Annotated in this window: 44 protein-coding genes; 20 read left to right on the top strand and 24 right to left on the bottom strand. The window is 59.6% G+C overall.

Annotated features, from left to right (window positions below; all coding sequences use genetic code 11):
• Positions 1-278 precede the first annotated feature (278 nt).
• From SYN60AY4M2_RS12580 to SYN60AY4M2_RS12565, 4 genes are all read right to left on the bottom strand, one after another.
• On the bottom strand, positions 279-1,034 hold the full coding sequence (locus SYN60AY4M2_RS12580; RefSeq protein ID WP_011430714.1) for a response regulator transcription factor: 756 nt from the start codon (positions 1,032-1,034) through the stop codon (positions 279-281).
• Positions 1,035-1,181: 147 nt separating this feature from the next.
• A complete protein-coding gene (locus tag SYN60AY4M2_RS12575) occupies positions 1,182-2,960 on the bottom strand; it encodes an ABC transporter ATP-binding protein (RefSeq protein ID WP_011430715.1) in 1,779 nt (592 codons plus the stop codon).
• Positions 2,961-3,110: 150 nt separating this feature from the next.
• The gene (locus SYN60AY4M2_RS12570; RefSeq protein ID WP_011430716.1) at positions 3,111-4,451 is read right to left on the bottom strand and encodes an FIST N-terminal domain-containing protein; all 1,341 of its coding nucleotides are present in this window, start codon (positions 4,449-4,451) and stop codon (positions 3,111-3,113) included.
• A 93-nt stretch (positions 4,452-4,544) separates the two neighbouring features.
• Complete coding sequence (locus SYN60AY4M2_RS12565; RefSeq protein ID WP_240527850.1) at positions 4,545-6,188, bottom strand: LysM peptidoglycan-binding domain-containing M23 family metallopeptidase; 1,644 nt, start codon at positions 6,186-6,188, stop codon at positions 4,545-4,547.
• 348 nt (positions 6,189-6,536) lie between these two features.
• Between SYN60AY4M2_RS12565 and cysS the strand changes: the two genes are divergently transcribed.
• Positions 6,537-8,057: a cysteine--tRNA ligase gene (cysS, locus tag SYN60AY4M2_RS12560; protein ID WP_011430718.1), complete on the top strand. Its 1,521-nt coding sequence runs from the start codon at positions 6,537-6,539 to the stop codon at positions 8,055-8,057.
• A gap of 23 nt (positions 8,058-8,080) precedes the next feature.
• Here the strand turns inward: cysS and SYN60AY4M2_RS12555 are convergent, their stop codons facing one another.
• The 6 genes from SYN60AY4M2_RS12555 to SYN60AY4M2_RS12530 form a co-directional block, all read right to left on the bottom strand.
• A complete protein-coding gene (locus SYN60AY4M2_RS12555; protein WP_011430719.1) occupies positions 8,081-9,610 on the bottom strand; it encodes a peptidase S10 in 1,530 nt (509 codons plus the stop codon).
• A gap of 84 nt (positions 9,611-9,694) precedes the next feature.
• Positions 9,695-10,288: a hypothetical protein gene (locus SYN60AY4M2_RS12550; protein WP_011430720.1), complete on the bottom strand. Its 594-nt coding sequence runs from the start codon at positions 10,286-10,288 to the stop codon at positions 9,695-9,697.
• A 196-nt stretch (positions 10,289-10,484) separates the two neighbouring features.
• A complete protein-coding gene (gene thiL, locus SYN60AY4M2_RS12545; protein WP_011430721.1) occupies positions 10,485-11,507 on the bottom strand; it encodes a thiamine-phosphate kinase in 1,023 nt (340 codons plus the stop codon).
• A gap of 83 nt (positions 11,508-11,590) precedes the next feature.
• Positions 11,591-13,195 carry a circadian clock protein KaiC gene (gene kaiC, locus SYN60AY4M2_RS12540; protein ID WP_011430722.1) on the bottom strand — a complete coding sequence of 535 codons (1,605 nt, stop codon included), beginning with the start codon at positions 13,193-13,195 and terminating at the stop codon, positions 11,591-11,593.
• Positions 13,196-13,220: 25 nt separating this feature from the next.
• Positions 13,221-13,523, bottom strand: coding sequence for a circadian clock protein KaiB (gene kaiB, locus SYN60AY4M2_RS12535; protein WP_011430723.1), 303 nt, complete (start codon positions 13,521-13,523; stop codon positions 13,221-13,223).
• A gap of 3 nt (positions 13,524-13,526) precedes the next feature.
• A complete protein-coding gene (locus tag SYN60AY4M2_RS12530; RefSeq protein WP_240527350.1) occupies positions 13,527-14,528 on the bottom strand; it encodes a circadian clock protein KaiA in 1,002 nt (333 codons plus the stop codon).
• 158 nt (positions 14,529-14,686) lie between these two features.
• Here SYN60AY4M2_RS12530 and SYN60AY4M2_RS12525 point away from each other — a divergent pair, with 158 nt between their 5' ends.
• The 7 genes from SYN60AY4M2_RS12525 to SYN60AY4M2_RS12495 all read left to right on the top strand — a co-directional run bounded on the left by SYN60AY4M2_RS12525 (position 14,687) and on the right by SYN60AY4M2_RS12495 (position 20,793).
• A complete protein-coding gene (locus SYN60AY4M2_RS12525) occupies positions 14,687-15,619 on the top strand; it encodes a nucleoside hydrolase (protein WP_099813063.1) in 933 nt (310 codons plus the stop codon).
• A 23-nt stretch (positions 15,620-15,642) separates the two neighbouring features.
• A complete protein-coding gene (gene pgsA / locus SYN60AY4M2_RS12520) occupies positions 15,643-16,215 on the top strand; it encodes a CDP-diacylglycerol--glycerol-3-phosphate 3-phosphatidyltransferase (RefSeq protein ID WP_099813062.1) in 573 nt (190 codons plus the stop codon).
• Positions 16,169-16,750, top strand: coding sequence for a crossover junction endodeoxyribonuclease RuvC (ruvC, locus tag SYN60AY4M2_RS12515; RefSeq protein ID WP_099813061.1), 582 nt, complete (start codon positions 16,169-16,171; stop codon positions 16,748-16,750). Before pgsA ends, ruvC begins: the two co-directional genes overlap by 47 nt.
• Before the next feature lie 66 nt (positions 16,751-16,816).
• A complete protein-coding gene (locus SYN60AY4M2_RS12510; RefSeq protein WP_011430728.1) occupies positions 16,817-17,464 on the top strand; it encodes an LON peptidase substrate-binding domain-containing protein in 648 nt (215 codons plus the stop codon).
• Positions 17,465-17,593: 129 nt separating this feature from the next.
• The gene (locus tag SYN60AY4M2_RS12505) at positions 17,594-18,325 is read left to right on the top strand and encodes an alpha/beta hydrolase-fold protein (RefSeq protein ID WP_099813060.1); all 732 of its coding nucleotides are present in this window, start codon (positions 17,594-17,596) and stop codon (positions 18,323-18,325) included.
• Positions 18,326-18,370: 45 nt separating this feature from the next.
• Positions 18,371-19,429: a hypothetical protein gene (locus tag SYN60AY4M2_RS12500; protein ID WP_011430730.1), complete on the top strand. Its 1,059-nt coding sequence runs from the start codon at positions 18,371-18,373 to the stop codon at positions 19,427-19,429.
• Between the two features lie 176 nt (positions 19,430-19,605).
• A complete protein-coding gene (locus SYN60AY4M2_RS12495; RefSeq protein ID WP_011430731.1) occupies positions 19,606-20,793 on the top strand; it encodes a GNAT family N-acetyltransferase in 1,188 nt (395 codons plus the stop codon).
• A gap of 5 nt (positions 20,794-20,798) precedes the next feature.
• Here SYN60AY4M2_RS12495 and SYN60AY4M2_RS12490 read toward each other — a convergent pair whose 3' ends face one another.
• Positions 20,799-21,473, bottom strand: coding sequence for a LuxR C-terminal-related transcriptional regulator (locus tag SYN60AY4M2_RS12490; RefSeq protein ID WP_011430732.1), 675 nt, complete (start codon positions 21,471-21,473; stop codon positions 20,799-20,801).
• 160 nt (positions 21,474-21,633) lie between these two features.
• Between SYN60AY4M2_RS12490 and SYN60AY4M2_RS12485 the strand changes: the two genes are divergently transcribed.
• Both SYN60AY4M2_RS12485 and SYN60AY4M2_RS12480 read left to right on the top strand, forming a co-directional pair.
• Positions 21,634-22,380 (top strand): rhomboid family intramembrane serine protease, encoded by a 747-nt coding sequence (locus tag SYN60AY4M2_RS12485; RefSeq protein ID WP_011430733.1) that lies wholly within the window; start codon positions 21,634-21,636, stop codon positions 22,378-22,380.
• A 50-nt stretch (positions 22,381-22,430) separates the two neighbouring features.
• The gene (locus SYN60AY4M2_RS12480; protein WP_099813059.1) at positions 22,431-23,072 is read left to right on the top strand and encodes a Uma2 family endonuclease; all 642 of its coding nucleotides are present in this window, start codon (positions 22,431-22,433) and stop codon (positions 23,070-23,072) included.
• A 73-nt stretch (positions 23,073-23,145) separates the two neighbouring features.
• On the opposite strand, the gene SYN60AY4M2_RS12475 is transcribed toward SYN60AY4M2_RS12480, so the two are convergent.
• A complete protein-coding gene (locus SYN60AY4M2_RS12475) occupies positions 23,146-24,738 on the bottom strand; it encodes an NAD(P)H-quinone oxidoreductase subunit 4 (RefSeq protein ID WP_099813360.1) in 1,593 nt (530 codons plus the stop codon).
• A gap of 384 nt (positions 24,739-25,122) precedes the next feature.
• Between SYN60AY4M2_RS12475 and SYN60AY4M2_RS12470 the strand changes: the two genes are divergently transcribed.
• Positions 25,123-26,157 (top strand): adenosine deaminase, encoded by a 1,035-nt coding sequence (locus SYN60AY4M2_RS12470; RefSeq protein WP_011430736.1) that lies wholly within the window; start codon positions 25,123-25,125, stop codon positions 26,155-26,157.
• Positions 26,158-26,233: 76 nt separating this feature from the next.
• Here SYN60AY4M2_RS12470 and mnmH read toward each other — a convergent pair whose 3' ends face one another.
• Entirely contained in the window at positions 26,234-27,283 is a 1,050-nt protein-coding gene (gene mnmH / locus SYN60AY4M2_RS12465) for a tRNA 2-selenouridine(34) synthase MnmH (RefSeq protein ID WP_099813058.1), read from the bottom strand.
• 191 nt (positions 27,284-27,474) lie between these two features.
• Here mnmH and SYN60AY4M2_RS12460 point away from each other — a divergent pair, with 191 nt between their 5' ends.
• Together SYN60AY4M2_RS12460 and SYN60AY4M2_RS12455 are read left to right on the top strand one after the other, a co-directional pair.
• A complete protein-coding gene (locus SYN60AY4M2_RS12460; RefSeq protein ID WP_011430738.1) occupies positions 27,475-28,170 on the top strand; it encodes an isochorismatase family cysteine hydrolase in 696 nt (231 codons plus the stop codon).
• A gap of 59 nt (positions 28,171-28,229) precedes the next feature.
• Positions 28,230-29,774 carry an ABC transporter ATP-binding protein gene (locus SYN60AY4M2_RS12455; RefSeq protein ID WP_099813057.1) on the top strand — a complete coding sequence of 515 codons (1,545 nt, stop codon included), beginning with the start codon at positions 28,230-28,232 and terminating at the stop codon, positions 29,772-29,774.
• 51 nt (positions 29,775-29,825) lie between these two features.
• On the opposite strand, the gene urtE is transcribed toward SYN60AY4M2_RS12455, so the two are convergent.
• The 5 genes from urtE to urtA form a co-directional block, all read right to left on the bottom strand.
• Positions 29,826-30,590, bottom strand: a complete 765-nt coding sequence (gene urtE, locus SYN60AY4M2_RS12450; RefSeq protein ID WP_011430740.1) for an urea ABC transporter ATP-binding subunit UrtE — start codon at positions 30,588-30,590, stop codon at positions 29,826-29,828.
• A gap of 34 nt (positions 30,591-30,624) precedes the next feature.
• On the bottom strand, positions 30,625-31,392 hold the full coding sequence (urtD, locus tag SYN60AY4M2_RS12445) for an urea ABC transporter ATP-binding protein UrtD (protein WP_011433599.1): 768 nt from the start codon (positions 31,390-31,392) through the stop codon (positions 30,625-30,627).
• A gap of 170 nt (positions 31,393-31,562) precedes the next feature.
• Entirely contained in the window at positions 31,563-32,771 is a 1,209-nt protein-coding gene (gene urtC / locus SYN60AY4M2_RS12440) for an urea ABC transporter permease subunit UrtC (protein ID WP_099813056.1), read from the bottom strand.
• Between the two features lie 3 nt (positions 32,772-32,774).
• Positions 32,775-33,932, bottom strand: a complete 1,158-nt coding sequence (gene urtB, locus SYN60AY4M2_RS12435; RefSeq protein WP_099813055.1) for an urea ABC transporter permease subunit UrtB — start codon at positions 33,930-33,932, stop codon at positions 32,775-32,777.
• Positions 33,933-34,036: 104 nt separating this feature from the next.
• Complete coding sequence (gene urtA, locus SYN60AY4M2_RS12430; protein WP_011433602.1) at positions 34,037-35,311, bottom strand: urea ABC transporter substrate-binding protein; 1,275 nt, start codon at positions 35,309-35,311, stop codon at positions 34,037-34,039.
• Between the two features lie 384 nt (positions 35,312-35,695).
• On the opposite strand from urtA, the gene SYN60AY4M2_RS12425 reads away from it, so the two are divergent.
• Positions 35,696-37,627 (top strand): S9 family peptidase, encoded by a 1,932-nt coding sequence (locus SYN60AY4M2_RS12425; protein ID WP_099813054.1) that lies wholly within the window; start codon positions 35,696-35,698, stop codon positions 37,625-37,627.
• A gap of 193 nt (positions 37,628-37,820) precedes the next feature.
• Positions 37,821-39,821, top strand: coding sequence for a transglycosylase SLT domain-containing protein (locus SYN60AY4M2_RS12420; protein ID WP_240527849.1), 2,001 nt, complete (start codon positions 37,821-37,823; stop codon positions 39,819-39,821).
• Between the two features lie 239 nt (positions 39,822-40,060).
• Here the strand turns inward: SYN60AY4M2_RS12420 and SYN60AY4M2_RS12415 are convergent, their stop codons facing one another.
• On the bottom strand, positions 40,061-40,339 hold the full coding sequence (locus tag SYN60AY4M2_RS12415) for a DUF3082 domain-containing protein (protein WP_011430747.1): 279 nt from the start codon (positions 40,337-40,339) through the stop codon (positions 40,061-40,063).
• A 47-nt stretch (positions 40,340-40,386) separates the two neighbouring features.
• On the opposite strand from SYN60AY4M2_RS12415, the gene SYN60AY4M2_RS12410 reads away from it, so the two are divergent.
• Positions 40,387-41,106, top strand: coding sequence for a DnaJ domain-containing protein (locus SYN60AY4M2_RS12410; protein WP_240527848.1), 720 nt, complete (start codon positions 40,387-40,389; stop codon positions 41,104-41,106).
• Here SYN60AY4M2_RS12410 and SYN60AY4M2_RS12405 read toward each other — a convergent pair.
• The 3 genes from SYN60AY4M2_RS12405 to SYN60AY4M2_RS12395 all read right to left on the bottom strand — a co-directional run bounded on the left by SYN60AY4M2_RS12405 (position 41,103) and on the right by SYN60AY4M2_RS12395 (position 43,888).
• Entirely contained in the window at positions 41,103-41,960 is an 858-nt protein-coding gene (locus SYN60AY4M2_RS12405) for a hypothetical protein (protein ID WP_099813052.1), read from the bottom strand. The two genes, SYN60AY4M2_RS12410 and SYN60AY4M2_RS12405, sit on opposite strands and share 4 nt — an antisense overlap.
• Before the next feature lie 70 nt (positions 41,961-42,030).
• Positions 42,031-42,912, bottom strand: a complete 882-nt coding sequence (locus SYN60AY4M2_RS12400; RefSeq protein ID WP_099813051.1) for a hypothetical protein — start codon at positions 42,910-42,912, stop codon at positions 42,031-42,033.
• A 1-nt stretch (position 42,913) separates the two neighbouring features.
• Positions 42,914-43,888 (bottom strand): fatty acid desaturase, encoded by a 975-nt coding sequence (locus SYN60AY4M2_RS12395; protein ID WP_011430751.1) that lies wholly within the window; start codon positions 43,886-43,888, stop codon positions 42,914-42,916.
• Positions 43,889-44,228: 340 nt separating this feature from the next.
• Between SYN60AY4M2_RS12395 and psaK the strand changes: the two genes are divergently transcribed.
• Positions 44,229-44,474, top strand: coding sequence for a photosystem I reaction center subunit PsaK (psaK, locus tag SYN60AY4M2_RS12390; RefSeq protein WP_011430752.1), 246 nt, complete (start codon positions 44,229-44,231; stop codon positions 44,472-44,474).
• A 125-nt stretch (positions 44,475-44,599) separates the two neighbouring features.
• Entirely contained in the window at positions 44,600-44,737 is a 138-nt protein-coding gene (locus SYN60AY4M2_RS12385) for a photosystem II reaction center protein K (protein WP_011430753.1), read from the top strand.
• 164 nt (positions 44,738-44,901) lie between these two features.
• Here the strand turns inward: SYN60AY4M2_RS12385 and SYN60AY4M2_RS12380 are convergent, their stop codons facing one another.
• Together SYN60AY4M2_RS12380 and SYN60AY4M2_RS12375 are read right to left on the bottom strand one after the other, a co-directional pair.
• Positions 44,902-45,441 carry a DUF3611 family protein gene (locus SYN60AY4M2_RS12380; protein ID WP_099813050.1) on the bottom strand — a complete coding sequence of 180 codons (540 nt, stop codon included), beginning with the start codon at positions 45,439-45,441 and terminating at the stop codon, positions 44,902-44,904.
• A 111-nt stretch (positions 45,442-45,552) separates the two neighbouring features.
• On the bottom strand, positions 45,553-45,966 hold the full coding sequence (locus SYN60AY4M2_RS12375) for a DUF4168 domain-containing protein (protein WP_011430755.1): 414 nt from the start codon (positions 45,964-45,966) through the stop codon (positions 45,553-45,555).
• 321 nt (positions 45,967-46,287) lie between these two features.
• Here SYN60AY4M2_RS12375 and bchI point away from each other — a divergent pair, with 321 nt between their 5' ends.
• Both bchI and SYN60AY4M2_RS12365 read left to right on the top strand, forming a co-directional pair.
• Positions 46,288-47,364, top strand: a complete 1,077-nt coding sequence (gene bchI, locus SYN60AY4M2_RS12370; RefSeq protein WP_041438434.1) for a magnesium chelatase ATPase subunit I — start codon at positions 46,288-46,290, stop codon at positions 47,362-47,364.
• Between the two features lie 110 nt (positions 47,365-47,474).
• A partial coding sequence (locus SYN60AY4M2_RS12365; protein WP_143597328.1) for a helix-turn-helix domain-containing protein occupies positions 47,475-47,693 on the top strand: 219 nt, incomplete at its 3' end.

The following is a 47,693-nucleotide window of genomic DNA, read 5'->3' as shown; positions in this document are numbered from 1 at the left end:
GCGTACAAAACGACTCGTTTGACTTTTTTTGGCGTTTTGATGTAGCTGTCGAGGTCATACCTTCTCGCCCTACCAGATGGCGTACGTATTGCCTTGATCCAACCTTTCTGCTCCCATCGCCTCAAGGTGTGGAGACACACCCCAAAATAATCCGCCGCTTCTCTCGGTTTTACATACCTAGCCATACCAAGCAGCCATACTGAACATACTGGGCATTATTTTCAGTATAGTCCAGCATATCATTGACTAGAGTCATGCTCTCCTACGGCAGGTGGTTTTTACGGGGAAGAGGAGTCTTTTGCCAGTTCCGGCTGCAGCGGCTGGGGATCGGCAATGTTGGGCAGCTCCAGACAGTAGCCCGCCCCGTAGACAGTTTTGATGTACTGGGGGTGGCGCGGATCCGGCTCCAGCTTGGTGCGCAGATGGCGGATGTGGACGCGAATGGTCTCGATGTCGTCGTCGGGCTCGTAGCCCCACACTTCCTGCAGGATTTCGCTGGGGGAGACTGTCTGGCCGTGCCGCTGCATCAGGCAGTGGAGCAGGTCAAACTCCAGGTGGGTGAGCTTAATGGTTTTGCCAAACCACACCGCCTCGAAGCGCTCTGGCACCAGGGTGAGGGGGCCATAGGTGAGGATCTCGCCGTGTTTGGCCGTCTGGGGAATGCGATCGGCACGTCGCAGCAGGGCCCGCACCCGCACCAGCAGCTCCTGCACCTCAAAGGGTTTGGTCAGGTAGTCGTCGGCGCCAGCGTTGAAGCCTTCAATCTTGTCTTGGGTTTGGCCGAGGGCGGTGAGCATCAGGATCGGGATCTCGCTGGTGCGCTCCTCCCGCCGCAAGCGCTGGCAAACCGTCAGGCCGTCCACCTGGGGCAGCATCAGGTCGAGAATGATGAGATCCGGAAGAACCTGCAGAGCCAGTGCTTGTCCGCGTACCCCATCGGTGGCCTTCACGACCTCATAGCCCGCCAACTCCAGATTGATACGCAGAATATCCAGAATTGAAGGGTCGTCCTCAATGATGAGTATGCGAGCCATAGCCGGTTGCAGCCCAAACTGCGGATAAAACGTTTTGTTAAATCAGCTAACAAGAGTCCAAAGCTTTACGACTCAAAGTTTACTTAATTCTAGCCTCATTGCAAATCTGGCCGGGAGGCGGGTGGGCGCGGCTCCAGGGGAGACCCTTCATCCGGCTTGGCGGGCACGCTTTTTCGGATCCCCTTTGGGAATGGCGGCGATGAGGCGGCGGGTATAGTCCTGCTGCGGGTTCCGGTAGATCTGAGCGGCAGGGCCAATTTCTTCGATGCGGCCTCGGTTCATGACCAGAATGCGGTCGCTCATGAACTTGACCACGCTCAGGTCGTGGGAGATGAACAGATAGGTCAGTCCCAGCTCCTCCTGCAGATCCTTGAGCAAGTTCAGCACCTGGGCCTGTACGGAGACATCCAGGGAAGACACTGCCTCGTCGCAGACGAGCAGGCGCGGCTCCGAAGCCAGGGCGCGGGCAATGCAAATCCGCTGCCGCTGCCCGCCGGAAAACTGGTGGGGCAGACGATCCAGCGCCTCGGGATCCAACCCGACTCGTTCAAACAGGCGTTGGGCTCGTGCTCGCCGCTCGGCGGCGTTTCTCCCCATCCCGTGCAGCACCATCGGCTCCATGACGCTGGCTCCCACACTCATGCGCGGATCCAAAGAGGCTGCCGGATCCTGAAAGATAAGCTGGATCTCGCGGCGCAAGCGGCGCAGGCGCCGAGGCGGCAGGCGGAGCCAGTCTTCTCCGTCGTAGATTACCTGGCCGGAACTGGCGCGGATTAGACGCAACAGGGTTCGCCCCAGGGTGGTTTTGCCGCAGCCGGACTCGCCCACCACCCCCAGGGTTTCGCCTGGATACAGGTCGAAGCTGATCCCGTCCACAGCTCGGATCTCGCCCACCTGGCGGCCCAATGGCCCGCGACGGACGGCATAGTGGGTGCGCAACTCCCGCACCTGCAACAGAGGGGGCTGGCTGCATATCTGGCGCAGCCGTTCTTCCTCTTCGGCGGCTGGGATCTCCAGTTGCTGCCACCGCTCCTCGAGGGATCCCCCCTTTTCCTGGAAATCCTGGACGGTGGGCAGCCGCCGCAACCGCCGCTCCAACGGTGGGCGACAGGCCAGCAGGCCGCGGGTGTAGGGGTGCTGGGGATCCCAAAAGATCTGTTTCACCGATCCTTGTTCCACGGCTTGGCCCCGGCACATCACCACCACCTGATCCGCCAATTCCGCCACCAAATTGAGGTCGTGGGTGATGAAGAGGATCGCCATCTGTCGCTGCTGCTGCAGATCCCGGAGCAGGCGCAAGATCTCGGCTTGCACCGTTACATCCAAGGCGGTAGTCGGCTCATCAGCAATCAACAGCTTGGGGTTAGAGGCGATGGCACAGGCGATGGCCGCCCGCTGGATCTGGCCGCCGGAGAGCTGATGGGGATAGCGCTCCAGCATCTGGGGAGAAAGCTGCACTTCCTCAAACAGGCGGATGGCTTGGGCGCGGAGCTCCGCTGGGGGGAGGGAGGTGTGGGCCCTCAGGGTTTCCCGCAACTGCTGGCCACAGGTGTAGAGGGGGTTGAGGGCGGTGCTCGGCTCTTGGAAGATCATGGCGATCTGGGAGCCGCGGTAGCGCCGCCGTTGCCGGGGATCCAGCCGCAGCCAGTCCACTGTTCCCTGGGGGCCCTGAAAGAGAATGGTGCCTTCCACCCGAGCGGAGCTGGGCAGCAAGTCCATCAGCGTCAGGGCGGTTATGGTCTTGCCGGATCCGGATTCCCCCACTAAGCCCAGGACTTGTCCGGCCCCCAGTTGAAAGGACAGCCCATCCACCACCGGGGATCCCAAGCATTCTGCCTGGCTGCCGGCAGTGCGGCTGGGCAAGAAAACCCGCAACCCCTGAACAGTCAGAAGGGCAGAAGTGACAACCGGAGCGACATCGGCCATGGCTGAGGGCGGCGATCGAGGGATTGGCAGGATTATAGACCACCGCTCCAGCTTCCCTTCTTTCCCCGCTGGGGCAGCTCCAGGACTTCGGCAGCGTCGCTGAGGGAGTCTGGGTCTCAGCTACAAACTCAGCTCAGGATTGCCAAAACCTTAGCGGGCGGGCCGGAAGATCCCAAAGCAGGAGGTGTAGCCGTGCAAAAAGGTGGATCCCCCCACCGGGCCGATCTCGCCGTTGCAAAAAAAGCCCCCCAGGGGTAGCTCTCCCAGCAATTCCCGAAACCGTTGCGAGTCAAAGTTGGGGGTACCGTACAGCCCCTTGCCTCGCCCCAGGCAGGAGAACATCAGCGCCCCACAGGGATCCGGCTTGGGTTGAGAGGAGCGTTCTGCGGGGTAGCTTTGCTGTAGGTTGCGCTCGGCACAATAGCGGCTGAGGGCCCACCGCAGATCTTCTGCCGAAGTCTGGGCATCGCGCAGATGAAACTGCACCGTCTGGCCGGGGCGCACCCGATCCCCGATGGCGATCGCCCCCACCCGTGGATCGATGCCCAGGATCACGCGAATGAGAAAATCTCCCGACGTCGGCTCGGATTTGAACTCGTCCATCAGCAGGCCGATGAAGAGAGCTTGGCGGGCCAAGCGTTGATCCGATGGGCTGAGCCGTTCGGCCAAATCCTGTAAGACCGCCAAAGGAGGACGCCCCTCCAAGCTGAGGATCACATTCCCCTCCGCTTCGGTGACGCGCAAGGGATCCCCAATCGGGCGACATCCCTGAGCCACCACCGCATCTAGCACCACGTTGCCGGAGAGGGCCAGCCCCACCGTGCCTTCCCGATACAGCTCCCGCCGGGGTGTGGGGGTACGCGCATCCAGCAAAAACAGAGCATTGCCGCGAGGGCCGCGGCCGCCACTGGCCAATCCCCCCACCTTGACCGCCCCCGGATAGGCAAAATCCAGCCCTTGCAACAGCTCAGAGATTCGAGAGGAAAATCCATCCGCCAAGAGCAGAAAATGGGGCTTGCTCTGCGGCAAAACTCCAACCAAGTCTATCCAGGCCGAAGGAGGTGCATCCAAGTCGGGCAATTGGTTTCCCCGCAAATAAAAAGGGTGCAAGGCCACATCCGGCAGCACCGCCAAAGACAGCGACAGGGCCGGCCCCTCCTCAATTTCATGCCCCCCACCCACGATCCCGCCGCCGGAGCAGCCGATCAAAACGTCCACCTCCAACAGCTCCGACAACAGGGGCAGCACGCGAATGTACTCGCTGGCAAAGGCCGCCGACACAAACAGGATCCCCAAGTTGGGCCGCAGCGGCTGAGAGGGGACGTACCCGGTGAGCAGCCCCGGCAGGCTGCCGGATCCCACCGCCTGCACCTGTCGCGTCAGGGCGCTCTTCAGTTGGGCTACCTGGAGCTTAGCCTTAGCTTCCTCCACCACCTGCCGCAGAGCCGCTTCCAGAGAAGGGAGCTGGGAGAGCGCGTTCACCCACTGCATCGGCGTGTTCCTACGGTCTGGAGTTTGCTTTTTTAGGCTAGCAATTTATGCCCGGGACTGGCTGTTCTGCGCAGCCTCTTGTTTGAAACGTGTTTAGGGCAGATAGGGCCGCGGATCCACAGGCGCGCCCCCGCCGGGGCGGACTTCAAAGTGCAAGTGTGGCCCTGTGCTGCGGCCCGTATTGCCCCGGCTCATGATTACCTGGCCCTGCTGCACATACTGGCCCTTGGACACATAGATCCGGTGACCGTGGGCGTAGCGGGTAACGATCCCGTTGGGATGGCGAATATCGACGCGATTGCCGTAGCCATCCCCGGCATTGCCGGCAAAAATGACCTCCCCCTCCTGAACGGCTACAATGGGGGATCCCACCGGGCCGGGAATATCGACCCCCGCATGGAAGCGACCGCGACGGTAGCCAAAGCCGGAGGTGATTTGCCCCGCAACCGGCCAGATGAAGCCACTGCTGCGGGCCGGAGGAAGAGCTGGAGGAGGAGCTGCCGGCGCTGGCCGAGCTTGGGATTGGCTCCGGGCTCGTCGCCCGGGGGCCGGCGGGGCGGGCTGCGTGCCAGGCGCCGGAATTGTCAGGCGTTGGCCAATGCGTAGCCAGTGGGGATTGCGCAAGTGGTTAGCCTGGATGACCGACCGCTGCGTCACCCCATAGCGAGCGGCAATCCGCTCGATGGTGTCGCCAGCTCCCACCGTGTGGACCAGCGAGCCACCGGCCAAGAGGGCCTGTCGTTCTTGCTGCATCTGCTGGGCCTGGCGTTGCTGCTCGGCCTGTAATCGAGCTTGTTCCTGGGCTTCCTCTTCCTGGCGGCGGCGTTCTTCTGCCTCGCGGCGGGCGAGCATCTCGTTCTCGCGCCGGATCAGCTCGCCCACATCGCCGGGGATGAGCAGTCGTTGGCCAATGCGCAGATACTCAGGCCGATCCAGGGGAGTTGCCTCGATGATCCGCTGCTGCGGAACCCGGTAGCGGTTGGCAATGTCTTCCAGTGTATCTCCCGGCTTGACGCTGTAGATCAATCCCGGCTGGCTGGGGATCAGCAGCTTCTGCCCTGGCCGCAGCGGCGTACTGGCTTGAATGCCGTTGGAGACAGTGATGGCGGCGGCATCGAGCTGGTACATCTGGGTCAGATGCCAGAGGGTTTCCCCCGGCTGCACCTCATGCTCGAGAATGCCTCGGGGCCCTTCCCCAGTCGGGATCTGGCCCGCCTCGAAGGCTTGCCGCAGTTGGGCTTTTTTTTGCTCGTAGTTCTGCTGCAGGGCGCCGGACAGCGTGTGCACCGAGGGCGGAATCGGCTCCGCTAGCCGGGATCCCCAAGGGTGACGAGAAAGCTGGCGTTGATGCAGCGTGGCCACCCCCGCCAAGCCCAGCATGAGCAAGAGGCCGGTGGCCCACCTCGGGTAGCCCCGTCGCGCCGGAGCCAAGGTCGAGGGATCTGGATTTTCTAGCTCGGCTGGCTCATCGGAGGGGGCTGGCCCCGACTCTTCCAGGGCATCGGCGTGGGGATCGGCCTCCAGCTTCAGGAGCCACACCAGGCCCGTTAAGCTGAGAGAAAGGGCTAAGCCAGCCCACCGGAGTCTTGACGGGGCAGACAGAAGTGCCGGCTCTCCCCCCTCGGCAGCCCGCTCCTGAGCGGTCGGGATCCCTGCCGGATCCTTGGGCGGAGAAAGGGTGCTCACGGCAGCGCTATGGATGTCCAGCTCCCTCCCCTGGGCATCTGAGAACGTCAATCTTTGGGGCATCCTCACACCAACAGGCTGACACTAGAGTGAAAGAGAAGATGTCAAAATTGAGGCCAGCGGCCCCTTGCTGCAAGCTCCACCGAGGCCGGTGAAGCCCAAGCGCAGTTCGATAATGAATACGTTGGTTCGCACTCAGGTTAGAGTACCGTAGTTAATAAATCTAGACAAGTCTTTGCAGGTAACTTCAGCTAAAATGCTTGTCCCACAATGATTTCAGCCTTCGGCCTGGTGAGATTTTGTCGAGCCTTATCCGATGTAGAACAGAGTGTGCCACCGTGCCGATCTGGAAGATAAAGCCCGCTTTGCTGTAGCTGAAACTACAAACCAGGATTCTCCATGACTTTGGTTGTCTACAACACCTTGACTCGCCGTAAGGAAGTGTTTCAACCCTTCGGTGGCTCTGAGTCCATTTCTGCCGACGAGGCGGCGGGCGGGGAGAAGCCGCTGGTGCGGATGTACGTCTGCGGCGTCACGGTTTACGACCTCTGCCATCTCGGCCACGCGCGCACCTATGTGGTGTGGGATATGGTGCGTCGTTACCTGGAGTGCCGCGGCTACCGGGTGAAGTATGTGCAGAACTTTACCGACGTGGACGACAAGATCCTCAAGCGGGCCTTAGAGCGGGGCGAGTCGATGCAGGCGGTGGCGGAACGCTTCATCGCCGAGTATTTCCAAGATATGGATCGCCTCAACATCAAGCGGGCCGATCTCTACCCCAGGGCAACCCGATCGCTGCGGGCCATGTTCGAGCTGATCCAATCGCTGGAGCTCAAGGGCTTTGCCTACCGGGTACGGGATCCCCTCGCCCCTCAGGGGGAGACTCCTGCTTACGATGTCTACTATGCCGTCCGTAAGTTCCCGGATTACGGCCAGCTCTCCGGTCGCAAGCTGGAGGAGCTGGAGGCAGGGGCCAGCGGCCGGGTGGGAGAAGAGGGCGCTGGCAAACGGGATCCCTTTGACTTTGCCCTTTGGAAGGCGGCCCCCCCTTCCGAGCCGGGGTTTGAGTCCCCTTGGGGTTGGGGGCGACCGGGCTGGCACATCGAGTGTTCGGCCATGGTGCGAGAGACTCTGGGGGATCACATCGACATTCACGCTGGTGGGGCAGACCTCATTTTTCCCCACCACGAGAACGAGCTGGCCCAATCCGAGCCAATTACCGGCAAGCCGCTGGCCAAGTACTGGCTGCACAACGGCTTTGTCAACGTCAACGGCCAGAAGATGTCCAAATCTTTGGGCAACTTCACCACCCTACGACAGGCCCTTGCCCTCTATCACCCCATGGCCCTGCGGCTGTTCCTGCTGCAGACCCATTACCGCAGCCCGATTGACCTCACTGAAGCAGCAATGGAGGCGGCCAGCCACGGCTGGGAGACTCTCCAAAAAGGGATCCACTGCGCCCAGCAGTTTGGCCAAGGGGGATCCCCCGATTCCGAGGCGATGAGGGCTTTCCAGACGGCCATGGACGACGACTTCGGCACCCCTGGGGCGCTGGCTCTTGCCTTTGAGCTGGCCAAGGAACTGATCCGCGAGCACAACCTCTTGACCCACCAGGGCCACACCCACCTGCAGCCGCACTTGCTGAGGCAGAAGGGCGCCGCCCTGCTGGAGATCTTGGCCACGCTGGGCTTCTGCTGGCCCCAGCCTGCCCAGGGATCCGAGAAAGCTGCCGCCAACGGGGAACTGGCCAAGCTTCCACCCCTTGAAGACGCGCGGATTGAAGAGCTGGTGGCCCAACGCACGGCGGCCCGCAAGGCGAAAAACTTTGCCGAAGCCGATCGCATTCGGGAGCAGTTAAAGGCTCTGGGGATCACCCTTATCGACCAAAAAGACGGCACCACCCGTTGGCTGCGGCAGTAGGCAGGCGGGGTTGGGATTGCCCATCACGCAGGGATCCCCGAGCTGGAAACGGCCTTTCGGTAAAACTCAGCCATTTCGGCAAACCACTCGGCCCGCGAGGGATCCCAGGTGTAGAACATGTGGCCGCCGCGGTAGTGGCGCAGGGTGAGGTTGGCCTTGAGGCGGGGATCCAGCTTCATCAAATCCACCAGGTGGTTGGAGGCAAAGTAAGGGGTGACCAGGTCGTAGAAGCCGTGGTGAATGCTCACCCGCATGTGGGGGTTGAGGGCCATGCTGCTGCGCAGCTCGTCCATGGCGCCGATGAACCCTTGCTTGAGCTCCCCCTTGGGGGCGAAGCGCCAGGACTTGAACACCTCTAGGTTCAGGAGGTGATAGGTCAGCTCCGTGTCCACCTGCAGGGTCTCCCGCAGGTGGCTGTTGATGGCGGCAGTAAACAGGCGATCTACCCCATCTAAGGTGGGATCGGATCCCTCGAAGGTAGGCCGATCCGGAAAGGGATCCACGGTGGTTACAGAGGCGTCGTAGAGCCCCAGCACCAGCCGCTGGGAGCGCAACAGCTCGCGGGCAAAGCTGGCCGGGTCGATCCGCCCCCCCTTGTGGGCCACATACTCCGGCGAGAGTCCGATCCCTGCCGCCATCTCCGCGTAGATGGCCTGCCGCTCCGCTTCTGGCATCGCCTCTCCCATGGCCAAGAGGGGCAACAGCCGCTGGCGGGCAAAGCCTTCTGCTTTGGGCAGCAGGATCTGCAAATCCTCCCCCCAGCCACACCGCCCATGATAGGCTGCTGTGGCGACATAGGAGGGGAAAAGCATTGCCCAGGTGCTGAGGTTGTAATCGGTGGTCTCCAGCAGCCCGAACTCGATGGCCGGCGAGATGAGAATAGCCCCCGACAGGCCCACGCCAAACTTGGCTTGCAGCTCCTTGGCCAGCCGCGCCACCCGAAAGCCCCCGTAGCTCTCGCCGGCAATGAAAATGGGAGAGAGCCAGCGCTTGTAGCGCGAGAGGAAGCCCTGGATAAACTCGCCCAAGGATTGCAAATCCCGCTCCACGTCCCAAAAGGGAGCCTCCTTGGGGGGCTCGTCTTCCTTTTCCTCCGCCTGGGTGGGCTTGGCCGCCGGATCGGATTTTTCCTGAGAACTTTTGGCGTCTTGAGACTCCTTGGGCAGGGCGCGGCTGAACCCCGTCCCCACCGGATCGACAAAGACCAAATCAGAAAACAGCAGCCAACTTTCGCCGTTATCCACCAGTTGCACTGGCGAGGGCGGCAAGCTGCCGTTGGGCCCAAAGCGGAGGCGTCTCGGCCCCAGGGATCCCATGTGCAAATAGGCAGAGGCCGCCCCCGGCCCGCCGTTGAAGACGAAGGTGAGAGGCCGCTGTCGGGAGTCAACCTCCTGCCTCAGATAGGCGACGTGGAAGATCTCGGCTACCGGCTTTTCCCGCCGGAAGAGGGTCTGCCAGCCGGCCACCGCCCTGTAGGGGAAGGACTTTCCCCCGGCGTTGAACGTGTGCTCCGTGGTGTGCAGGACAGGAGTGGACTTGGATTCTGCAGGCATAGAGACACGGGATCCACAACTTGCTGATCCAGTGAATCACAAGTTGCCGGATCTCCACCCCTGCCTTGGAACAGAAGCCGGGGATTACAGGGTGAGCGGCGCTTCCAAAGTCAGATTAAACGACTGGCCGGGGCGCAGCACCACCACCTGGGGAGCGGTTACATTGCCCACCACCACGCCAGCCACTGCCCCGCCTAGAACATTGCCCGCCGAGACGCCGCCGCTGATGGCTCCCAAAAGGGTGCCTGCGACTGCCCCGATGGCTGCATCCTGGGCGATGGCCTCAGCCGAATACTGGCGGGGATCCTTCTCGTCGTGGAGGATGCCGGAAGAGGCCTGCAGGCTATAGGTGCGACCGCCGAGGACGATGGAGGTGGCAACAAAGCGGGATCCGCCCGGTGCCGGTTCCATTTGCCCAAAAACGCGGCTGCCCGCCGGGATCACCAAACGCCCCTGGTTGTCGAAAATGTTTTGCGTGACGGCCACCTCCAGCGGGTAGATGGTGTCGGGGTAAAAGTATTGCGGCCCTTCGCTGCTGAGGCTGCCGACGGGAATAATCGTCCCCTGCTCAAGGCGGTAGGCACCCAATTGGAAAAGCGGCTGGGCCTCTCCTGGCAAGGGGGCCAGCAGAGGGATCCCTGCCAAACCGATCGCGGCTGCTGCTAAGATAGCTTTCATCCAGAAGTCTCCAATTCTCCGAAGTTCTGCACGTGCCCGCGGCCTTTTCGGGCCGAGGTTTGTCCTTTTGCGGTTTTCTCTACACTTCCAGGTTACCCAATCCCAGTTCCGGTTTCCTTTCCGACTCGAGTAGCTTGGTTTTCAACTTTGGGCAGTTTTGAGCGGCCTAGGTGGCCAGTGAGTTTTTCAGACAGGCTCAAAAGTGCTGGAAGGCCTGCTGGCGGCTGAGGATTTGCCCGTCCTGCAACCGCACCGTCCCCTGCGGATCCCAGCCGGTTACTTCCCCAATCCAGGCGGCTCCTGGCAACTTTTCCAACAGATGCTTGGCCACCGACACCTCGGCACTGAGAAGCAGCTCAAAGTCTTCGCCCCCATAAAGCGCCCACTCCAAAGCTTGGGCCGGGAACGCCTGGCGCAAAGCCACCGAAATCGGGATCCGCTCCGCCGCGATCCGCGCCGCTACCCCACTGCTCTGGCACACCTGCACCAGGGCGTCCGCCAAGCCATCGCTGGTGTCCATGCCGGCCAGGCGCAGAGGACCGGGGAGCGCTTCCAAAAGGGACAGAACATCCAAGCGCGGGCGCGGGTATTGGTGGGCTCTGATCAACTGCTGCCGCTGTGCTGCCGTGGCTGAGGATCCCTGTTCGGGATGGAGCAGCAGCTCCAGGCCGGCCCGCGCGTCGCCGTGGGGCCCTGTGACCACCAGCCAATCGCCCGGCTGAGCCCGTCTGCGCTCAATCGCCCGCCCCGGCTGCACCGATCCCAGGGCCGTGATCGCCACAAACCGCTGCGGCGACCGACACAGATCCCCCCCCACCAATTCTGCTCCCCAACGGGCACAGCAGGCCCGCATCCCTTCGTAGAGCTCCTCTACCCAAGCCACCGGCGTGGATCCCGGCAGGCCCAAGCCCACCACCAACGCCCGCGGACGGGATCCCATCGCTGCCAGATCCGAGAGATTGGCCGCCACCGCCCGCCAGCCCACCGCGTGGGCCGGGGTTGTCACGTCGCTAAAGTGAACCCCCTCCACCAAGACATCGGTGCTCACCACCAACTGCCCCTCAGGAGCGGGCAACACCGCCCCGTCGTCTCCCACCACCTGGGCAGGACAGTAGCGCTGCACGATCTGCAACAGCCCCGCCTCGCCGATGGCCGAGATGGGCGTGGGAGAAGAGCTGCTCTTGGGTTGAGGGAAAAAGTCGGGAAGATCGCTGAACAAAGGAGCCCCTGGCGGATGCACGCAGCCAAAAACCTATGGTTGCAAAATGTTAGGGGCAGTTGGCGCCGGTCAAGCCCAAGCCCCTACTCGTCCAAAGATTGGACATTTTGCACAATTCGAGAGAGCTCGTTCTTCTCATCCACATTGATGCGGGTCGGGGATCCGCTGATAATCCGCTCGTAGCCGCGGAAGGAATCGCGAATTTGAATCCCCGAATCCGAGATGAGGTACTCGCGGATGCCCTTGTCATGCCAGGATCCCCGCATTTTAAAGACGTTGAGCGCCCGTGCCATCTCGCCGCGAATCTCCACATACTGCAGCAGAATGATTGTGTCGGTGATGGTGGAGATGTGCGACTCGGTAATGGAATGGGATCCCATGAATTGATCGGTGGTGTTGGTGAAAAAGCCGGTGATCTCCTCCTGCTTGGCCAGGCCGGTTACGCCGATAACAAACTGTCGAAAAGCATTTTGGCTCACACCCCGCGCCAGCGCCGACAGCGAGTCGATGGCCATGCGGGAGGGCTTGAAGGCCATCATCTCGGTTTTGATCTTCTGCAGGTGGTCTTCCAGGCCGGCGGACTCGGGGTAGGCGCAGATGATCTTAAGGAGGCCTTGCCGCTCAAACTCCTCAAAGTCGATGCCCCAGGAAGAGGCATTGCGGGCAAGCTGGGCCCGCGACTCTTCGTAGGCAAACAGGATGCAGCGCTCCCCATTTAGGCAGCCTCGCTCGAGGAACTTGCTCACCAGCGAGGTCTTGCCTGTGCCGGTGGCGCCGGTAGCCAAGATAATCGAGTCTTTGAAAAAGCCACCGCCGCACATCTCGTCCAGCTTCTCGATGCCGGAAGAGACGCGCACGTTGGAAGAGCGCTGCGTCAGTTGCATCGCTCCCAGCGGGAAGATGTTGATCCCCTCGTTGGTGATGGTGAAGGGATATTCCCCCTTCATGTGGGTGGTGCCCCGCAGCTTCAGGATCTCGATGGTACGCCGCCGCTTCTCCCCCTCCAGGATGTTGCGCAGGATCACCACGTTGTCGGAGACGAACTCCTCCACCCCATAGCGGGCGATGGGGCCGTACTCCTCAGTGCGCTCGGTGGTCATGACCGTGGTGACGTTGGCCTGCTTGAGGCGGGCTGTCAGGCGAAACAGCTCCCGCCGCACCACGCCCGCCGGCTCATACTGCTGAAAGATGGCCGTTACCGAGTCGATGGCCACCCGCTTGGCTTTGTATTTGCGAATGGCATATTGGATGCGCTCGATGAGGGCCGACAAATCGAAATTGCCGCTTACCTCGTAGCCCTCCGGATCCGGCGAAGCATCCAGAATAAAGAGCTGCCCCTTGTCGATGAGGGCCTGCAGATCCCAGCCGAAGCTGGCGGCGTTGCGAATGATGTCGGCAGGGGTCTCCTCAAAAGTAACAAAGATCCCTGGCTCCTGGTACTTGACAATGCCGTTGTAGAGAAACTGCAGGGCAAACAGAGTTTTGCCGGTGCCGGAGGTACCGCTGACCAAGGTGGTGCGGCCCAGGGGCAGCCCGCCGTGGCTGATGTCTTCAAAACCCTCGATACCCGTCTGTTTTTTCGGGATCCCCCGCGGCTCGGGCCCGCCCAGGAAGTAGGTCGATGGGATCCCCTCCGCGGCGTTACCTTGCAGCTTTTCTGACTCAGAAGGTTCCAATGGTTGGTTCATGCCCCTCTCTCCCCTAAAACCTGTCCTAAGCCTCTTCGTCCAATTCTTCGTAGAGCAGATCTAGGCCGATGAGCACCTTCTCTCGGTTGGACAGATCGCCGATAATCTTCCGCACCGGCGGCGGCAGGATTTTGGCCAGGGTCGGTGTTGCCAGGATCTTATCTTCCTCTGCCAGTTGCGGATTTTTCAAGACGTCGATGACTTTCAGGCTGTACACGCCGCGGAACTCTTTTTCCAGAATGTCTTGCAAGGTGCTGAGGGCGCGCAGAGAATTGGGGGTATTGCCCGCCACGTAGAGCTTGAGGACATAGGCTTTGCGAGTGGACATAACCTAGGGATCCCTTGGGGCAGATTTGGGAATGGAGCGGCGGTACATTTCGCTCAGGTGGGCCATCACGTCGATGAGAGTGAGGCGGTAATCCAGCAGGATCTCTTCGCTGCGACCCTCCAGTTTTAGTTGTTTGGCAAAATCCTCCATTAGGTTCATGTGCAGCTCCAACAGTTGGGCGGCGCCGATGTCGGCAAAAAAGGCAAGGGCCACCAGCTCGTCGATGCGGGCATTGACGGTCTCAGGAGATTGAAAATACTCCAGGACAATAGCCTGGTAGAGGTTACGCAGCCGCCGCATGAGGGCCTGCTGCTCGTCGGGGGGCAGGTGGCGGTAGAACAGCTCCGGATCCCGATGGTAGTACACGCCGGCGTAGCCGAGGCGTTCCCGCAGCTTTTCCGCCAGCCGCCGCTGCTGCTGGTGCGTGTAGAGCAGGTAGGGCTGATCCTTGGGGTGAGGGTTTGCTGCAGGCAGGCTGCAGGTGGGGGAAATCTGGAGAAACAGGGCAATGGCTCGGTTGATCAGCAGCTCCAAGGGAGAAGCAGAAGGAGTGGCCTGGGATCCCTTTGGCGGCAACAGCTCTGACGGCGAGACGAGGCGAACCAGAGTGGCGTTGTGGTAGAAAAACCGCTCCCGCTTGAGCAGAGCTCTCGCCCCCGGAGGAACAGGGGGGGAGGACGCTTCGCCGGAGCGGCTGGCGCCGCCTTCCGGTTTGAGCTCTTCCGACACAATGGCCACCACTGTCGGCAGCAACAGTCCCTGCTTGCAAAGCTGACAGCCCAACGCCTCCAGCTTGTCCAGCCGCGTCGCTTCCACCAGCAGCACCAGGCAGTCCGGATGGTTTTCCTCCCCTCGCAGAGCCTCCAGAAAGGCTTCCGGATCCTGGAAGACCTCAGCCACAAAGCGTTCTGGCGACAACAAAGCCTCTGCCGCCAGCGGCTCTCCAGCAGGCGGCTCCCAGTCGAGCAAAAGGCTGATGTGCAGTGGGTGGGTGTCGGGCTTCAATAAGGATAGAAAACGATAAGAACCGCCTTCGATCTTAAATCTTAAATCTTCTTAAACCTGACCGGAATCTGCCTTGGCCTTCAGAGTCAGCCAAGGGAGACTCAAAGAGAGCGTGCCATTGCCGCCTACACTAGGGGTGAAAGGCCTCTGGGAGCCCTATGGTGCCCCTGATCATCGATTGCGACCCCGGCCAAGACGACGCGGTGGCCCTGCTCCTGGCGATGGCTTCGCCGGAGCTAGAGGTGCTGGGCATTACCACGGTGGCCGGCAATGTCTCTGTGGAAAAAACCAGCCGCAACGCCCGGCAGATCTGCGAGCTGGCCGGCTGCCCGCAGATGGCAGTCTATGCCGGCTGTCCCCGCCCGCTGTTGCGCCCGCTGCAGACTGCCGAAGAGGTGCACGGCAAAAGCGGGATCGACGGGGCCAACTTGCCGGAGCCCCAGATGCCGCTGGGATCCCTGCACGCCGTGCAGTACCTGATCGAGACCTTGATGGCGGCGCAGGAGCCGGTTACCCTGGCGCTGCTGGGCCCGATGACCAACTTGGCAGTAGCCCTGGTGCAGCAGCCCCGCATCGTGGAGCGCATCCGACGTCTGGTGTTCATGGGGGGATCTGCCCTTGAGGGAAACACCACCCCGGCCGCCGAGTTCAACATCTTCACCGATCCCCATGCTGCTCAGATCGTGCTCAGCGCCGGGATCCCCGAGGTGGTGATGCTGGGCCTGAACGTTACCCAGCAAGTCCTCAGTACGCCGGAGCGGATCGAGCGGATCCGCGCCCTCGGCACGCGGGTAGGCCAGACGGTGGCCGACATGCTCGCCTTCTACGGCAAGTTCGACATCCGGCGCTACGGCCTGCCGGGGGGGCCGCTGCACGATCCCTGTGTAGTCGCCTACCTGCTGCAGCCGCAGTTGTTCGAGCTCAAGCCCTGCTACGTGGAGGTGGAGACGGCTAGCCCCCTCAATCTGGGCCGGACGGTGGTGGATCGCTGGGGGCTGAGTGGCCGCCCCGCCAATGTGCAGGTAGCTTTTGGGGTGGATGCCGAGGAGTTTTACCGCCTGCTCACCGAGCGCTTAGGCCGCTATCGGTAGTCGAGGTCGTCAAGGAGGTCGAGGTGAACCCTACCAGCCCAGTCCTAGTTCCCAAGCCGGCGTGGCTCAACCTGCCCACCGCCATCACCTTGCTGCGCCTTGGAGGGATCCCTTTGATTCTGCTGGGGCTGGGCCTGGGATCCCCGCTGGGGCAAGGGCTGGCTTTCTGGGCGTTTTTGCTGGCGGCGGCAACTGATTGGCTGGACGGCCACTTGGCCCGCCGCTATGGGCTGGTGACCGATGTGGGCAAGGTTCTGGATCCCCTGGTGGACAAGCTGCTGGTGCTGGCCCCGCTGCTGAGCCTGCTGGAGCTGGGGCGGATCCCCGCTTGGGGAGTGTTTTTGTTGGTGGGGCGAGAGCTGGCCATCGCCGGCTGGCGGGCCAACCAAAGCCAAATCCGCGGCGCCAATCTCTGGGGCAAAGCCAAGACGGTCGCCCAAATCCTGGCCATCGCCCTGCTGATCCTGAACTGGCCTATCGGGATCCCCTGTTTTTGGGTGGCGGTGGCCCTCACTCTGATCTCGGGGTTGACCTATTTGTACACCGACCATGCCACGCCGGACGCCTCTGCCGGCAAGGAGAGACCCCCTGCCTGATCGCGTCAGCGGGACGGAGTCCTCTCGCGTCAGCGGGACGGAGTCCTCAGACCCCACCCCTGAGCAGCGTATCCTCGGCCTCGACCCGGGGTTGGGGACGGTGGGTTTTGGCTGCATCCTGGCAGGTGCCGGCGGACTTCGCCCCCTGGACTACGGAGTCATCAGCACCCCTGGGGAGCAATCAATCCCGGAACGGCTGCAAACCCTCTACGAGGATCTAAAGGAGCTGCTGCGCCAGTTTCAGCCCCATCAGGTGGGGTTGGAAAAGCTCTTCTTCTACAAAATGGGCAACACCATCCCCATCGCCCAGGCGCGGGGGGTGATCCTACTCGTCCTGGCCCAGTATCATCTGGTGCCGGTGGAGTTCACCCCTGCCCAGGTGAAGCAAAGCCTGACGGGCTACGGGCGCGCTGACAAACAGGCCGTGCAAGCCGCCGTGGCCCGCGAGCTCAATCTGCCCAGCCTGCCCCGCCCCGACGATGCTGCCGATGCCCTGGCCATCGCCATCACCCTTTGGCACCACCGCTTTGCTTAGGAATCGGTCGGTGTGGCTCCGTCGAGATCGCTAAACTAGACTCAGTAGCGCAAAAAGCAAAGCCTTATGCCTTCCTCTTCTGTGGACGTACGTGAGCTACCCCTGTTTCCCCTGCCAGAGGTGGTGTTGTTTCCGGGCCGCCCCCTGCCGCTGCACATTTTCGAGTACCGCTATCGCATGATGATCAACACCATCCTGGAGACGGATCGCCGTTTCGGGGTGCTGATGTTCGATCCCCAGACGGGATCCCCGGTGCGGGTGGGCTGTTGTGCCGAGGTGTTGCAGGTACAGCGGTTGCCGGATGACCGCATGGACATTTTGACCTTGGGGCAGCAGCGCTTCCGGGTGTTGAACTACGTGCGGGAAAAGCCCTTCCGGGTGGGGCTGGTGGAGTGGATTGAGGATGAGCCGACCACTGCGGATTTGCAGGGCTTGGTGCAGCAGGTTTCCACCCTACTTCAGGATGTGGTGCGCCTCTCCGGCAAGCTAATGGAGCGGGAGACGGAGCTGCCGGAGCGACTGCCCACTACCCCGATAGAGTTATCCTACTGGGTTGCCAGCCACTTTCACGGGGCTCCCCGGGAGCAGCAAGCGCTGCTGGAAATGGTCAGCACCGAAAATCGCCTGCGGCGGGAAGCCGAGATCCTCGAGTCCACCCGCAAGCACTTGGCCGCCCGCACTGCCCTCAAGGATTTGTTCTCCGAAATCTCCTAAAATTTCTTGGGATCGCTTGAAAGACGCAGGCCACGGGGGAGTTGTCAGCCGTTCTGGCGCTCGCGTTGCCACCCGTCTCAACGGCGGCTGCAAAAGCCGGCTGAGGTTCAGTGATTGTCCAGGGATCCGATGTCCTACCCTCGCCGTTATCTGCGCTTTGCCTCCCGGGTTCTGGGCCGAGAAATGGAGATGCTCCACTTTGGGCATCGCGGCTACCCGCTCATCTGCCTGCCCACCAGCAATGGGCGTTTTTTCGATCTGGAAGATCGCGGCATTATCGCCAGCCTCGGCCATCACTTGGAGCAGGGCTATTTGCAGGCCTTTTGCGTGGAAACCCTCGATTGGGAGACCTTGTTCAACTGCGAGCTGGACGTGCCCCAGCGGCGGGATCGCTGGCTGTTGTTGGAGCAACACTGGGTAGAAGAGCTGATCCCCTACGCCAAAGCAGAAGCGCAAAATGACTTTCTGGTGGTGGCAGGCTTCTCTCTGGGGGCCACCCACGCCGTCAACCTCACCTGCCGGCACCCTGGCCTGGTGCGCCGTTGTCTGGCGCTGGGGGGGCCCTACGATGTGGCGGCCCTCGGCTCCGTCACCGGCTGGGATCCCCAACAGGCGGAACAGGAGCTGTATTTCATCAACCCCTTGGCCTACCTGTCCAACATGAGCCGACAACTCTGGGATCAGCTGGGCGGGCGCAACACCGAGCTAAAACTGCTCACCGCCCACCGCGACCACTGCCTCAACGACAATCTGCGCCTGGCAGAAGTCCTCCGCCGCAACGACATCCCCCATCACCTGGAGGTATGGGAAGGGGATCACGACTGGCCCACCTGGCAAGCGCAAATCCGCGCCTTCGCCTAGGATCCCTTGCAGAGGAGTCAGAGAGCTTTTGATGAGAGAGCCTGGATGATCGAAGACTACTGGGTTGGCAGCCTGCACTTCAGCGAGCCTTTTGGGGACGACACCCTGGCCCGTCTCAACGCCCTTCCCCCCATTCAAGCCCGCAACGGCCAAGCCTACAAGATCCGGGCGGAACATGTCACCATTCACGAGGTGAACCTGGATTACCGCACCAAGTACCGCCTCATCCTAGACCGCTTCAGCTACCTTTACCCCCAGGCCATCGGCCTGTTCATGGGCTTTGCCTTCAGGGGGGTGTACATCATCAACAACCCCTTCAGCTTTTACTACTACCTGCGCAACAAAGATGCCGCCTACATGGTGGTCAAAGAGCTGGGGATCTCCATCCCCAAGACTTACATTCTGCCCCCCAAGGAGGCCCCAGCTTTGAAAGCCGAAGATTTTAAGTATCACAAGTTCTTCGATTGGCAGGGGATGGCAGAAGATCTCGGCTGGCCAATCGTGATCAAGCCGGCAGAGGGACGGGAGGCCATCGGAGTCGAAATCGCCTACAACATGGAGCAGCTTCTCTACTTTTACGACCGCTCCGGATCCCAGGTGATGATGCTCCAGGAGAAGGTTAAAAGTCCTTATCCCTGGCAGATTCGCGCTCTCTGTATTGGCCGAAAGATCATCCCAATTAAATACATCTTTCGCAAGTTCGATGCCAGCGAATATCTGTTCGATCCAGAGTTTCTCACGCCGGAGATGGGCAAAAAAGTTATCGACACCTGCCGGATCATCAATCGGGCGTTGGGCTATGAAATGAACTCGGTGGAGCTGTTTATCGACGAACAAGGGGAGCTACAGGCCATTGACTTTAACAATCCGGTGCCCGATGGCCGCCTCAAGGCTTTGGGAGAAATTTTTTACAACGATTACCAGCAGGCCCTTTGCGATTTGGTCGTGGATATTGTGCGGGAACAGCGTCCTTTCGACTTCTTGCCCCCAGACGTCAACCGCTTTGCCCAGATCGCCCGGCGAGCCGACCTCACCCGTGAGCAGAAGTTTCAGATGGCTCTCGAGCTGGCCAACCGCTACTACGAGCCCAGGGATCCCGAATAAAATAACTTAACAAAAGCACGGTCTAGCGCTGGGAAAGCTTTGGGCTGGGCAAAGAGCAGTTGCCTGGCTTTCGTCTATGGGACCCTTGAGGCGCAGGGATTCCATCCTAGGTTGAGCTTAGAGGGGGGATCCCCTCCCAGCCGCGGCAGGGCAAGTTGGTCTATCCGGACAGGCAAATGTCAACCGGTTTGAAATTGCGCTGGTGCCACGATATTCGCGGGATCCCAGCATCTGCCTGGCAAGCGCTGCAGACGGAGCGCACCTCTCCTTTTTTGGAGTACGAGTGGCTGCACAGCCTAGAAGCCTCCGGCTGTGCCAGCCGCAACACGGGGTGGTTGCCCTGTCACCTGTTGGTGGAGTCGGATGGGCAACTCATCGCCGCTGCCCCCTTGTATTTGAAAAGCCATAGCCAGGGCGAATTTGTCTTCGACCAAGAGTGGGCTGCGGTTGCCAACCAACTGGGAGAACGCTACTACCCCAAGCTGATCGGCATGGCCCCTTTTACGCCGGCCACCGGCTATCGCATTCTCGTCCATCCCGACTACTCGGAAGCAGAGGTGTGGCCGTCGATGCTGGCTGCTATCGATCGCTTCTGCCAGGACAATGATATTTCGCTGTTCAGCCTGCTCTATGTGGACTTAGACTGGCGGGCCCAACTGGAGGCCGATGGATTGACTCCCCGAATTACCCACAACTACCAGTGGCACAATCCCGGCTATCGCTCTTACGAAGACTTTTTGAGCCAGTTCAACGCCAACCAGCGGCGCAACATCAAGCGAGAGCGGGCCGCCATGGAAAAAAGCGGCATAGAACTCAAGATCTACACCGGAGAGGAGATCACGCCGCGCCTTCTCTCTCTCATGTACGACTTTTACAGCAACACCTGCGCCCAATTTTGGAACTGGAGCAAATATCTCAACCGCCGCTTTTTCGAATCTCTCTATCCCAACTACCGGCAGCGGCTGGTGCTGGTGGCCGGGGAACGAAATACAGAAATTGTGGGGATGTCTTTTTGCGTCCGCAAAGGGGATCGCCTCTTTGGGCGCTACTGGGGCTGCCGAGAAGAGGTGAAGTTCTTGCACTTTAATGTGTGCTACTACGAGCCGATTGCCCTAGCCATCCGCGAAGGGATCCGCAACTTTGATCCCGGAGCTGGAGGATCCCACAAGATTCGGCGGGGATTTCCAGCCACTCCTGTGTATAGCTACCACCGTTTCTACCGCCCCAGGCTAAAGCAGGTGCTAATCCCCTATCTGAATCGCGTCAACCCTCTCATGTTGGCTGAGCTGGAGAGGGTAAATCAAAACGAGGTTCCCTTTCGAGAAGATATTCTACCCTCTCTGTCTACTCTTACGCGAGGTTAAATGAACTACCACTGGATAAGCTTTTTCTGAACGGCTGCCATACACATGGCAACGCGAGCGTTGATCTCATCTTCAGAGCCAAAGATATCCAGTTTCTCTTTGAGCCTTTGAATACAGTTTTGTACGGTTTTTTTGCTCGTGTGAATGCGGTCGGCGATGGCCTGGTCGGTGAGGGCCTCTTTGCAGAGCAGGTTCAAGACCTCGATTTCCCGCTCCGTCAGCTTTGTTAAGCCGCGCAACTCTCGCGGCATGCGCAATTCCCCATTGAGGGCACTTTTGGCTCCTTCCAAGAAGACACTGCGCCGCTCCATTTTGTTGACGGCGGCAAATCCGCCCTGGTGCTTGCTGATTAGGCCCACCAGGGGAGTTAGCAGCAGCGGCTCGCTGGAATAAACCATCACGTTCAGGGTGGGGTAGTTCTCGAAAATATGGCGCAAGAACTCTAGGCCCGGCTCGGCAGACTGTTCGCCGCTGGTTTGGCCGTAGAGCAAGTCGGCTACTACCAAGTCCGGCTGTTCCCGCTGCAGGCGCAGGATGGCGTCCATCGGGTTGGAGACTGTGATGCACTGAGCATCGGCTGCAAGCCGTTGCAGCCATTCGCAATTGTTTTGGGCGACCTCGGGATGATCCTCGACAATCAAGAACTTGAGCGGGGCAGTTCGGCTCTCGACCTCAAACATCGATCCACTCCTCCAAATCCAGCGTCGGCTGCGGGGGGACGGCCAAAACCCCTTTGCAGTTTAGGGATCCCACCGACAAACTACCCTAGTGTAGCCCCAAGTTGGGCCTGAGAAGGCGCAGCAGGGTAGGCTAGAGGGTGATGTTAACCGGATCCCGACTGTGGTACCCCTGCAAGATCGCAACCCAACCACCCGCACTGCCTACGTTACCTATGCTTTGGTGCTTATCAACATCCTGGTTTTTGTGTATGAGCTTACCCTATCACCGCAAGAGCTGGCGGCTTTCTTCCGAGAGTGGGCAGTGGTGCCAGCGGAACTGACGGCCAGCTTTCGGGGGGAGGCCACCTCTTCGCTGCGCCCCGAATGGGTAACGCTATTTACCTCGCAATTTTTGCACGGGGGCTTTTTGCATCTTGGCGGCAACATGCTCTTTTTGTGGGTTTTCGGCAACAATGTTGAGGATCGCTTGGGGCATGTGCGCTACCTCATTTTTTACCTGACTTGTGGAGCCTTGGCCGCCCTAACCCAGTGGTTTTTCGATATGGAATCCACCATTCCTTCGCTGGGGGCAAGTGGGGCCATTGCCGGGGTGTTGGGAGCTTATATCTTGCGTTTCCCGCGAGCTGAGATCCTGACTTTGGTACCCCTGGGCATTTTTATCACAACCGTCTACGTTCCCGCCTGGGTGTTTTTGGGTTTTTGGTTTGTACAGCAGGCGTTTTACGGCATCGCCAGCCTGCAGACGCCCACCAACATCGGCATGCAGGGGGGAGGGATCGCCTACTGGGCCCACGCGGGCGGCTTTGTGTTTGGGGCCATCTTGGGGCCGCTGATGGGGTTATTTTCTGGCAAAAGCCCTTATGACCGCCAAGCCGCTTGGCGACAGCCCGACAGGGACCTGTTCTGATTGAACCTCAATCCTTTTTGTGTCAGAGACCAACTTGAGAGGAGGAAATCATGGTTCGTCTGTCTGCCAAGCCCCTAACCCTGGAAGAGTTTCTGCAGCAGCCAGAAGCTCAACCCGCCAGTGAATTCATCGAGGGAGAGATCATCCAGAAGCCCATGCCACAGGGAAAGCACAGCCTACTCCAGGGGGAGCTAACTTCTTTTATCAACGCAAACCTCAAACCCAAACGCCTCGGGTGGGCATTTCCAGAGTTGCGCTGCACTTTTGCCGGCTATGCGATTGTGCCCGATATTTCTGTGATCGCCTGGGATCGGATCCCTGTGGATGAAGATGGCACCATTCAAAATCTCATTCCCTTTTGCCCAGATTGGATGATCGAGATTCTCTCTCCCGATCAAAATCAAATGAAGCTGGTCAAGAAAATTTTGATCGGCTTGGCCCACGGCTGCCAGATGGGGTGGATCGTAGCTCCCGAAGAAAGGCTCGTTTTCGCCTACCCTGCCGGACAGCAGCCAACCGTGCATGAGGATCCGCAAGAGCTGATCCCCGTTCCCGCGTTTGCCCAAGGGATCCAACTGACGGTCGAAACGTTGTTTGGTTGGATGCGGGTTCGAGCTGACGAGAGCGGCAAGCACAGCGGAGATACACAGGCGGGGCACTCACCTAACCCCAGCCCTTCCGGTGCCCAGTGAGAAAAAAGCCGAGACCGGCTGGACCAGTGGCACGCCTTGCTGACAAGCTGCCCCAGCCTCCCTCGCCTCCATTTCAGTCGGCGCTGTAGAGAGCAGGAGCTTGGGCAACCGTCGCTCCAATAGAGGAGAGTTCTTGGCGCAGCAGCGCCACCAGGGCATTGGTGGACTGGTCGTAGAGGCTAGTGACCAGCTTGGGATAGAGCCCAATGCCGATGATGGGGATCAGCAGGCAGGCGATGATGAACACCTCCCGCGGCTCGGCATCCACCAGTTCCTCGTGTTCGGTCAGCTCTTTGTTTTCCGGGCCAAAGAAGATCTGCCGCAACATCGACAGCAGGTAGATAGGAGTCAGGATCACCCCAACCGCCGCCAGAAAGACCACCACCAGCCGGAAGGGGAGGGAGTAGGCATCGGTGGTGGCCATGCCGATGAACACCATCAGCTCCGCCACAAAGCCGCTCATCCCCGGCAGAGCCAGAGAGGCCAGCGAGCAAGCGGTGAACATGGAGAAAATCTTGGGCATCTTCAGGCCGACGCCGCCCATTTCCTCCAGCTCCAGCGTGTGGGTGCGGTCGTAGGTGGCCCCCACCAAGAAGAACAGGCTGGCCCCGATCAGCCCGTGGGAGATCATCTGCAGCATGGCGCCGCTCATGCCGATTTCGGTCAGGGATCCGATCCCGATGAGGACAAAGCCCATGTGGCTGATGGAAGAGTAGGCGATCTTGCGCTTGAGGTTGCGCTGGGCAAAGGAGGTGAGGGCGGCAAAGATGATGTTCACCACCCCCAGCACGATCAGCACCGGCGCAAAGTAGAGGTGGGCATCCGGCAGCATGCCCACATTCATGCGCATCAGGGCATAGCCCCCCATCTTAAGCAAGATCCCGGCCAGCAACATGTGAACCGGCGCCGTGGCTTCGCCGTGGGCATCGGGCAGCCAGGTGTGCAAAGGGAAGACGGGCAGCTTCACCCCGTAGGCGATGAGGAAGGCCCCATACAGCAGCAATTGGAAGCTCAGCGGATAGGCCTTGTGGGCCAGATCCGTCATGTCAAAGCTGATGGGATCCCCGTAGAAGGCCATGGCCAGGCCCGCCACCAGGATAAACAGGGAGCTGAGGGCGGTGTAGAGAATGAACTTGGTGGCCGCATAGAGGCGGTTGTACCCCCCCCAAATGGAGAGGAGCAAATACACCGGGATCAGCTCCAGCTCCCACATCAGGAAGAAGAGCAACATGTCCTGCACGGCGAACACCCCGATCTGCCCGCCGTACATGGCCAACATCAGAAAATAAAACAGGCGCGGCTTGAGGGTGACCGGCCAGGCGGCCAAGATGGCAAGCGTGGTCACAAAAGCCGTGAGCAGGATCAGCGGCATGGAAAGGCCATCGGCCCCCACCGACCAGCTCAGCCCCACCTGCGGCACCCAGGTGTAGCGCTCCAGCAGTTGTAAGCTTGTCTGGCTGGGGTCATAGCCGACATAGAAGCCAGCCAGCAAAATGAGCAGGTCGGTAACCGCGATGAAGAGGGCAAACCAGCGAACCCGTTCTGCCAACTTTTGCGCGTAGACGCGGGTAGTGGGATCCCCAGCGGGCGCCGGGATCAAGGGGATGAAGAGGGCGGCCACCACCGGATAGACGATGACCGTGGTCAGCCAGGGAAACTCGTGCAAGCTGGGCAGCGCCATGAAGATAACCTCGTTACGCTAAGTTCATACCACACCCTTCCAGGGGGATTGCCGTCGGCTACAGCCAACAGCCTTTTACCAGAATCGCTCCTGAGTATCTCTGCTCAGCAAACCTCCAGAACTATCTTAAGGCTCTTTACCTAGTTTGCCGGGATCCCTGGCCGGGCTCGACCAGGACTCAAGCATTGACCTGGTCATCAAACCTGGCTATTAGAAACCTCATCACCTGGCCCCCGGCTAGCCGACCCTGCGCAATTGCGCCTGGACAGGACTGCCGCTGTTGGATAACAGTAGAAATAGTACTTAACAACCAAGCCAGGTCCGCCCTTGGCGGGCGGTGAGGGGAGCCTCTGGGGGAAGCTTTGAAGTATGGCACTGCATGCGGAGTTACACCGCCACCTAGGCGGTTCGGTCGTTCCTAGGATTTTGTGGCGCTACCTGCATCGCCAGGGATCCCCTCTGGCAGCACGCTTTCCTGACTACGCCGAGTTTGAGGAGTTCTACACCCGCCCGCGCAACACCCTTGAAGATTACTTGGAGCTGCACACGCTAGTGGAACAGGTGCAAACCCTGGAAAGCTTACCTTATTTCATCTACCGTCTGCTGCGGGGGGCCTATGTTTTTGAGGATTTGGCCTATCTAGAGATTCGCTACACCCCCTATCTGCGCACAGATCCCAGCTTGGACGAGGCGGATCGCCTCAAGCAGATGCGCCAAGTTATCGAAACGGTAGGGCAAGCCAGCCAGCAGCGGGAATATCCCATCGTCACCACCCAGATCGTCTGTTTGCATTCACGCCTGCCCAGCCATATCAACCGCGCCATGGTGGAGGCCGCCGCCGAGTCCGAATACGTGTCTGCCATCGACCTGGCGGGGGGAGATAAGGCCTACGGCGAACGCATGGACGAGTGGATTGAGCTGTTCAAATATGCCCTGGCCCGTGGCCTCAAAACCACTGCCCATCTCTATGAGACTTTGGATGGCTGTTACCCAGAGCTGCTGCCCTATGTCTCGCGGATTGGCCACGGGATCCAGATCCCTCTCCACTACCCAGAGCTGCTGCCAGAGCTGGCGCGGCGCGGCCAATGCCTGGAGGTCTGTCCCACCACTTACCTGAAGACGGGGACGCTGCCCAGCTTGGAGCCCCTCAAAATCGTCTTCGACCGCTGCTTTGACGCGGGGGTAGATATCGCCATCTGCACCGACAACGCCGGCCTGCACAACGTGCGCCTGCCGTTTGAGTACGAAAACTTGCTCACGCACGACATTATCGATTTCGACCAGCTCAAGCGCTGTCAGGAGGCGGCTTTTCGTCACGCTTTTGCCTGGCCCTACAAGGAGCACCCCGCCTCGTTGCTGTCGGAGCTGCAGCAGTCAGCCTCGAAGTCCCTAGTTCCCCTCTGAGAGGGGCAAACAGGACTTTGCTTGACATTTCCGCCGCCAGACTTGGTCGCGCTTGCCCGGCGAGGGCTGGCGCAGGTCAAAACGACATCCCCCTGAGTCGGACAGCGGCCTCCTGTAGGCTGCTCTCGGAGAGGTCAGGCAGCTCAAGGCGAGCGCGGATACGGTTAAAGTGTTGCTGCAGGCCGTGGCGATAGGTGGGGTCGTAGTGCTGCTCCAGCAACTCCTGCACAAACTGCGGCCAGTCTTGGGCGTCGATCAGCTCAAACCAACGCTGCAGGCGGGCCTGGCCAAGACGGGACTTCAGAGGCAGCAATTTTTCCTTCAGCGCTTGGGGGTGAGCAATCCAGTGGGGATAGTGGGCGATTAACCCCTTCACCCGCTCCTCTAGAGGCAACTGCACTTCGACACAGTCGGCTTGGGTAAGGGCTTGCCAAAGGGCAGGCGGCAGATGGAGCTGGCCCACTTTGGCACTCTCAGCTTCTACCCAGACTGGCTTGGCGGGATCCCACTGGAGAAAAACCTGCACCAGTTGACTTTCAAAGCTCTTCTGACTGGGCTGTGGCACCCCCCACTCGGCCCCCAGGAGGGATCCCCGGTGACAGGCCAGCTTTTCCAGATCGAGAACTTGGGATCCCTGTTGGCGCAGATGGTGAAGCAACTGGGTTTTGCCGCTCCCTGTTGGCCCGCAGAGCACTCGGTAGGTAAACTCCTGGGGCAAAGTCTGCAGTTGTCGGCGCACCCAGGCGCGGTAGGTTTTGTACCCCCCTTGCAAGACGGTTACCTGCCAGCCCACCTGGGACAACACCAGCGCCAGACTGGCCGAGCGCTGCCCGCCCCGCCAACAGTAGATGAGGGGGTGGTAGTCCCGGCCCTTGTCGGCAAAGTGGGTCTGCAAATGGCGGGCGATGTTCTGGGCCACCAGGCTGGCCCCCCGCTTGCGGGCTGTAAAGGGATCCACTTGCCTGTAGAGGGTGCCCACCTCTGCCCGTTCTGCATCGTCGAGCACGGGCAAGTTGATGGCCCCCGGCCAATGGTCTTCGGCAAACTCTGCCGGCGAGCGCACATCGATAATCTCGCTGTAGGTGTGCAGCCAGGGCTCTGCAGTGAAGTGAATCGGAGGAGACACAAACCTGTGGATGGAAATGGTAAGCTGTGTTCTATCTTGGCAGGGTTCTGGCCAAGGCTCACCGCCCCAGCTTTAACTTGGGAGAGCCGAGGTCAAGCGCAGGGTGACCCGAAGGCTTGGGTTGGATATCCCTCTTGATTGGGCTTTTGCTCTTTCTTTGCTCTTTATTGAATTGATTTGCCAGAGGTGCTATGGGATCCTATATTGCGGCAGAACCTTACCCCTATCCCTACAACGGTGACTTACGGCCTGAGAACACCGCCCTGATCGTCATCGATATGCAGACCGATTTCTGCGGGGTAGGTGGCTATGTAGACAAAATGGGCTACGACATTTCCCTCACCCGTGCCCCCATAGAGCCGATCCGACGGGTTTTGGCGGCAATGCGAGCCCTGGGTTTTTTCATCGTGCATACCCGCGAAGGCCATCGCCCCGATCTATCAGATTTGCCGGAAAACAAGCGCTGGCGCAGTCAACGCATTGGGGCAGGCATTGGGGATCCCGGTCCCTGTGGGCGCATCCTGGTGCGAGGAGAACCCGGCTGGGAAATTATCCCGGAACTGGCTCCTCTGCCAGGGGAGGTGATCATCGACAAGCCGGGCAAAGGCGCTTTCTATGCCACCGATCTGGACTTAATCCTGAGGCGCAAAGGCATCCAAAACCTGATCTTGACGGGCATCACCACCGATGTATGCGTCCACACCACCATGCGAGAAGCCAACGACCGGGGCTATGAATGTTTGTTGCTATCCGATTGCACAGGTGCCACAGACTACGGAAATTATCTCGCTGCTCTGAAGATGATCCAGATGCAAGGGGGGGTTTTCGGGGCAGTTGCCGATTCAGGTGCCCTGATAGCAGTACTTCAGGAACTCAAAACCGACTAGACCTCGTTTCTTTACGTGTGTTTACGTGAGACACCCAAACCAGGAGATCTTGACCAACCATGACTACCACTGCCCAAACTGAAATCTCAACAGCACGGAAAGCCCCCCCGGAACTGGAGGTCGTCAACCTCACCAAGCGATTTGGATCCCTGTTGGCCCTAGACCACGTCTCGATGAAACTCAAGCCGGGATCCCTTCATGCCTTACTTGGGGAAAACGGAGCCGGGAAAAGCACCCTCGTCAAGTGCGTGATGGGCTTTTATCATGCTGACTCTGGCGATGTTTGCATTGATAAACGAGCTCGTGCCATCCACAGCCCACGGGATGCCTATCACTACGGCATTGGCATGGTGTACCAACATTTCACCTCTGTACCCGCCATGACTGTGGCGGAAAACTTGGTCTTGGCCCGCCCAGATTTGCCTTTGGTGATTGACTGGAAAGAAGAGGAAAAAAAGCTGGCAGATTTTATGGAAACAGCCCCTTTCCAAGTCAACTTGCGGGCTTTTGTTTCCGAACTATCGGCAGGAGAAAAGCAGAAGGTCGAGATCCTCAAGCAGCTTTATTTGAACACCAAGATCCTGATCTTGGACGAGCCTACTTCTGTGCTCACGCCAGAGGAAGCCGACGAAGTCTTGGGCCTTGTGCGTCGTTCGGTGGAAGCTGGCGACCTGAGTGTATTGCTCATTACCCACAAGTTTCGCGAGGTGAATGCCTTTGCCGATGAGGTGACGGTGTTGCGACGTGGGAAGGTGGCCGGCCATGGACAAGTGAAAGATTTATCCACAGCAGAAATGGCCGAAATGATGCTGGGCCGGCAACAGGTGCAGATCCAGTTGGAGAAAGCCTTGGTCAAAGGGGGATCCCCTCTGCTGGAAATTGAAGGGATCCAGGCTGACAAGGACAATGGCTTGCCCGCTGTGCGGGGGGTGACCCTGACTGTTCATGGAGGTGAGATTGTGGGAATTGCCGGCGTTTCCGGCAACGGCCAGCGGGAGTTGATGGAAGTCTTGGCCGGGCAGCGGATGGCTACAGCCGGGCAGATCAAGATCAACGGGCAACTGTACAGGGCCACCCGCGCAGAAATGGTGCGCCACCGGGTTTGCTGTTTGCCGGAGGAACCTCTGAGAAATGCCTCGATCCCCAACATGAGCGTTGGCGAAAACTTGGCCCTGCGTCGTTATGACCGGGATCCTATGGCCAAAGGTTGGATGTTGATCTGGCAAGAGATTTGGCGCTATGCCCGCGCGTTAATCGAGCAATTTAAGGTGAAAACGCCTTCAGCCCAAACTCCCATCAGCCACCTGTCGGGGGGTAATGTCCAGCGAGCCATTTTGGCACGGGAACTCGCCGGAGATCCACAAATTTTGATCGCCGCCAATCCTTGTTTTGGTCTGGACTTTGCGGCAGTAGATTACATTCACTCGCAGATTGTGGATGCTCGTAACCGAGGAGTTGCCGTCTTGCTGATCAGCGAAGATCTGGACGAGCTTCTCAAGCTCTCCGATCGTTTGCTGGTGATGGCGGGCGGTCGGATCGTCTATGAAAGTCCTATCAGCAGCGTGGATCTCAAAGAAGTTGGCCACAAGATGGGCGGACATTAAGCATTAAGTGATTTGGTAAGTAATCAGCAGTGAATATGACATGGCTTCCCCTCAAATGGAGAGGTGAGCCCGAACTTTTTCTTCATCCATCTGGTTGGTCTGCCCCTCCATGATAAGGGATCCATTTTCCATAAGATAAAAGTAATCGGCCAGACTTTGGGCAAACTCAAAATACTGCTCCACCAGCAACACCGAAACGCCCCGCTCCTTTTGAATGCGGCTGATGGCTTCTTCAATCTCGATAATGATAGAGGGCTGGATCCCTTCTGTAGGCTCATCCAGGAGCAAAAGTTTGGGCTCTGCCACCAAAGCTCTGGCGATGGCCAGTTGCTGCTGCTGCCCACCGCTCAAATCCCCACCCAGCCGTTTAAGAAAAGAACGCAGAATTGGGAATAGGTCATAGACAAACTCAGGTATGATCCGTTCTCTGTCCGGTGCCGCTTCTAGCCCCACCAGCAGGTTTTCCTCAACCGTTAGGCGGGGAAATATCTCTCGACCTTGGGGCACATAGCCAATACCGGCGCGGGCTCGCCAATTGGGAGGGTAATGGTTGATAGGACGGCCCTCAAAAGCAATTTTGCCTGTGCAATCTTTCAGAAGTCCCATCAGGGCTTTAAGTGTGGTAGTTTTGCCCATACCATTGCGGCCCAGAAGGCAAACCGCTTGGCCGGGAAAGATCTTAAAAGAGAGATCCTTCACAATTAAACTCTGACCATAGTAAACCCTCAAGTTGGAGACCTCCAGGAGAGGCCCGGATCCATCTCGGGATAAGTTTTGTGTTGCGGTCGCGTTTTCCGTATTCATAGGCCTGCGCATGAGTCGATTAGATACAGAACTATAGCCTCTTTGCTTAGTTTTTCCCCTTGTGGGATCCGAGATAGACCTCAATCACTCGCGGGTCGTTTTTCACATCCTCAAAGGTACCTTCGCACAGCACCGAGCCTTGGTGTAAAACGGTAACCTTGCGGGCAATTTGCCGGACAAACACCATGTCATGTTCGATCACCAAAATGGTGTGGCTTTGGGCTAAGGATTGAATTAACTCTCCTGTAGCTTCTGTTTCTTTGTCCGTCATCCCGGCCACGCATTCATCCAGCAGCAGCAAATCCGGATCTTGAGCAATCACCATGCCGATCTCCAGCCATTGCTTTTCTCCGTGGGAAAGCAGCCCTGCCGGAACCCGATCCTTACGGCTGAGGCCAATGGTTTCCAAAAGAGCATCCGTTTTTTCTCGCAGATGCTTTTTGCCCAATAGGGTGGAAAAAACCCTTTTGTCAGGGTTGAGGGATAGCTCCAAGTTTTCTCGCACGCTCAAGTTTTGATAGACCCGCGGCGTCTGAAACTTGCGCCCAACACCCAAAATCGAGATCTCATGTTCCTTGAGCTTGGTCAGATCTTTTCCTTTAAACAGCACCCGGCCTCGAGTAGGCTTAACCTTGCCCGTCAGCACATCGAGAAACGTAGTCTTGCCTGCCCCATTGGGGCCGATGACCACCCGCAGCTCCCCTTCCTCCAGAGAGAAGTTCAGCCTGTCCAAAGCCTTGAAGCCATCAAAGCTGACGGTGAGATCCTGAGTTTGTAAAATTTGTCGGGTAGCGGTGGGAGCTGCAGTGAGCATAGGGATCACATCCAAGAACGGAAAGGCCAAAGGTCAAACCGGATTCTCAACCCATCAAATAAACCCATCAAATAGGAGAGGAAACTTGGCATCGCTGGCTCACCCATGGGATCCTCTTACCTTAAACTTATATCTTGCACATAACTGACATCCTCAAGAGAAAGCCAGATTTAGGCTGGAGAAGTATTTGCCAAGCGCCTGCGCCAAAGCTGGACAGTGACCCAAAGCTGCCTGCCTTGGGTGCGCACCCAACCCACCAGTCCATCCGGCAACACCAGCACCACCAGCAGGAACAATCCCCCTTGGAAAAACAACCAAATTTCGGGAAAATTTTCGCTCAGCAAGCTCTTGGCAAAGTTAACCAACAGAGCCCCCAGCACCGCCCCCACCAAACTGGCCCGACCGCCCACCGCCACCCAGATTACCATCTCAATGGAAAAGGGAACGGCCATCGCATTGGGAGAGATGATCCCAGTTTGCAAGGTAAACAAAGCTCCGGCAACACCCGCCAGGGCAGCAGACACGGCAAACACCAGCACTTTAAAGCCGGTGGGATCGTAGCCGGAAAAACGAACCCGCGGCTCGTCATCTCGAATGGCTACCAGGATCCGACCGAATAAGCCGCTGGTGAGCCAACGACAGAGAAGGTAAGCCAAAACCACCGCCAGAACTGTAGTGACATAGACAGCAAAGCGCATTTCGGACGAGTTGACATCTAGGCCAAACAAAGTCTGGAAGTTGGTCAGGCCGTTGGTGCCGTTGATTAAGCGCTGTTGGCCGTTGAAGAAGTTAAAGAAAATGATCGTGGTGGCCTGAGTTAGAATGGAGAAATAAACCCCTCGAATGCGATTTCTCACCACCAAATATCCCAGGGCTGCTGCCACCAAAGCCGGGATCAAGACCACAGCAACAGCCGTAAACGGAAACGAATAAAAGGGATACCAAAACCAGGGCAATTCCGTTACCCCGTAGAGGCTGAAAAACTCCGGTATCTGACCTTCCGGCAATTGCAATTTCAGGTGCATCCCCAGAGCGTAGCCCCCCAAGGCGAAGAACACCCCATGTCCCAGACTGAGCATGCCGGTATAGCCCCAGATGAGGTCGATCCCCAAAGCTACAATGCTGAGGGCCAGAAACCGCCCCAACAAGTTGAGCCGAAAGCCAGACAGCACAGTTGGGGCCACAAAGATCAAGGCCAGCACCAAAACGATGAGGATCCCGGCCTCCCACAGAAGCTTGCGAGAAGAATTGGGATCCCCACCCGCGACGGGAGCAGCCACTTCATGATCAGCACGGGGGGAATGAACCAGTTTCATGGGCTTTGTGAGGGAGTAGAAGATGGAGAGTCTGGTCCTAGAGTTTTCGCCAAGCGAGATCATTCCCTAGGCATCCACCATACGACCTTTTTCGGGGAAAAGGCCCCGAGGTCGCACCTGCAAAAAGGCCACGATCAAAGCAAAGACCATCACCTTGGCCATGCTCGTGGTGGCAAAAAAGTTGAGGGTATCGGTCAGGATGGGCACGTTGGGAAAAATCAAAGCCAGCGTCCCTGAGCCGATGACAAAGTTGGCAATCCCGATCCCAAGCGCCGCCACAATACTGCCTAAGAGCTTACCAACACCCCCCACGACGACCACCATAAAGGTATCCACGATGTAGTTCTGGCCGGTGTTCGGCCCAACGGATCCCAGCAGGCTGACCGCCACACCGGCTACTCCCGCCAGACCCGAACCGATGGCAAAGGTAAGGGCATCCACCTTTTGCGTGGGGATCCCTACACAGGCGCTCATGGCCCGATTCTGGGTAACCGCCCGGATGCGCAGCCCCCAGCGGGTGCGTTGCAAGAAGAAGTACAGCCCCAGGATGCAGAAGACAGTGAGGGCGATGATAAACAGGCGGGTATTGGGCAAAAACAGGTTGCCCACCGGGATCCCACCCCCCAGCCACCGGGGAGCCGTCACGTCTTTGTTCTGGGCGCCGAACCAAGGCTGGGTAACCGCCAAAGCATAGGTTTGCGCCAGCACCCGCCCCCCCACCGATGCAATGGCCGTGGAGAGCACCAACAGCAGCGCCAGCGTCCACCCCTTGAGACGCGGCCAATCCGCCCGCCTGGACAAAAGCCACCAGCCGCCGAAAAAGAGCACCGCGAAGGCCCCCAAGCGGAAAGCCAGCACCCAATTGACGCTGCGCACAAACTGCTGCAGGATCAGGCTCACACCCCAAGTGGCCAGAAGGGTTTCCAGCGGTCGGCCATACAAAAAGCGGATCACCCCCCGCTCCAGGGCTAGTCCCACCAGAGCCGTGACGGCAAAGGCAGCTACCAAAGCTGGAAAGATGTACAGATCCCGCCAGGGATCCCCTAGGGGACGAAAGGCATTTTGAACCACAAAAGTGGTGTAGGCCCCCAACATCATCAGCTCCCCATGGGCCATGTTGATGACCCCCATGAGGCCGAAAACAATGGCCAAGCCCAGAGCGGCTATCAGCAAGACGGTGCCGATGCTAAGGCCGTTAAACAAGCTATCCAAGAGCAAGGTCATCGGCAGGGGATCCTCCTTCCAACTAAACTAGGGAGGCTAACCGAGCATCTAGGCGGGATCCCCGACCCTATCCAAACGGCAAGGGATCCCAGCCCTGGCCAGGACTAGCTGACTTTGTAGCGACCGCCCTTGGCCGGATCTGACCAATCGCAGGCAAAGCCCTTGGTCTCTGCCACAAACTGGTTCCAGGGCTGCGGCTCCACGGCATCCGTAGAAAAGATGACATCAAACAAACCGTCAGAGCGCACCTGGCCGATCCGCACATACTTGGTCAGGTGGTGATTGGTGTTCATGGTTACCAAGCCTTCAGGGGCATCGAAGGTCTGGCCGTAGGCTGCCTGCCGCACGGCGTCGATCTCCACCGTTCCCGCTTTTTCTGCCGCCTGCTTCCAGATGTAAACCATGATGTAGGCGGCTTCCATCGGGTCGTTGGTGACGCGGTTTTGGCCGTATTCTGCCTTGAAAGCCTCCACAAACTTCTTGTTGGCAGGCGTATCCACCGTCATAAAGTAGTTCCAGGCGGCAAAGTGCCCTTCCAAAAATTCGGGGCCAATGGCCTGCACCTCTTCTTCGGCAATGCTGACGGACATGGAAGGATAACGATCCGGCCCCAGCCCTGCCCCTTTCAGTTGTTTGAAAAAGGCCACGTTGCTGTCGCCATTCAAGCTGTTGTAGATCACACCGCCATTGGGAAGAGCGGCCCGGATCTTGCTGATGATGGGAGTAACTTCTGTGTTGCCCAAAGGCAGATAGTCTTCACCCACCACCTTGCCCCCCAGGGCTTCCAACTGGGCCTTGATGATGGTGTTGGCCGTGCGGGGGAACACGTAGTCGGATCCCACCAGGAAGAACTCTTTGCCCTTGTTCTTGAGCAGCCATTCCACCGAAGGCTCGATCTGCTGGTTGGGGGCAGCGCCGGTGTAGAAGATGTTTTTGGAGCACTCTTGTCCTTCGTACTGCACGGGATACCAGAGCAGGTGCTGCTTGGATTCAAACACCGGCAACACGGCTTTGCGACTGGCCGAAGTCCAGCATCCAAACACCGTTGCCACCTTGTCCACATCGATCAGTTTGGTGGCTTTCTCCGCAAAGGTTGGCCAATCGGAAGCCCCATCCTCGATAATCGGCTCGATCTGCTTGCCCAAAACCCCACCGGCGGCATTGATCTCTTTGATGGCCAGCTTTTCCGCATCCACCACGCTGGTTTCCGAAATGGCCATGGTGCCGCTAAGGGAGTGCAAAATGCCAACGCGGATGGTCTCTCCCTGGGCGTAGGCGGGCACGGATCGCTTCACCCAGATCTGCGGCCCTAGGGCAGCCCCGGCTCCGGCCAGAGCGCCCATTTTCAGCACTTGACGACGATTAAATGATAGAGCCATCGGTGATCTCCGAAACGAAGTGAGTGCAAAGGGTATTAAGAAGTCCAGTTGTTGCAGCAGCCCGGCCAACAGAGGGAAGCACTTAGCTCATCACCTCGCCCATGTGTTAAATTTGCCCAACTGCAGTCGGCTGAGGCTTTCACCGAATGCCTTCCCAACATCAACAGAGGAAAAGGCTAATCCTGCAGTCGAGAAAGCGTTGTGCATCCCTGTTGCCTTAACGTGTTCCATCAAACCCATTCAGCCCGGAGAGAATTGTATCGCGGGATACCTTTTCCCAGAATCCGAGCCCTTTCCCCACAGGCTGTAGGCAAAGGCAGGGATCCCTTGCTGCCGGCATAATAGGGGTTCTGGGGTCGAGAATTAGTTGAGAGTTAACAGCTTATGGTGCAGCAGGCCGGCTATGGATCTTGGCGATCCCCGATTACCGCTGACCTGGTGGTGACGGGATCCCTGCGCTTGGGACAGATGGTTTGGGATCAGGGGGATCTCTACTGGACGGAGGGTCGCCCGCAAGAAAAAGGGCGCAATGTGTTGATGCGGCGCTCTGCCGACGGGATCCTGGTGGAGCTGACACCGGCACCTTTCAATGTGCGGACACGAGTGCATGAGTATGGGGGTGGAGCTTATTGGGTGTCGGCAGGGGTAGTGTATTTTTGCAACTTCGCTGACCAACGGCTCTACCGCCTGCTGCCGGGTTCAGATCCCCAGCCCCTGACGGAAGCAGGCCCCTATCGCTATGCAGATGGGGTGGTGGATCGGGCGCGTGGACGCATCCTCTGTGTGCGGGAAGATCACAGCCGCCAGGGAGAGCCGGAAAACAGCCTTGTCTCGATTGACTTGGAAAGCGGATCCCAGCGCGTTTTGGCCTCTGGGCACAATTTCTATGCCAACCCTCGCCTCAGCCCCGATGGCCAGACCTTGGTATGGCTGACCTGGGATCACCCCCAAATGCCCTGGGACGGCACAGAGCTGTGGCGGTCTGAGGTGAACCCTGACGGCAGCTTGGGAGAACCTCAAAAGCTGGCCGGTGGCCCTGCCGAGTCGATCTTCCAGCCCCAGTGGTCACCGCAAGGGGATCTCTACTTTGTTTCCGATTGCAGCGGCTGGTGGAACCTCTATCGCTGGGATCCCCAGGGCCCCATTCCCCTCTGCCCTATGGAAGCGGAGTTTGGAGAGCCGCAGTGGGTGTTTGGCCTGAGCACCTACGGCTTTGCTGGGGATGGGCGCATTCTGGCCTGCTACCAACAGGGGGGTCTGTGCCATTTGGCCTACCTGGATCCCCAGTCGGGGCAACAGGAAGAGATCCCTTTGCCCTACACCGAGATCCACAATCTGCAGGTAAGTGGGGAAAAAGCCGCTTTCCTGGCCGGATCCCCGACGGAAGCCACTGCCTTGGTCTGCCTAGACTTACCCTCCAGCCAAGTGGAGGTGGTGGCCCGTTCTAGCAGCGTGGCGGTAGAGCCGGAGTACTTGTCGATCCCCGAACCCATCGCCTTTCCCACCTCAGGCGGGGCAGTGGCCTACGGTTTCTTCTATCCCCCCAAAAACCGCGACTTCGTGGCCCCTGCCGGCGAAAAACCGCCCCTGCTCGTGAAAAGCCACGGTGGGCCCACAGGGGCGACGGCAGCCGTGCTCGACCTGGGGATCCAATACTGGACCAGCCGCGGGATTGCCGTTTTGGATGTCAACTACCGCGGCAGCAGCGGCTATGGGCGGGCCTACCGGGAGGCCCTCAAGGGCCGCTGGGGCCTTGTGGACGTGGAAGATTGCATCGCTGGGGCCCAATTCTTGGCAGCCCAGGGCAAGGTGGACGGGGAGCGGCTGCTCATTCGCGGCGGCAGCGCCGGCGGCTACACCACCCTGGCGGCCCTGACGTTTCACACCGTCTTCAAGGCCGGCGCCAGCTACTACGGGGTGAGCGATCTAGAGGCCCTAGCCCAGGAGACCCACAAGTTTGAGTCCCACTACTTGGACAGCTTAATTGGCCCCTACCCGGAGCGGCGGGATCTCTACCGGGAGCGCTCTCCCATCCACCACCTGGAGGGTCTCAACTGCCCCGTTATCTTCTTTCAAGGCCTGGAGGACGCCATCGTCCCTCCCAACCAAGCAGAGAGGATGGTGGCTGCCCTGCAGGCCAAGGGGATCCCGGTGGCCTATGTCCCTTTTGCCGGTGAGCAGCACGGCTTTCGCCAGGCAGCCAACCTCAAACGGGCCCTGGAGGCAGAGCTTTATTTCTACGCCCAGATCCTAGGGTTTCCCTTGGCGGAGCTTATCGAGCCGGTTCCCATTGCCAACTGGCCTCCTCCTCGTTGAGGTTACTTGTCCTGGCTCAGCGCCTCCCCATTGGGTATCCTAGTCAAGGACGCTGGGGAAGGGAGGCATGCAGAGCAGAACAAGCCACCGGCAACTCTGGAGGCGATGGCTTGCCGCGACCTTAGCAGCAGGCGGAGTACTGGGCGGCGTCCTGTGGGGCTTTTACGCCTCCTCCTGGGCAGAACCTGTCGAGATGGCGGCGGCGCCTCCAGCACCCCTGAGCTCGACTTCTGGCGCCGCCTTTTTGCGCGCCTACAAAGCCCTGCAGGCCGGCCAAGCGCAAGCGGCCCTGGAGCACCTGCAGGGCTTGGAAGAAAAGCTGCCAGTTCTCACCGACGAGATCTGGAAGCTCAGGGCTCAGGCTTATGAAAAGCTGGGGGATCGAGAAACAGCCCGCCAGATCTGGTGGCCCAAGATCTTGCAGGAGTATCCCCACAGCCCGGTGGCCGCCTACGCCCTCTGGGGAATGGGCCAGGTGGATCAGTTGCGGCGGCAATTTCCCACCCACCCCCTGACGGCCCGCGCCCTCAAGCACCTGCTGGAGCTGGATCCTGACCGGTATGACCTGCTGCGGGATCTGGCCTTGCACCACCCGCAAACCCCTGGGTTAACGCCGCTGCTGGATCGCTGGCGGCAAGCCCAAGAGGGATCCCTCACGGCCTCCGATTGGCAGATCCTGGCCGATGCCTATTGGGAGCAGCGGGAGTACGGCAAAGCCGCCCGCGCCTACGGGCGTGCCCCCACCACCTCTCGCAATCTCTACCGCCAGGGGCGCAGCCACCAGATCTCGCGGGAGTTTCCCCAGGCCAAAGCGGCTTACCAAGCGCTGCTGGCACAGTTTCCCGATGGGCCAGAGGCTTCTCTCACCCGCCGCCGTTTGGCGGAACTGAGCGACCTGCCGACGGCGATCGACTTGCTTCGCCAGGTGGGATCCGGCTCGGATAGAGAAGCTCCAGAAGCGTTGCTCAGCCTCAGCCAACTGTATGACCGCAACGGCAGCCCGCAATCGGCCCAGGCGGTGCGGCAGACCCTTTGGGAGCGCTTCCCAGTCAGCGAAGCCGCGGCCACCGCCGCCTGGACGGTGGCTTGGCGCCAGGCGCAAACGGGCAATCTCAGCCAAGCCATTGCTCTAGCCCAGCAGATTGGCTTGGCCCAGCGGGATACGGAAATGGGGGCGCAACTGCTCTACTGGGCCGGCAAATGGCGGGAACGGCTGGGGGAGGTGGCTGCGGCGCGGCAAACCTATCAGCAGGTGCTGCGGCAGTTTCCCCACACCTACTACGCCTGGCGGGCGGCGGCGCAACTGGGCTGGCCAGTAGGAGATTTCTCCAGCGGCCGCCAAAGGGTTGAGGTGGATTTTCAGCCCGTTCGCCAACCTTTGCCCGCCGTTTCCGAGGCTACCCAGACCCTGCATCTCATTGGCGCTGGCCAACTGGCCTGGGAGCGCTGGCAGGGGGAAATGGCTCTGCTGCAACGGGATCCCGGCCAGATGAGCGTGGCCGAGCGCTTTGCCAGCGGCATTTTGCGCAACAACGCCGGCGAGCACCTGCGGGGCATCAACCAGGTGGCTGCCCTACGCTTTAGCGCCGAGCCCGACCCGCTGCTGCCGACCCTGAGACAGCGCCAGGATTTCTGGCAGGCCATCTACCCGCTGCACTACTACGCCAGCCCAGAAAACACCTGGGAAAGGGATCCCTACGCCCAGCCCGGCCTGGCCCGCTGGTCGCGGCAATTTAACCTCAATCCCTTGATGGTGGCGGCCCTGATCCGCCAGGAATCCCGCTTTGAGCCAGAGATCGTCTCGGCCTCGGGAGCGCTGGGCCTGATGCAGGTGATGCCTGCCACCGGCCGCTGGATTGCCCAAAAAATCGGCCTAGCCCAGTACAGCCTCACCAACCCCGCCGACAATCTTCACCTGGGATCCTGGTACTTCGACTACACCCACCGCACCTACCAAGACAACACCCTCCTGGCCCTGGCCAGCTACAACGGCGGCCCCGGCAACGTGGCCAGGTGGCTGAGCCGCTTCGGCTTTGAGGATCCCGATGAATTTGTGGAGCAGATCCCCTTCGCCGAAACCCGTGGCTATGTCAAGTCTGTCTTTGGCAACTACTGGAACTACTGGCAGCTCTACACCCAAGAGGGGCGCACCTTGGTCAGCCAGCGCCTGCAACCGCACCTGTCAAATGATTGACGTTCTCCCCAGCCCCAAGGGGCGGGAATTCTTTCTTGCTCATCGCGAGCTACGCAGACGTACCGGTGAGATTGCCACCGCACGCCTCCTTCTTTCCCCCCCGTATACGGAGGGATGAAAGAGGGCGCGGGGCCTGCGCCGCCAAGGTTTTGGTCAAACTAGTGTCCAACCTGAGCGAGAGGCTGGAGGGTAGCCTCCGGCGCGATCTGTTGGCCAGCAGGCTCACAGCTCTTCTAGAGCTAGCGTCGGGAGGAGGTCAGCCTTTCCCCCAGCAACTGCACCGAGTAGGCCGCCAGCCCCAAGCCCACCATGAAAAACATGAAGGCGATCAGGGAAACGGATCCCACCAGCAGGTAGCGCACCAGAATGCTGATCCCCCGCGCCAGGGATCCGCTTTCCAGGTCGATGGGCGGCAACTTGGCCAGCATCGAGAGCAGCAATTGTAGGAACCCATAGCCCAAACTGGCAGCAAAGGCAGCCCCCAAGAGGGCGCTGAGGGGATGGGGGGAGGACGGCATGGGGCAGCACCGGAAAACTCACCCTTATTGTAGGCTCCAGGTACAATATGAGCGTTTGTCCTGAGAACGAAATGATGGGGAGCGGGTCTGAAGCAGTTTCCCACTACGAAGTGTTGGGGGTTTCGGTGCTGGCGACGGCAGCGGAGATCAAGTCTGCCTATCGCCGTTTGGTCAAGTACCACCATCCCGACAGCCTGCTGGCCAAAAAAGACGGGGCTGCTGCTGAACGCATTCGCCAGATCAACGCCGCCTACGCGGTGCTCAAGGATCCGCAAGCCCGCCGCGAGTACGACCGACAACTGCGCGCTAGCTGGGCCTCGCGCCACCCTCAGCCGACGGGCTCCCCCTCGGAGACGGTCAGCCAGGAGGCTATTGCCCGCGAAGCCTGGATTCGGCAGGTCTACACTCCTCTGAACCGAGTTTTGGGGCCTTTACTGTCTTCTCTCAAGCCGCAGTTAAATGCCTTAGCGGCAGATCCTTTTGATCCCGATTTGCTGGAGGCCTTTGGCCTGTATCTGGAGGAGTGTACGCAGAAACTGGCCCAAGCTCAGCAGATCTTTCGCCGCCTTCCCAATCCCAGCAGCCTAGGGGGGGTGGCTTCTCGCCTCTACTATGCCCTCAACCACTTGGAAGATGCCCTGGAGGAGCTGAGCTATTTCCCGCTGAACTTTGACGATCGCCACCTGCACACTGGGCAAGAGCTGTTTCGGCGGGCGGAAGGGTTGCGTCGAGAAGCCATAGACACCTACGCCCAGAGTTCGCCCTAGCGAGACCCGCCGCCGGGTGGAGAGGGGCGGGAATCGTAGGGGGTGGGAATGTACTGCACGGAAGGACGGCCCATGCTGGCCTGGGGGTACAAGTCCATCAGGGCGTAGATCTGGGGCGGCAACTCGGTGGAGATGGGCAGGCCCAGCTCCCGCGCTTCTTCAGCCGTAATCGGGTAGTCGTGGGTCACCCGCCCGCTGGTCAGGGCCTGGATGAGGGGCTCGATGCGTTCGGGGGCAATTTTGCGCTTGGGCACATCGTCCTTGAGCAGCTCCCGCACAAAGTTCTGCACCTGGTGCATCGCCTTGCGGGCCAGATCTGCCAGGATCAGAGTCTGGTCGTCGATCTCGGCAATGGGCTTTTCCGCCACCACCTGCAGAATACTGGCCGCAGCATAGCCGCCCAACTGGGGATCCACCGGCCCCAGCACCGCATTGGCATCCATGACAATTTCATCGGCGGCCAAGGCCAGCATCGTCCCCCCCGACATGGCGTAGTGGGGCACAAACACCGTCACCTTGGCCGGGTGCCGGATCAGGGCGCGGGCAATTTGCTCGGTGGCCAGCACCAGGCCGCCAGAGGTGTGCAGAATCAAATCAATGGGGGTGTTGGGCGGGGTGAGGCGGATCGCCCGCAAAACCTGCTCCGAGTCCTCGATGCTGATGTAGCGGGAAACCGGGATCCCCAAAAAACTAATCGACTCCTGGCGGTGGATGAGCAAAATCACCCGGCTGCCCCGCTTCTGCTCCAACTCCCGGATCGCCAACAAACGGCGAAACTCCTGGGCGCGACGGTTCAACAGGGGTTGCAACGAGCTGAAGATCAAAAAAATCCAAAATAGGCTGCCCCAGTCCACTTTCGCGCCTCAAGCGGGATCCCTTTGCCTCCAGCATAGAGGATACGGAACCTCTGGTGATCTGCAGGCCTCACGCGTTGGGTTCAGACGCCGCAAAAAAGCGATCCAAGGCCCGCAGCAAATCCGGTACAGAAGTTTGGTTAATCCAGGAGCGAATGTAAGCCCGCTGCTCCGCCAAGTTTTCAAGACGGCCCAACTTTTGCATGGCCAAAAGGCGGCTTTCTGCCTCGGCGCGGTTGATTTGTAAGTCCAGCCGCTGCTCCGGGGTGAGGGGATGCTCTGTCTGGGCCAACAGGTGATCGGCCACCATCAGGAACACCAGAGGCCCCGCCAGCTCCACCTGAGACTCGGCTTCCGGCTCAGAATCGGCCCCGGCGAGATCCTGGAGATCTTGAAAGAGATCCTGCCCCAGTTGCAGCAGCTCTTCTGCTGAGGCAGCCCGCAGCGCTGTCTCCGCAGCAGCCCGCAGCGGCTCTGGGGAAACCTTGTGGCGAGCGGCCAATTCTGCCAGGGCCTGTTCCCATTGATCCCGTTGGGCTTGCAACACAGCTTTCTCTTGCGGAGAAAAATCCAGCCGCTCCAGCAACACCTGCAAAGCCACAGCCCCCACCAACAGGGGCGGAAAGCGCAACAGGGTAGAGCCGGATCCCGCCTGCTCCAAAAAGGCTTCCAAATCGGGGCCGGATCCCCTGTCCAACAAATCCTGCAGGTAGGCCAGCACCTGCGGCGGCGAAGTCAGCCTCAGGATCCCTCGGGCCTGCGCCCGCAACTCTGCCGGGATCCCAAGGGTTTGCAATTGGGCTTCCGCCCGCGCTTGCGCTTCCGCAATCACCTCTGGCAAATCCGCCGTCGCCTGACCGGCCTGTAAGAGAACCTGGCTGGTGTCCTGCAGCAAGCTGGCCGCCTCCACAAACAGCAGCAACTGAGGGATCCGCAGCGTCGGCAAGACCATGTTAACTAAGCCTCAGATCCGCAGCGGATCCCGCAGATTCTGGATCGGCTGGCGCAGCGGAACGGGTTGGCCCGTTGGGCTTGTGCCAGTGCAGGCCAATCAGCGCGTCGTACAAAAAGCTCCAAAACTCCCCTCTCTCCCAGATCCCCAGCGTTTGCTGGCAGTTACGCGCGTCCAGCTCAGGTTTGGCCGCCCAGTAGGCCGCCTGATACTTGTACCAGGGAACCGAGGGCCAGAGATGGTGGATCAAGTGATAGTTTTGCCCCAGCAGCAGAATATTGGTCAGCCAGCCAGGGTAAACCCTGGCGTTGTACCACCGCTCTTGGGATTGAAAAGGGCGATGGGGCAGATAGTCGAAAAACAGGCCCAACAAGAAGCCCATAATAAAGGCGGGGGGCAGCCAATAGTTCATGATGTAGTCGGTGTAGCCAAAGTGAATGGCCAGCGCAAACGTTAGGATCACCACCAGCCGACTCAGCCCCCATTGCAGCAGATCCCAGCGACCTTTGCGCCAGAGCTGCCGCTTGAAGAAAAACACCTCATGGTAGAAAAAGCGCGGCGCAATTAGCCACAGCGGCCCGCCCGTAGACACATAGTGATCGGGATCGTCTTCGGGATGGTTGACGTGGGCATGGTGTTGCATGTGCACCCGCTTAAAGACCGGATAGACAAAGCCCTGTAACAGGGCAGAGCCATGGCCCAGCGCCTCGTTTAAAAAGCGGTTGCGGTGGGCCGAGCCGTGCGAGGCATCGTGGATCACTGTGCCCAGAACATACAGGGCGACAAAATTCAGCCAAAACACCAGCCAGCGGGGCCAATGCCAAAAGGCGTACCCGCCAAAGCAAGAGGCCGAAAGCGCCACCGCCGCCAAAAACATCAGCAGGGTGGGATTCCAAAATTCTGGCGGCGGCCCCAACAGCTCACGGGGTAACGCAAAAGGCTTGGGATCCGGTTGCGGAGTCGCAGCAGCAGTCATCGGCAGCCATCCTTGGGTGTGCACAGCGCAGACGGTGAGGATGGATTAAGGCAACAAAGCCAGGTCATCACCTCAAAAGCGGGGGAAGAGAACAATTTGTTAACTTTCGTTAGTATACGGCAGAGAGCTGCTCCCCTCGTTGGCCCAGGCCGGATTTTTCTTGCCAACTCCAGCCCGTCTCGACCGTTCCCGGCGAGGGGTAGATCGGCCATGAGGCCAGAAGAAGCCACAGTGTGAGGTTTTGTTGCGGCCTCTGTTGCAATTCATGTGGGGATCCCTTTGGGAGTTGCGGAATGGGGGTAATCTAGGGGGCGGTTAACCTGAGCTGAGGAGGAAAACCATGCTGCCCATTGTTGCGCCGTTGGCTATGACTGCCCAAACCAGCCCTTGGTCTCCCCTGAGCGCGGTGATTATCCTGCTCTGCACAGGGCTGGCCTACCTAAGCTTCAAGTCCTCTTCGGGTGTGGCTTCAGAAACCGGGCCTGTGTTGGGGATGACCTGGCCGGAAGTGCTGGGGGTCGCCAGCTTCGGCCATCTGCTGGGCGTGGGGGTGATCTTGGGCCTCTCCAATATGGGGGTTCTCTGAGGCATTTTCCGTTTACATTTCTTGACCTTAGCGGGAATCTCCGCCCGGCAATGTTAAACTCTCTATCAATCCTGAAAAAGAGCAGTTTCTCCAGCTCCACTTCCTTCTTGTCGAGGTTTGTTGTCATGCCTGCGATGATGCTCCTGGCGGCTTTGCCAGAAGGCTATGAGTTGTTCGATCCCCTGATCGACATTTTGCCGATTATCCCCGTTTTGTTTTTCCTGCTGGCTTTTGTTTGGCAGGCGGCGGTGGGCTTTAAGTGAAGCCCTCGGAATCTGCGATTGGCAACTACGGACTTTGGGACTGCTTTTGCTTACCCCTCTTGTTCTGGCGGGGGGATAGTTTTAGTTGGGGCAGGTTTGGGGCAGGCCGCTGCGCCGCAGGCCTGATTCTCTGCCTTGCAAAGCTGAGACTGGCTGGCTGGGGTTCAGGGCTCGCGGTCGAGGGCGCCGGTAATCCAGAGCACCCCTGCCAAGCAGACGAAGTGGGCAAAGGTAACGTTGATATTGGCAGCCAGCAGCAGCACTCCTGCCGTCTGGGTGCTCAGCGTGCGGGTAAACAGCCGCACCAGCAGCTCTCCCACCTGCGCCTCCATAGCGATGAGGGCCAAGAAAGCGCCGGTCAGGCTGACATAGGTAACCCATTGCAACTGCTTGGGCAGATCCAACTGGCTTGGGGTAGCGGCGGATACTGAGCGGCGCTCCGCCTGGAGCAGGTAGCGCCAGTTAAAGAAGAGACCGGCTGCCAGGGTTAGAAGGGTAAACAGGGTAAACCAGAAGGCGATAAAGGCCCCCGTCGAGTCGTCGCGATAGAGGGTATTCTGGCCAACCAAAAATCCCAGCCAGAGCAGCAGAGCTGTTGCCCCCAGAACCGCCTGAAACCAGAACCCGAAGCGGCGCGTCAGGCGCAAGCGAGACTTCATGCGCTCGACAGCCACCCGTACTGACGGCGACATAGGCTCGTTCATCGCTCTCCCCCCGCTCTCTACGGACGAGCACTGACCTCCGCTTCCAGCCTACCGCTATCTTCCGTCCTCCGTCACATCCAGGCCAAAGCGCTGCAGGGGATCCAAGGGGGGTTAGGGTTTGGGGCTAGGGCTCACGCTGGGATCCCCGCTTTGCAGGCGCAGGATTTCGGCTTCGATGCGATGTCGGAGGGTTTTGCCTTCTTCGGAGCGAATCCACAAGGTAATGCGGTTGTATTCGGGCACGGTCATGCCGTGGCGGGTGATGATCTCGGTGGCGGTGCGAATGAACTCCCGCCGGATTTGATCTTTGCTGGCCGGATCCGCGGTGGCCTGGGAGCGCTGCTGGGCCTGTTGTCGGTGGGGCTCCATCTCCAGGACGATGCGGGCGTACTTGGCGACCTGTTCATCGGTCAAAACCAGAGAGGTGGCCGGGGTTTGGGCTACGGCAAGGGAAATGCCCAAGACAGGGATCCAAGTACAGGCCCAGATCAGGCCCACCAGCCCTTTTTGGGCCAAGTTGGGCATGGAGAATGCTGTCCACCGTCTCCGACTTGCTTGACCTGACACCGCTGCTATCTCCCCACCCGATAACTGGTCTTCAACAGGGTTGCTGGCGCTTTTGGGATCCTCCCTACTTTGGTGTAGCTCTCGCCTTTAGCCAGCTTCAACCCACTCCGGGTATAGGCTCTGACGCTATCTGTTTTTCCCGGCAAAAGGCCAGGGATCCCAGAGCCTGCTTTTTATTTGACCGAAAAGCGGCCTTGAGGTTCCTGGTGCGGCCTTTCCATCTCTTTCCTGCCCATCTCGACGGCCCAGGGGGAGTGGCCTCTGGGATAATGGGGGTAGATGCTCGTTGTTGCCTCTATGAACTTGGAACGTCGCCCGGTTTTCCCGTTTACCGCCATTGTCGGCCAGGAGGAGATGAAGTTGGCCCTGCTCCTCAACGTCATCGATCCCCGCATCGGCGGGGTGCTGATCATGGGGGATCGCGGCACGGGCAAGTCCACCACCATCCGCGCCTTGGCCGATCTGCTGCCCCAGATCGAGGTTGTCAAGGGGGATCCGTTCAACAGCCACCCGCGGCAGCGGGATCTGATGAGCGACCAGGTGTGGGAGCGCCTGCAGGCGGGGGAAACCCTGGAAACCACCTGGATCCAGGTGCCGATGGTGGATCTGCCCCTGGGAGCCACGGAAGACCGGGTCTGCGGCACTCTCGACATCGAGCGCGCCTTGTCTCAGGGGGTGAAGGCTTTTGAGCCGGGGCTCTTGGCCAAGGCCAACCGCGGCATCCTCTACGTGGACGAGGTCAACCTCCTGGACGACCACCTGGTGGATGTCTTGCTGGATGCGGCGGCCTCTGGCTGGAACACGGTGGAGCGGGAAGGGATTTCCATTCGCCACCCGGCCCGCTTTGTCCTGGTGGGATCCGGCAACCCTGAAGAGGGAGAATTGCGGCCCCAACTCTTGGATCGCTTCGGCATGTTTGTCCGCATCGAGACGGTGCGGGATCCGGCCCTGCGAGTGCAGATCGTGGAGGAGCGCAGCCAGTTCGACGCCGACCCCCAGGCTTTTCTGGCCAAATACGCCGAGGCCCAGCAGCGCCTGCGGGAGCGCATTGAAAAGGCCCAGCACCTCTTGCCGACTGTGATGGTGGATCCTGAGTTGCGCCTGAAGATCTCCGGCGTGTGTGCGGCGCTGGAGGTGGATGGGCTGCGGGGCGATATCGTCACCAACCGGGCAGCCAAGGCGTTGGCAGCTCTGGAGGGGCGCAGCGAGGTCACCGTTGCCGATATTCGCCGGGTCATCAGCTTGTGTTTGCGCCACCGCCTGCGCAAGGATCCGCTGGAAACCATCGACTCCGGCTACAAGGTCGAGAAGGCCTTTAGCGAGGTGTTTCAGGTGAGCCTGGAGAGCGCCGCTTAGCTCTCACCCCCAGCCCCTCTCCCCCTGGGAGAGGGGAGCATGACTCTAGTCAATGATACGCTGGACTATACTGAAAATAATGTACAGTATGTTCAGTATGGCTGCTTGGTATGGCTAGATATGTAAAACCGAGAGAAGCGGCGGATTATTTTGGGGTGTGTCTCCACACTTTGAGGCGATGGGAACAGAAGGGCTGGATCCATGCAGTACGTACACCATCCGGTAGGGCGAGAAGGTATGACCTCGACAGCTACATTGGCCTCCGGCCCGCTGACGCGAACAGAGCGCCCAAGAAGGACAAACGAGTCGTTTTGTACGCCCGAGTCAGC

It is taken from the genome of Synechococcus sp. 60AY4M2 (genome assembly GCF_002760375.1).
Lineage (GTDB): Bacteria > Cyanobacteriota > Cyanobacteriia > Thermostichales > Thermostichaceae > Thermostichus.
Note: the sequence above shows the minus strand (reverse complement) of the source record. Positions and strands in the feature narration are given on the sequence as shown.

Bases quoted from the DNA above. Each gene is read 5' to 3' on its own strand.
- SYN60AY4M2_RS12580 (WP_011430714.1), bottom strand. From the start codon at position 1,034: ATGGCTCGCATACTCATCATTGAGGACGACCCTTCAATTCTGGATATT.
- SYN60AY4M2_RS12575 (WP_011430715.1), bottom strand. From the start codon at position 2,960: ATGGCCGATGTCGCTCCGGTTGTCACTTCTGCCCTTCTGACTGTTCAG.
- SYN60AY4M2_RS12570 (WP_011430716.1), bottom strand. From the start codon at position 4,451: ATGCAGTGGGTGAACGCGCTCTCCCAGCTCCCTTCTCTGGAAGCGGCT.
- cysS (WP_011430718.1), top strand. From the start codon at position 6,537: ATGACTTTGGTTGTCTACAACACCTTGACTCGCCGTAAGGAAGTGTTT.
- SYN60AY4M2_RS12555 (WP_011430719.1), bottom strand. From the start codon at position 9,610: ATGCCTGCAGAATCCAAGTCCACTCCTGTCCTGCACACCACGGAGCAC.
- SYN60AY4M2_RS12550 (WP_011430720.1), bottom strand. From the start codon at position 10,288: ATGAAAGCTATCTTAGCAGCAGCCGCGATCGGTTTGGCAGGGATCCCT.
- kaiC (WP_011430722.1), bottom strand. From the start codon at position 13,195: ATGAACCAACCATTGGAACCTTCTGAGTCAGAAAAGCTGCAAGGTAAC.
- kaiB (WP_011430723.1), bottom strand. From the start codon at position 13,523: ATGTCCACTCGCAAAGCCTATGTCCTCAAGCTCTACGTGGCGGGCAAT.
- SYN60AY4M2_RS12525 (WP_099813063.1), top strand. From the start codon at position 14,687: ATGGTGCCCCTGATCATCGATTGCGACCCCGGCCAAGACGACGCGGTG.
- ruvC (WP_099813061.1), top strand. From the start codon at position 16,169: ATGCCACGCCGGACGCCTCTGCCGGCAAGGAGAGACCCCCTGCCTGAT.
- SYN60AY4M2_RS12510 (WP_011430728.1), top strand. From the start codon at position 16,817: ATGCCTTCCTCTTCTGTGGACGTACGTGAGCTACCCCTGTTTCCCCTG.
- SYN60AY4M2_RS12505 (WP_099813060.1), top strand. From the start codon at position 17,594: ATGTCCTACCCTCGCCGTTATCTGCGCTTTGCCTCCCGGGTTCTGGGC.
- SYN60AY4M2_RS12500 (WP_011430730.1), top strand. From the start codon at position 18,371: ATGATCGAAGACTACTGGGTTGGCAGCCTGCACTTCAGCGAGCCTTTT.
- SYN60AY4M2_RS12495 (WP_011430731.1), top strand. From the start codon at position 19,606: ATGTCAACCGGTTTGAAATTGCGCTGGTGCCACGATATTCGCGGGATC.
- SYN60AY4M2_RS12490 (WP_011430732.1), bottom strand. From the start codon at position 21,473: ATGTTTGAGGTCGAGAGCCGAACTGCCCCGCTCAAGTTCTTGATTGTC.
- SYN60AY4M2_RS12480 (WP_099813059.1), top strand. From the start codon at position 22,431: ATGGTTCGTCTGTCTGCCAAGCCCCTAACCCTGGAAGAGTTTCTGCAG.
- SYN60AY4M2_RS12470 (WP_011430736.1), top strand. From the start codon at position 25,123: ATGGCACTGCATGCGGAGTTACACCGCCACCTAGGCGGTTCGGTCGTT.
- SYN60AY4M2_RS12460 (WP_011430738.1), top strand. From the start codon at position 27,475: ATGGGATCCTATATTGCGGCAGAACCTTACCCCTATCCCTACAACGGT.
- SYN60AY4M2_RS12455 (WP_099813057.1), top strand. From the start codon at position 28,230: ATGACTACCACTGCCCAAACTGAAATCTCAACAGCACGGAAAGCCCCC.
- urtE (WP_011430740.1), bottom strand. From the start codon at position 30,590: ATGCGCAGGCCTATGAATACGGAAAACGCGACCGCAACACAAAACTTA.
- urtD (WP_011433599.1), bottom strand. From the start codon at position 31,392: ATGCTCACTGCAGCTCCCACCGCTACCCGACAAATTTTACAAACTCAG.
- urtC (WP_099813056.1), bottom strand. From the start codon at position 32,771: ATGATCTCGCTTGGCGAAAACTCTAGGACCAGACTCTCCATCTTCTAC.
- urtB (WP_099813055.1), bottom strand. From the start codon at position 33,932: ATGACCTTGCTCTTGGATAGCTTGTTTAACGGCCTTAGCATCGGCACC.
- urtA (WP_011433602.1), bottom strand. From the start codon at position 35,311: ATGGCTCTATCATTTAATCGTCGTCAAGTGCTGAAAATGGGCGCTCTG.
- SYN60AY4M2_RS12425 (WP_099813054.1), top strand. From the start codon at position 35,696: ATGGTGCAGCAGGCCGGCTATGGATCTTGGCGATCCCCGATTACCGCT.
- SYN60AY4M2_RS12420 (WP_240527849.1), top strand. From the start codon at position 37,821: ATGGCGGCGGCGCCTCCAGCACCCCTGAGCTCGACTTCTGGCGCCGCC.
- SYN60AY4M2_RS12415 (WP_011430747.1), bottom strand. From the start codon at position 40,339: ATGCCGTCCTCCCCCCATCCCCTCAGCGCCCTCTTGGGGGCTGCCTTT.
- SYN60AY4M2_RS12410 (WP_240527848.1), top strand. From the start codon at position 40,387: ATGAGCGTTTGTCCTGAGAACGAAATGATGGGGAGCGGGTCTGAAGCA.
- SYN60AY4M2_RS12400 (WP_099813051.1), bottom strand. From the start codon at position 42,912: ATGGTCTTGCCGACGCTGCGGATCCCTCAGTTGCTGCTGTTTGTGGAG.
- SYN60AY4M2_RS12395 (WP_011430751.1), bottom strand. From the start codon at position 43,888: ATGACTGCTGCTGCGACTCCGCAACCGGATCCCAAGCCTTTTGCGTTA.
- psaK (WP_011430752.1), top strand. From the start codon at position 44,229: ATGCTGCCCATTGTTGCGCCGTTGGCTATGACTGCCCAAACCAGCCCT.
- SYN60AY4M2_RS12385 (WP_011430753.1), top strand. From the start codon at position 44,600: ATGCCTGCGATGATGCTCCTGGCGGCTTTGCCAGAAGGCTATGAGTTG.
- SYN60AY4M2_RS12380 (WP_099813050.1), bottom strand. From the start codon at position 45,441: ATGAACGAGCCTATGTCGCCGTCAGTACGGGTGGCTGTCGAGCGCATG.
- SYN60AY4M2_RS12375 (WP_011430755.1), bottom strand. From the start codon at position 45,966: ATGCCCAACTTGGCCCAAAAAGGGCTGGTGGGCCTGATCTGGGCCTGT.
- bchI (WP_041438434.1), top strand. From the start codon at position 46,288: ATGCTCGTTGTTGCCTCTATGAACTTGGAACGTCGCCCGGTTTTCCCG.